Source organism: Rothia sp. HMSC08A08 (assembly GCF_001808385.1).
GTDB lineage: Bacteria > Actinomycetota > Actinomycetes > Actinomycetales > Micrococcaceae > Rothia > Rothia dentocariosa.
Genome location: NZ_KV793057.1, coordinates 100122 through 142003, shown reverse-complemented (window position 1 = coordinate 142003; position 41882 = coordinate 100122). Strand labels below are relative to the sequence as shown.

32 protein-coding genes and 1 riboswitch (1 of these 33 only partly in view) are annotated in these 41882 nt (G+C 50.3%); of the genes, 13 read left to right on the top strand and 19 right to left on the bottom strand.

Annotation, left to right across the window (positions count from 1 at the left end; genetic code table 11):
* Positions 1–53: 53 nt before the first annotated feature.
* From secG to HMPREF3164_RS02495, 13 genes are all read right to left on the bottom strand, one after another.
* Positions 54–311: a preprotein translocase subunit SecG gene (gene secG, locus HMPREF3164_RS02555; RefSeq protein WP_172461380.1), complete on the bottom strand. Its 258-nt coding sequence runs from the start codon at positions 309–311 to the stop codon at positions 54–56.
* Between the two features lie 122 nt (positions 312–433).
* Positions 434–844, bottom strand: a complete 411-nt coding sequence (locus HMPREF3164_RS02550) for a hypothetical protein (RefSeq protein ID WP_070448675.1) — start codon at positions 842–844, stop codon at positions 434–436.
* Positions 845–988: 144 nt separating this feature from the next.
* Positions 989–2614, bottom strand: coding sequence for a BCCT family transporter (locus HMPREF3164_RS02545; RefSeq protein ID WP_048752230.1), 1626 nt, complete (start codon positions 2612–2614; stop codon positions 989–991).
* Between the two features lie 289 nt (positions 2615–2903).
* Positions 2904–3296, bottom strand: coding sequence for a DUF6176 family protein (locus tag HMPREF3164_RS02540; RefSeq protein ID WP_210398358.1), 393 nt, complete (start codon positions 3294–3296; stop codon positions 2904–2906).
* A gap of 83 nt (positions 3297–3379) precedes the next feature.
* A complete protein-coding gene (gene tpiA, locus HMPREF3164_RS02535) occupies positions 3380–4156 on the bottom strand; it encodes a triose-phosphate isomerase (RefSeq protein WP_048754069.1) in 777 nt (258 codons plus the stop codon).
* Between the two features lie 141 nt (positions 4157–4297).
* On the bottom strand, positions 4298–5755 hold the full coding sequence (locus tag HMPREF3164_RS02530) for a hypothetical protein (RefSeq protein ID WP_070448671.1): 1458 nt from the start codon (positions 5753–5755) through the stop codon (positions 4298–4300).
* Between the two features lie 114 nt (positions 5756–5869).
* A complete protein-coding gene (gene pgk, locus HMPREF3164_RS02525) occupies positions 5870–7093 on the bottom strand; it encodes a phosphoglycerate kinase (protein WP_070448669.1) in 1224 nt (407 codons plus the stop codon).
* Positions 7094–7362: 269 nt separating this feature from the next.
* Positions 7363–8367: a type I glyceraldehyde-3-phosphate dehydrogenase gene (gene gap / locus HMPREF3164_RS02520; protein WP_070448667.1), complete on the bottom strand. Its 1005-nt coding sequence runs from the start codon at positions 8365–8367 to the stop codon at positions 7363–7365.
* A 469-nt stretch (positions 8368–8836) separates the two neighbouring features.
* Positions 8837–9802, bottom strand: coding sequence for a DNA-binding protein WhiA (gene whiA / locus HMPREF3164_RS02515; RefSeq protein WP_048752241.1), 966 nt, complete (start codon positions 9800–9802; stop codon positions 8837–8839).
* Between the two features lie 136 nt (positions 9803–9938).
* Positions 9939–11009 (bottom strand): gluconeogenesis factor YvcK family protein, encoded by a 1071-nt coding sequence (yvcK, locus tag HMPREF3164_RS02510; RefSeq protein ID WP_070448665.1) that lies wholly within the window; start codon positions 11007–11009, stop codon positions 9939–9941.
* On the bottom strand, positions 11009–11899 hold the full coding sequence (rapZ, locus tag HMPREF3164_RS02505; protein WP_048754074.1) for an RNase adapter RapZ: 891 nt from the start codon (positions 11897–11899) through the stop codon (positions 11009–11011). Before rapZ ends, yvcK begins: the two co-directional genes overlap by 1 nt.
* Before the next feature lie 103 nt (positions 11900–12002).
* The gene (gene uvrC, locus HMPREF3164_RS02500) at positions 12003–13976 is read right to left on the bottom strand and encodes an excinuclease ABC subunit UvrC (protein WP_070448663.1); all 1974 of its coding nucleotides are present in this window, start codon (positions 13974–13976) and stop codon (positions 12003–12005) included.
* Between the two features lie 91 nt (positions 13977–14067).
* Positions 14068–14748 carry a lysophospholipid acyltransferase family protein gene (locus HMPREF3164_RS02495; protein ID WP_004004596.1) on the bottom strand — a complete coding sequence of 227 codons (681 nt, stop codon included), beginning with the start codon at positions 14746–14748 and terminating at the stop codon, positions 14068–14070.
* A gap of 460 nt (positions 14749–15208) precedes the next feature.
* Here HMPREF3164_RS02495 and HMPREF3164_RS02490 point away from each other — a divergent pair, with 460 nt between their 5' ends.
* The 5 genes from HMPREF3164_RS02490 (at position 15209) to HMPREF3164_RS02470 (ending at position 20937) form a co-directional block, all read left to right on the top strand.
* Complete coding sequence (locus HMPREF3164_RS02490) at positions 15209–17620, top strand: nitric-oxide reductase large subunit (RefSeq protein ID WP_048754076.1); 2412 nt, start codon at positions 15209–15211, stop codon at positions 17618–17620.
* Between the two features lie 5 nt (positions 17621–17625).
* Positions 17626–18435 carry a transposase gene (locus HMPREF3164_RS02485; protein WP_048754077.1) on the top strand — a complete coding sequence of 270 codons (810 nt, stop codon included), beginning with the start codon at positions 17626–17628 and terminating at the stop codon, positions 18433–18435.
* A 159-nt stretch (positions 18436–18594) separates the two neighbouring features.
* Positions 18595–19377, top strand: a complete 783-nt coding sequence (locus tag HMPREF3164_RS02480; protein ID WP_004004593.1) for a slipin family protein — start codon at positions 18595–18597, stop codon at positions 19375–19377.
* 209 nt (positions 19378–19586) lie between these two features.
* Positions 19587–20135, top strand: a complete 549-nt coding sequence (locus HMPREF3164_RS02475) for an NAD(P)H-dependent oxidoreductase (protein ID WP_070448661.1) — start codon at positions 19587–19589, stop codon at positions 20133–20135.
* A gap of 247 nt (positions 20136–20382) precedes the next feature.
* A complete protein-coding gene (locus HMPREF3164_RS02470) occupies positions 20383–20937 on the top strand; it encodes an NAD(P)H-dependent oxidoreductase (RefSeq protein WP_246822570.1) in 555 nt (184 codons plus the stop codon).
* A 111-nt stretch (positions 20938–21048) separates the two neighbouring features.
* On the opposite strand, the gene HMPREF3164_RS02465 is transcribed toward HMPREF3164_RS02470, so the two are convergent.
* Positions 21049–22692, bottom strand: coding sequence for a bifunctional hydroxymethylpyrimidine kinase/phosphomethylpyrimidine kinase (locus HMPREF3164_RS02465; protein ID WP_048752255.1), 1644 nt, complete (start codon positions 22690–22692; stop codon positions 21049–21051).
* A gap of 100 nt (positions 22693–22792) precedes the next feature.
* Positions 22793–22917, bottom strand: a riboswitch (TPP riboswitch).
* 198 nt (positions 22918–23115) lie between these two features.
* Between HMPREF3164_RS02465 and HMPREF3164_RS02460 the strand changes: the two genes are divergently transcribed.
* Positions 23116–23880 carry a DUF6318 family protein gene (locus HMPREF3164_RS02460; protein WP_070448660.1) on the top strand — a complete coding sequence of 255 codons (765 nt, stop codon included), beginning with the start codon at positions 23116–23118 and terminating at the stop codon, positions 23878–23880.
* Between the two features lie 52 nt (positions 23881–23932).
* Positions 23933–25015 (top strand): hypothetical protein, encoded by a 1083-nt coding sequence (locus tag HMPREF3164_RS02455; protein ID WP_246822569.1) that lies wholly within the window; start codon positions 23933–23935, stop codon positions 25013–25015.
* 112 nt (positions 25016–25127) lie between these two features.
* Here the strand turns inward: HMPREF3164_RS02455 and HMPREF3164_RS02450 are convergent, their stop codons facing one another.
* Together HMPREF3164_RS02450 and HMPREF3164_RS02445 are read right to left on the bottom strand one after the other, a co-directional pair.
* Positions 25128–26861, bottom strand: coding sequence for an ABC transporter ATP-binding protein (locus tag HMPREF3164_RS02450; protein WP_070448658.1), 1734 nt, complete (start codon positions 26859–26861; stop codon positions 25128–25130).
* Positions 26854–28680: an ABC transporter transmembrane domain-containing protein gene (locus HMPREF3164_RS02445; RefSeq protein WP_246822568.1), complete on the bottom strand. Its 1827-nt coding sequence runs from the start codon at positions 28678–28680 to the stop codon at positions 26854–26856. Before HMPREF3164_RS02445 ends, HMPREF3164_RS02450 begins: the two co-directional genes overlap by 8 nt.
* A gap of 1186 nt (positions 28681–29866) precedes the next feature.
* Between HMPREF3164_RS02445 and HMPREF3164_RS02440 the strand changes: the two genes are divergently transcribed.
* The 5 genes from HMPREF3164_RS02440 (at position 29867) to HMPREF3164_RS02420 (ending at position 39595) form a co-directional block, all read left to right on the top strand.
* On the top strand, positions 29867–32473 hold the full coding sequence (locus tag HMPREF3164_RS02440) for a DEAD/DEAH box helicase (protein ID WP_070448654.1): 2607 nt from the start codon (positions 29867–29869) through the stop codon (positions 32471–32473).
* Between the two features lie 685 nt (positions 32474–33158).
* Positions 33159–34523: a hypothetical protein gene (locus HMPREF3164_RS02435; protein WP_048754325.1), complete on the top strand. Its 1365-nt coding sequence runs from the start codon at positions 33159–33161 to the stop codon at positions 34521–34523.
* A gap of 694 nt (positions 34524–35217) precedes the next feature.
* The gene (locus tag HMPREF3164_RS02430; RefSeq protein ID WP_239661842.1) at positions 35218–36558 is read left to right on the top strand and encodes a hypothetical protein; all 1341 of its coding nucleotides are present in this window, start codon (positions 35218–35220) and stop codon (positions 36556–36558) included.
* A gap of 154 nt (positions 36559–36712) precedes the next feature.
* A complete protein-coding gene (locus HMPREF3164_RS02425; protein WP_070448653.1) occupies positions 36713–38029 on the top strand; it encodes a hypothetical protein in 1317 nt (438 codons plus the stop codon).
* A 114-nt stretch (positions 38030–38143) separates the two neighbouring features.
* Positions 38144–39595 (top strand): alpha/beta fold hydrolase, encoded by a 1452-nt coding sequence (locus HMPREF3164_RS02420; protein ID WP_048754323.1) that lies wholly within the window; start codon positions 38144–38146, stop codon positions 39593–39595.
* A gap of 76 nt (positions 39596–39671) precedes the next feature.
* On the opposite strand, the gene HMPREF3164_RS02415 is transcribed toward HMPREF3164_RS02420, so the two are convergent.
* Entirely contained in the window at positions 39672–40274 is a 603-nt protein-coding gene (locus tag HMPREF3164_RS02415) for an NAD(P)-dependent oxidoreductase (protein WP_048752269.1), read from the bottom strand.
* A 155-nt stretch (positions 40275–40429) separates the two neighbouring features.
* On the opposite strand from HMPREF3164_RS02415, the gene HMPREF3164_RS02410 reads away from it, so the two are divergent.
* Positions 40430–40828: a winged helix-turn-helix transcriptional regulator gene (locus tag HMPREF3164_RS02410; RefSeq protein WP_048752271.1), complete on the top strand. Its 399-nt coding sequence runs from the start codon at positions 40430–40432 to the stop codon at positions 40826–40828.
* Between the two features lie 21 nt (positions 40829–40849).
* Here the strand turns inward: HMPREF3164_RS02410 and HMPREF3164_RS02405 are convergent, their stop codons facing one another.
* Both HMPREF3164_RS02405 and HMPREF3164_RS10785 read right to left on the bottom strand, forming a co-directional pair.
* Positions 40850–41545, bottom strand: coding sequence for a hypothetical protein (locus HMPREF3164_RS02405; protein WP_048752307.1), 696 nt, complete (start codon positions 41543–41545; stop codon positions 40850–40852).
* 154 nt (positions 41546–41699) lie between these two features.
* Positions 41700–41882, bottom strand: the end of a protein-coding gene (locus HMPREF3164_RS10785) for a transcriptional initiation protein Tat (RefSeq protein ID WP_246822567.1). 462 nt of this gene lie beyond the right edge of the window; 183 of the gene's 645 nt are visible here — the last part of the coding sequence; its start codon lies beyond the right edge, outside the window — the gene reads right to left on this strand; the stop codon is at positions 41700–41702.

The window sequence follows — 41882 nt, the reverse complement described above, 5'->3', positions numbered from 1 at the left end:
GAAGCCCCGGCAGGTATACCTGCCGGGGCTTCTTGGAAATATATAAAGTCTATCTATATGACGAATTGTCCGTTAAAACGTAGTGCTAGACCGTAAAGCACCACGGCAATAACCCAAATAACGGTAACTGTAATGGTCAGACGGATTAGGTTCTTAGAAGCCATACCTGAAGAATTCAGTGAGCTGGTCATACCGCCACCAAACATATCGGACAAGCCACCACCCTGACCGCGGTTCAAGAGCACCAGAAGCACGGTGATAATGCTGGTAATCACGATGACTACCAAAAGCACATTCATAATGATGTCCACAGCGGGCCTTCCTAATAGGTCGATAATAAAGCCTGTCCCATGGCAGACTTTAATAACTATACGGTATAGAGACTCTGTGGTCATTCTCTAACACGTAATAACGCGTAGAGCGAAGGGCTAAATTACTGCCTAAACTGAGTGACACGCCGCTGATATTCGCTGGGGGTAAGCTGAAATGCATCTGGACGGTCTCGCAGTGCTCGCCCCGCATCAAGTGGATTTCCCTCAGTATCGTAGGCGTAAACATAACCGCCCTGAACAAGATAGTACGTAAATTGTTGGGCTACACCCCAGTAGTTGCCGCCTTCGGCATAGAATCCCAAGTCTACCCAATCGCGTAGTTTTACCTGAACTGGCACTTCTGGGGAACTTGTACGGTGGTACAGCCAGTCCAGGAAACTATCACGTTTATTTTCAAAATACACGATCTGCGGAGTCTCAGCTGTAGGCGCAGAGACTCGTCGGCCTCGAATAATGAGGACCACTATGACCGCCAAAAGACCTGCAACAACAAGGGATACAATTGCAAACATAGTTAAAGTCTAACGGGTTGAGTTTCCGGGATGCAGGAACTTAGCTTATAGGGTAGCTACAGTTTGCTACTCCACAAATAAAAGACCTTCCCAGGAGTGATAACCGACACCTGGGAAGGTCTTTTATTTTACGATGCTAAAAATTTATGATTCTTTTTGAACCACTTTTGCTTCAGACTTTTCTTCTGATATCTGATCGTTTTCAGAGTCTTCAACCTCGTAAGGTTCATAAGATTTGAAGGGCTGTCCCTTTTCAGGATACCGTTTAGGCGAGATCGACAGACCCATCTGAACCTTCTCGTGATACACCTCAACTATTAGCGCCACCACGATTAACGCAATCACAACGGCGAAGGGTAACGCAATAATAATCAGCGTATTCCGCAGAGCGTCTAGCCCGCCAGCATACAGCAGCACGGTTGCAATACCCGCGACGATAACACCCCACACAACTTTCTTTCCGTTAGTGGGGATAAGACGCCCATCTTCAGAAAGCATTGAGAGCACATAAGTTGCTGAGTCTGCGGAGGTAATGAAGAAGGTAAAGATCAGGATGATTGCGATGATCGACATTAACATACCCAGCGGGTAGTGTTTGAACGTGCCGAACAGCAGTTGTTCATCCTCTAGTTTCGTCAGATTCTCTAGACCGTTCTGCTGTACCGTATTAGCCATCGTACCGAAAGTGGAGAACCAGATGAAGCTTACGACGGTAGGTATCAGAAGTACTACAGTAATAAACTCACGTATTGAACGGCCTTTGGAGATGCGGGCGATGAAGAGGCCAACGAAGGGCGACCAAGAGATCCACCATGCCCAGTAGAAAATGGTCCAGGTATCAATCCAGGCGCGTTCGTCACCATTAAATGCGGCGGTTCGGAAACTCATCTCGAAAAAGTTCTGCATGTATAGACCGATGGATTCCGACATATTGTCAAAAATCTTGACGGTAGGGCCAACCGCAATAGCAATCGCCAGAAGTGCGATAGCCAGAATCATATTAAGATTTGAAAGGATTTTAATACCTTTACCCAGCCCCGAAAGAGCTGAGAGCACAAAGAGAGCAGTGGTTATTACGATAATAACAGTGCGTACCTCCATGCTATTAGGAATGGCATTATCAGTGAGGTAGCTCAGCCCACCATTAATCTGAATAGCACCGAAGCCAAGCGTGGTTGCCACACCAATAACGGTTGCCACCACAGTAACAATATCTATAATATATCCCAGCCAGCCATCGGTTTTTTTACCGAAAAGCGGCTTAAGTGTGACAGAAAGAAGATATTTCTCTTCCTTACGGAAACCGAAATATGCTAGAGCCATAGCCACAATACCGTACACAGCCCAGGCGTGTATACCCCAGTGGAAGAACGTAAATTGGAAGGAATCCGCCATTGCTTGCTGTGACTCCGGTGCAGCATGCGGAGTTTTGTTAGCAAAGTGTGAAAGCGGCTCGGCAGCACCATAGAAAACTAGACCGATACCCATACCAGCCGAGAAAAGCATGGCAATCCACGAACCAGTGGAATACTCGGGCTTTGAGTCAGGCTCTCCAAGCTTAATTTGCCCCATGGGGCTTAAAACAAAAAACCCGCAGACCAATACTATAAGAGTTACAAGCAGGAGGTAAAACCAACCGAAGTCAGTTCCGATCAGCGCCCTCCAGTTTTTAGAAACTGCCTCGTAACCCGGAACAAAACCCAGAGCCACTAATATTAATGAAATAATTAATGAACCAATAAAAACAGACGTATACTTGCGTGATTTCATATCTCACCCTCCTAAAACGTTTAGGCATAAGTGTAACAAATCTCGAAGACTCCACAAAACCACACATTTTAAACACACAAAAACCATTTGAATTATATTTAATTAAATTAAATTTAAATAAAGCACAGCTAACTGCATCAAAATAACTCAAAATCCTTAATCATTTTGTTATATTTTAGATATTATTATAATAATATTAGCCGTAGATCTATACCGAAAATCGCTAACTTTCCACATTTTTACAGAAAAATTTTAGGTACCACATATTTTGCCCCGAGGCTGCGTTCTCTTACCCTAAGACAACTTTATGCACATCTGGTAGCATCATCAGAACCTCCATCGTTAGATCTTCTCCCGGAAATGTAGGGTCAATAACCTCGCGCCAGAACCTTAAATGCTCCTTATCCACCCGGTGCTCTGATTCTTCTACAGGTTGTGCTCCCTGCCCCTGTACGCTGTACCAGTACAAGTACATATGCCCATCACGAACCTCCGAAAAGATCGTTTCAACATACATTTTCTCGGGCGCTAAAGTCTGCTCAACGGCATCCATATTCTGGCGAAGAAAATGCATCCATTCTACAGCTCGCTCTTCTTGACCTTTTCGCACCCGAAATCTGGTGAGCTCAACCTGCATCAATATCAGCCTTTCTAAATATGGAATGAGAATATTTCTGTTCATGTTCGTAACATTACACAAAATGGTAGGCGCCTAGCGCACGAATACACGTATGCTAGACGCCTTTAATACGAATTGCTGCTTAGCTATGCGTCAAAACGCGCAATTGCTGCAAACTCTTCAGCTTGAAGGGAAGCGCCACCTACCAGCACACCATCCACATCTTCCTTCCCCATAATAGAGGGCGCCGAAGAAGACTTAACCGATCCGCCGTAGAGAATACGAACCTTCTGAGCAACGTCTGTAGAGTAGAGCTTTTCAAATTCAGCACGTATAGCCGCAGACATTTCCTGCGCATCATCGGCAGTTGCGACCTTACCAGTGCCAATTGCCCATACAGGTTCATACGCAACCACAAGAGTTTCTGCTTGCTTGGCGCTCAAGCCTGCAATAGAACCGCGAAGCTGCTCAAGGGTAAAGTCCACATGAGTGCCAGCCTCACGAACTTCCAGAGCTTCACCAACGCACAGTACCGGAGTCAAATCATAGGTGTAAGCAGCCTGTACCTTAGCAGCGCATAGTTCATCACTTTCGTGATGATAAGTGCGACGCTCAGAGTGTCCTACGAGAACGTATTTCGCACCAAGTTTCTGCAAAAACGCACCAGAGATCTCTCCGGTGTATGCACCGGATTCATGTACAGAAATATCCTGACCACCATATTCAATGCTCAGTTTGTCGCCTTCAACGAGGGTCTGTACGGAGCGAATATCGGTAAAGGGAGGGAATACCGCTACTTCAGTCTTTGTAAAATCAAAATTCGAATCATCAAGAGTCCATGCTAGCTTCTGGACCAGCGTAACGGCTTCAGCATGGTTAAGATTCATCTTCCAGTTACCGGCGATCAGCGGTTTGCGCGACATATTTTCGCTCCAATCCCCCGAAAAATCAGGGTATAGATTCGGAAATTTCTATCTTCCATTTTAATGGTTTGATCACTCAAAAACACTAAATGCTCTAGGTTTTATCTGGATTTTTAGGCTAGTCAGACCTACTCCGAAAAGCTACAGATCAAGTTTCCAGGCGTTTGCCATTTGTTCTGTCTCCTGTATGAAGAATTCCCGAGTATTTTCCGACATGTTCTGCAATATTAGAGCATCAAGTTCTTCTTCATCGTAATCTTGAAACATTTCACGGTAGTCAGTGTACGCATAACGATGCGCCATCACGATCGCTTCATGAGCGCTGTGGGCGAGGCTCCAGGCCTGTAGGGTATTTCCATTCTCAGCCAATGCTTCCTCATAACATATACGCGCATGGGTATACATCGCATAGGTCGCTACCATAAGCGGAGCAAAATTTCCTAGAGCATAGATATCCCACTGAGTCAGCAGCATTGTGAGGTAGCGCCGGTACGGTTCAAGCAAACAGCCCAAAATCTCTGTAAAGGTCTGTTCAGGAACATCCGAATGCACAAGATCCAGAAGGTAGAGCACAGTATCAGCATCGTCAGCAAGAGAGTAATCTTCCAACGCTCTTACCGATATAGACTCTAATCTCGCAAGATATTCGAGTATATGAACGTATTGTTCATCGTCCGATGTCTCCCGCAAAATTCTCATCGCTTGACGAAAGGCAGTAACAAACTCCACATGCAGCATTTGGCTCTCTCGCACACAGTCAGCATAGTTTTCAAGGGCAAGTACAAGATCTGAGGCGCCCGATTCATACGCGAGTGCTAGATTATAGAGACCCGTTTCAGGTTGTGACTCAGCCTTTTGTGCAAGGTGCTGGGCGCGTACTATCGCGTCTTGGGCAACACGTTGTCCTGTCTTCAGAATGCTTTGGCGTTCTTCTACAGAAATAAGAAATGCGTCTGATGGAGCCATGACTACCGGGGAATCTATAACTATTGGCATAATCTCTGGAATAATCTGCGCCGTATCTTGCACACGTTCAAATAAAATACGTATCATCTCGTGTTGTTGCCCCGAGATATTGGTTGTATTCCAGATATTATTCTGCAGACACCGGTAAGCAACTTTCACAGTATCGCATGCCTCGTGATACCCCGGAAAATAATATTCAGCAAGTTCTGGGTTCTGTGGGTCTATCTCCCATGCGGCGTTATAAGTGTAGTAGCTCAGGAGCGCTTGAGTGGTTTTCTGATGAAGCTCCGTCACGGTTTTCTCTAGATGGCTAGGAAGCTCATCCAGCTGATCTTCAAGGTCAGTTGCTAGTGTCTGAATAAGATCCCTAGATTTTTGTGCTTGCAGCATGGTGATAGTCAGTTTGTGGTCCCGATCAGCTGCCGAGTTTTCCCAAAAATCTGACAAATTATCGGCAGAGGCACCATACAAATAATCCCGATGTTCTGAAGCTGATGCGACTTTAGCTTCGTCTGCCTTCCGAGGTTCCTTTAGACTTTGAGCAGATACCTGTCTTTCTTGCTGCACTTCACGTTCATAGTCTGCGACTGTTGTAGCTTCGCGGGAACCAAAGTATTTAGAGAAAAATCCCATGGAATGCATCCTTGCGATGTGGGTTATGGCTGTCTATGAGCATATAGGAACGCACCCGGCGCGTCCTTGAAGTTGAGAGCCGGGTGCGTTTTCCTAGGGGCAGCGCAATAAGAGTTATGCCCCTAGAGCGTCCAGACCGGGCAGGGTCTTACCCTCAATGTATTCGAGCGATGCACCGCCACCCGTAGAGATGTGTCCGAACTGTTCGTCAGCAAAGCCAAGGTTGCGCACAGCCGATGCAGAGTCGCCACCACCGATGATGGAGAATGCATCAGACTCAACAATTGCCTCCGCAACCGCCTTCGTACCACCGGCAAAGGGAGCAAGTTCAAAAACGCCTACCGGACCGTTCCAGAAAATAGTCTTCGCATTCTTAATTTTTTCTGCGAAAAGCTCACGAGTCTTCGGCCCAATATCCAGACCTTCTGCTTCAGCACCAAGCTTACCGCCGGTGAGATCTTCGACGGGTCGAACCTCAGTGTTAGCCTCTGCTGAGAAGTCATCAGCCCAGACAACATCAACAGCGGTCACGATTTCAGTTCCCTTCTTGGGAGCTTCTTCTAGGTAACGCTTTACAGTCTCAACTTGGTCTTTTTCAAGCAGGGAATTACCGACTTCGTAACCCTGCGCATAGGCGAAGGTATATCCCATGCCGCCACCAATAAGAATGGAGTCTGCCTTGCCAATCAGGTTGTCGATCACGGCGAGCTTATCAGAGACCTTCGCACCGCCCATGACGACAACAAAGGGGCGCTCAGGATTATTGAGAGCCTTTGAGAGAACATCGACTTCCTTCTTAACAAGGTCGCCAAGGTACGCGGGAAGACGCTTTGCCACATCGTAGACTGACGCATGCTTGCGGTGAACAGCACCGAATGCGTCATCCACATATGCGCCATTTTTACCGGTGAGAGCAACGAGCTCATCTGCAAATGCACCACGCTCTGCATCGTCCTTAGAAGTTTCCCGAGCATCGTAACGCACGTTCTCAAGAACAAGGACTTCACCGTCTTTGAGATCCGCAGCCTTCGCCTTTGCGTCCTCGCCCACAAGATCTGTCGCTACCTTTACAGGAACGGATGCAAGCTCGGCAAGGCGTGCAGCTGCGGGAGCAATCGAATACTGGGGATCTACCTGACCCTTGGGGCGCCCAAGATGCGCAGTTACAATAACGCGAGCACCAGCTTTAGCCAATTTTTCAATAACAGGCAGGGATGCGCGCACACGACCGTCATCGGTTACCACGCCGTCTTTTAGGGGAACGTTAAGATCGGAACGAACCAGCACGTAACGTCCCGTTACGCCTTCATCAAGCAGCTCTGCAAGTGCCTTAGCCATGGGAAATTCCTCCTACATTAGTGGGGATGTGTGTATTTTCAATAATACAGAAGTCTGGTGGTCACACAGCCGTAAGTCTGCTGAAATGACCATTTTTAGCCTAGTTCAGCGCGGATGGTGGTTTAGGCAAGTTCTACCGATATCCCAGACATACACGCCTTGTTCTTTACTTCGTGGTACAAGAAAACCCCAACTCTACGTAAAAACATGCTGTAGAATTGGGGTTCTCCTCGTCAGCTCGTAAAGTAGCTATCCTTGCGCAGATAGGCTTAGAGAGAAGCCACAACCTTGTTGGTGAACATTACCAAGCGGGATACATAACCATACTCGTTGTCGTACCAAGCGATAACCTTCACCTGGTCGCCAATAACCTTGGTCAGCGGCGCATCAAAGATAGTGGAGATTCCTTCGCCCTCAATGTCCTTCGAAACGATGGGATCCTCGCTGTACTTGATGATGCCCTTCATCGGACCCTCAGCTGCTGCCTTCAGAGCCGCATTAACTTCTTCCTTAGTAACCTCGCGGGATGCGGTGAAGGTAAGGTCGGTAATGGAGCCGGTAATGGTAGGAACGCGAACTGCGAAACCGTCCAGTTTACCCTTGAGCTCGGGAAGCACGAGGCCAACTGCTGCTGCTGCACCGGTGGAGGTGGGAACCATGTTGACAGCTGCTGCACGTGCACGACGCAGGTCGGAGTGAGGGGCATCCTGCAGACGCTGGTCAGCAGTGTATGCGTGGATAGTAGTCATCAGACCCTTTTCGATACCGAAGGAGTCGTTGAGAACCTTTGCCAAAGGAGCCAGGCAGTTGGTAGTGCAGGATGCATTGGAGACAATGTGGTGGTTCTGCGGATCGTACTGGTCGTCGTTCACGCCCATCACGAAGGTACCGTCAATATTCTTACCGGGTGCAGAAATAATAACCTTTTTGGCACCAGCATCAATGTGCGCCTGTGCTTTTGAACCTTCGGTGAAGAAACCGGTGGACTCAAGCACGACATCTACGCCGAGGTTCTTCCAGGGAAGATCTGCAGGATTGCGCTCAGCAAGAATCTTGATCTCTTTGCCGTCAACAACCAATGCATCGTCCTTGACCTCTACGTCGGCCCCCAGACGACCCATAATGGAATCATACTTAAGTAAGTTGGCAAGAGTCTTCGGGTCGGTAAGATCATTGATTGCTACGATCTCAAAGCCCTCAGCCTCAGCGCGTGCGGCGCGGAAGAAAGTACGGCCGATGCGACCAAAACCATTAATAGCTACGCGTACAGTCACTGGAGTATCTCCTTGTCAGTGCATTGAGTTTGACGGACTAGAGCCATTGTTCATGGGTCTCATGCAAGAGTCTCTAGAGTTTTTCGTCTCACGCTGGTTACGTGTCCGCCGGTGTTGTTATAATCGTACCTTAGTTTATGTGCGTTTGGGTGTGTTTTTATCGGGTATTTTTGTGATTTACCTTACAAAATTTACCAAAAACCCTTTGTTTTCTGTTGTTTTACGTTGAGTTCAGTGGCTCTGTATGTTGGGATATGGTTGTAGCTACTCAAACGCAACTGATGTCAAACTAAGACAAAATATACTAAAGACTTTATAGTTAGATCCTTCTCTTCTATGAAAAGAGCGCACGACCCCACGCGCCACCGCATCACAGTAGTATTAGCTTGCCTATAAAAATTTTTTGCGCAACAGAAGGGCGGGTTATCTGTAGAGAGTCCAGATAACCCTCCCTTGACACGACAATTACTTATGAAGACTTCGGGAGTTCAGTTCCAGGAATCCCCAGTTCTTTTGCACGTTTATCGGCCATGACTAGCAAACGACGAATACGTCCAGCGATCGCATCCTTCGTCAGAGGAGGATCTGCCATACGTCCCAGCTCGTCCAAAGAGGCTTGCTTATTCATGGCACGCAGTTCGCCCGCATAGCGCAGATGATCTGGAACATCGTCTCCCAGGATCTCCAAAGCACGTTCTACACGGGCACCCGCGGCCACAGCTGCCTGAGCAGAACGACGCAGGTTTGCATCATCAAAGTTTGCCAGACGGTTCGCAGTCGCCCGAACTTCCTTACGAGTACGTTGCTCACGCCACGCCTTGAGGGCGTCCTGAGCCCCCATACGCTCCAAAAGCCGGGCTATAGTCTCGCCATCGCGGACCACAACACGATCCACTCCGCGAACCTCACGCGCTTTAGCAATAATTTCCAAACGCCGGGCCGCTCCCACAAGAGCAAGCGCTGCTTCCGGCCCTGGGCATGTAAATTCGATTGCTGATGAGCGACCAGGCTCTGTGAGCGATCCATGTGCCAAAAAAGCACCACGCATGACCGCTTCGGCGTCCTGAATGGAGCCATTGACAACAGCAGGCGGCAGCCCCCGCACCGGGCGCCCTCGCAAATCTAAAAGACCGGTTTGTCGAGCAAGTGCTTCTCCCCCGGCATCAACACGCACTATATAACGCCCGCCGCGGCGCAAACCACCACCGCTGACGCTCGTTATCTCAGCCTCATGCCCGTATATTTCAGCAATAGTCTGCTGCATGCGTAACGCGGTCTGTTCGGAATCAACTTCTGCCTCAACAACAATCCGCCCAGAAACGATGTGCAAACCACCAGTAAAGCGCAGAATAGTCGAGATCTCCGCCTTACGTACTGACGCTTTGCTCGTTTCGTATCTGGCCAGCTCATCCTTAACGAGCGCGGTAAGAGCCATTGTTGTTCCTTCCCACCGTGAGGTTCGTATGATGTGATGTGCTGATAATGCACTCAGCTATGCTACATGCTCTATTTAGAGAAACGGTGTATCTTGAGGTGGCAGAAATAGAAAATAAATTCCACGCTTCTTACCTCTAAAACTTGAACGAAAATAGTTCGTGATACGCCGCTGCAAGTTTCAGAGGATTATGTACATTGTTTTCAGCTGATGCTCGTACGGGTGCCCACATCACACGCGCCCCCATAGATTCTGATTCTCGTTCCAGTTCGCTACGTACAGACTTGGGTGTTTCGTCATCAGCAATAACCGCGTCCAATCGAAGATCCGGGGCGTATCGTTTCAAGAGTGCTAAATGTGCGGCTGGAGTGAATCCAGCGGTTTCTTCGTCATCCGAAAGATTCATAACTACACAGCGCATAGCTTCTGTACGGCAGATAACATCGCGCTGTGCTTCTAACAACAAGTGCGGCAGAACGGAGGTGCGCCACGACCCGGGGCCTAAGATTACCCAATCGGATTCCTCAATAGCGGTTAGCGCTTCCGGACATGGGCGCGCGTCTTTGGGAGTAAGCCCAATATCGTGCACTTGCTTTTCTTTTGAGAGGTTAACTTGCCCGCTAATACGCACCCGTTCGATGCCACCGCCAGCATGTTCCCGTAGCACCGTACCATAAATAACCATAGGATCCAATGCCATAGGAAGCACCCGACCACGAGCGTTGAGCAGAGCTCCCGCCCAGTCAAGCCCAGCAACGGGGTCTTCAAGAAGCTGCCAGAGCGTCGTAATAAGCAGGTTTCCAAGGGCGTGATATTCAAGAGGAAACTCGTCAGTATACCCCTCAGGCGCGCTAAAACGATGCTGCATAACGTCTCGCCACGTTCGCCCCCAATCGGTATCATCGCAAAGGGCCGAGAGAGCCATACGCAAATCTCCTGGAGGGAGTACGCCCATCTCTTTACGTAAGCGACCCGATGAACCCCCGTCATCGGCAACCGTTACTATAGCCGTTAGATCTGTTGTGACATGCCGAAGCGCGGACAGCGAACCGTAAAGTCCATGCCCGCCCCCCAAAGCTGTTACTTTGGTAACGCGGTGAGTACTTTTAAGAAGCCGTAAAGCCTGAGTTGGTAACGCGGGCAGCTTCGGGATTCCCTGAGTATCAGAGCCGACAGGCAGGTCAGGTGAATGACCGATGCGTGCCATTACTCACGCCCCTTATCACGATGCAACACGTGCACATTAACTTCGGGAAATGCGCTCAGGCGCCGAGCGATTTCTTCCGTGACAGCGACCGAGCGATGCTTCCCGCCGGTGCATCCTATAGCAATGGTGGCGTAGTATTTTCCTTCGCGACGGTACCCTTCCAGAACCGGACGCAGAGCTTCCAGGTAGTTGCTGATAAATTCCTCAGTCCCAGAGTTACTGAGCACGTAGTCACGTACTGGGGCATCCTGTCCGGTGAGCGGACGCAATTCAGGAATCCAGTGCGGGTTTGGAATAAAGCGCATATCTGCCATGAAGTTCGCATCTGTGGGTGATCCGTATTTGAATCCAAAGCTCATGACAGTAAGGTTGAGTTTTTTATCCGGTCCGTCAGCAAACATCTCGCGTACTGTGCGTGCAAGCTCATGCACATTCATGCCCGTGGTATCAATCGTGCGATCAGAGGCGAGTCGAAGCCCCTCGAAGAGGGAACGTTCGGCACGTATACCGTCAAGTACGCGACCTTCTCCTTGAAGCGGATGGGGGCGACGCTGTGCCTCATAGCGAGCCACGATAGTTTCATCTTTGGCGTCTAGAAAAAGCATCGAGAAATCAACGTCGGATTTGCGAAGAGTTTCAATAGCCGCTGGTAAGTCGTCGAAAACCGCGCGGGCTCGTACGTCAATCCCCAGTGCAACCTTCGGAACTTTGGCACCATCCTGCGTAACGAGTTCCGCGATCGATTCCAGCATTTGTGGCGGAATATTATCAATCACATACCAGCCCTCATCCTCAAGGACATTAGCAACAGTGCTACGACCTGCGCCTGAAATACCGGTAATTACCAATATCTGGGGTTTTTGCGATTTATTTAGCAATTCGCCACTCATTATGTAGTTTCTCCTTTGATACGAATTGTCTCTAGTTCTCCATCATACTAGACAACCCCTTATGGCGGACGGCTATCTGTGCATAAATACCCGGGGTGCTACTTCAGGCAGTTTCCTTTTGGTTGAGGTGGTCATGCACTTTTTGTGCGAGCGCAGGCCCCACGCCTGAAACCTGTTGGAGTTCTTTAATCGAGGCATTCCGTACTTTAGCAACCGACCCAAAATGTTTAATAAGCGCTGCACGCTTGACACTGCCTAATCCGGGCACAGAGTCCAAAGCAGAAGCCACCATAGCTTTACCTCGTTTTGCGCGGTGGAACGTAATAGCAAAACGGTGTGCCTCATCGCGAATACGCTGCACAAGGTATAGCGCTTCAGAGGTACGGGGCAGAATCACTGGGAAATCATCGTCGGGTAACCACAGCTCTTCGAGGCGCTTTGCGATACCTACCACGTAGATATCCTCAATACCGAGGTCACTCAAGGCGGACTGGGCGGCTGCAACTTGAGGTGGACCGCCATCAACTAAGACCAGATTAGGCGGATACGCAAATTTAGCTGGTTCTTGTGCCGAGCTATCCGCCGCGACTTCTCCCGAGGACAAAGGTGCTTCCGCACGTTGCTGCTGCTCGGCGAGATAGCGTTTAAATCGCCTGGTGATGACGTCATACATACTGGCGGTGTCGTCACGAGCAGCATCCCCTGTGATCGAGAATTTGCGGTAGGCACTTTTGGTGGGCATTCCGTCTTCAAAAACCACCATGGAGGCCACCACGTTAGTACCTTGCACATGGGAAATGTCGTAGCATTCTATGCGCATGAGCGGGTCCGGTAGTTCTAAGACTTCTTGGAGTTCCACGAGCGACGCTGAACGGGTGGTAATATCCCCAGCACGACGGCTCTTGTGCAAGGTCAGGGAATGTTGGGCGTTCTCGGCGACCGTTTTCATCAGTGCCGCTTTATCGCCGCGCTGCGGTACTGCAATATCGACTTTGGCACCACGCACACCTGAGAGCCATTCCTGAAGCTGCTGGGTATTCTCCGGCATAGTAGGAACTAAAATCTGTCGGGGGATCTCATGTTGTGTAGCGTCTAACCCGGAATCTTCGTCAAAAGCTGCAGCGCTAGCAATATTTGCTGCCATTTCACTATAAACCTGAACGAGAAGCTGCTCTATTAGCTCAGTTTCGCCACCGTCATTAACCTTCTCAACGATCCAGCCACGTTGGCCTCGAATACGCCCACCGCGCACGAAGAACACCTGCACTGATGCCTCTAACTCGTCCTGAGCAAAGGCGAAAAGATCAGCATCAACAGAGTCCGATAAAACCACGGCGTTACGTTCAAATGCCTTTGTTAGCGCGGTAATATCGTCACGTAATACAGCCGCACGTTCGAAGTCCATATCGGCTGCAGCTTCTTTCATGCGTCGGGTAAGCTGGGTAATAAATTTTTCGGCGCCCCCTGCCATGAAACGGCATAGCCCATCTGCTAGTTCACGGTGTTCTTCGGGGCTCACACGCCCTACACACGGGGCTGCGCATTTATCGATATACCCTAAAAGACACGGGCGTCCCGATGCTTCGGCACGTTTAAAGATTCCCTCCGAGCAGGTACGCACCGGGAATACGCGCAGAAGCGCATCTAAAGTTTCACGAATAGCCCACACTTGTGAGTAAGGACCAAAGTACCGCACACCTTTTTTACGATCACCGCGCATGATCTGCGCTCGCGGGAATTTATCACGCATTGTGACTGCAAGGTAGGGATAAGATTTATCGTCGCGGAACGCTATGTTAAAGCGGGGTTTGTATTCTTTGATCCAGGTGTATTCAAGCTGTAGAGATTCCAGCTCGCTGCCAACCACCGTCCATTCCACGCTGGCGGCAGTATGCACCATAGCGTAGGTTTTCGGGCTCAGCCGTTCTGGGGCTACGAAATAGCTGCTCAGTCGGTTGCGCAGGTTTTTTGCTTTACCCACGTATATAACTCTGCCGTGGGAATCACGAAAACGGTATACACCGGGGTGCGTTGGGATATCGCCGGAGGCTGGGCGATAGCTCTGGGGATCTGCCACGAACGCTCCTCACGGTGTAAGACTACAAGATAACCGCGCATCCATAATCAGGATGCGCGGTTAAGTGTACTCGTTTTTAGACTGGCAAGCGCTACCCTGCGTCACGCTCGGCGGAGGGCGAAACGTTGTATTCGTCCTTCCGGGCTTGGCCCGAGAGCTGAGCGATAGCATCCATGATGTGGTCGGTGGTCTGACGGCGCTGTTTACCGGTCATTTTCTCGCCGGTCTTCTCAAAATGCATGGGTTCCCCCACGCGGATGGTAAACCGGTGAGGGTAAATCATATTTGAGCCGGGCTTCTGCAGACGTTCGGTTCCGATAAGACCCACAGGAACTACTGGTGCTCCAGTCATATGGGCTAGCCAGGCTACACCAATTTTGCCGCGGTATAAAAACCCGTCACGAGATCGTGTACCTTCAGGGTAGATACCGAAGACTTTACCCTCTTCAAGTTTTTCAAGAGCTAGATCGAGTGCTTTAAGGGATTCCGAACGGTCGGAGCGGTTCACGGGGATAATGTCTACGGCCTCAAAAAAAGCCTTCATGGCCTTGCCTCGAATACCCGGTGTATTTACGTACTCCGCCTTCGCGAGGAATGCTACTCGGCGGGGCATCATAGCGGAGATAATAATGGAGTCGAGGAAGGATAGATGGTTAGATGCCACAATTACGGGCCCCTTCTTTGGGAAATGCTCAAGCCCGGTCACCCGTGCCCTGAATACAGTGCGCAGTAGCCCCGTTACTACTTTTTGCCCTGCCTTGTACGCCAGCATGTCCGGACTCCTTATGGTTCTGGTGGTTTTCTCCGTTCTTTATTATTCCATACGGATTTTATAGGCTTGACGCTTGTAGTAACTTTCTCGGGATCAGCAAAGATATTATGAAAACCTATGGAGTGTTTTCTTTACTTTCTTATTATTTCAAGCAGATGCATATTCTTACGGTACCCCACCAGAATTAGAGCACAAAACCCTTGCTTATTTCTTAGATAAGGCTCACCTAAATACACAGCTAATATATCAAATTATATCAAACGATACACAATATGAGAACTATTCTTACTTTGCCTGTGTAATTTCTTTCATAATGATGACACCGTGTCTGTAAACTTTCTAAATTCGTATTCGTAATGCAAGAATAAAACTAAGTGCCTCTGTGAGCTTCCTAATTATGGGAGATGCTTACCGCGAGCACTAACAAAAATCAATCCACGCACACTGGAGACACATCAAAATGGCTAAGAAAACCGTAACGCGCGGGGAGATCGCCAAGATCACCCGCCGCACGGATGCAGTCGGTGCCTACGCTGGAAAAGGCTGGGTACAGGCTGTAGCGTTTGTGATGCTCTTGGGCTTTACCATCATGGCCGTCTTGGCGATGCGCACCTACGCGCTCTCTATGCCGCTCCCAGATAAGATCGTCGGCAATGACGGTAAAGTTATCGCAACTGCTGAGCAGATTCAGCATGGTCAGGAGCTCTATCAGAGCCGCGGTTTGCAGCAGTACGGCTCCGTTCTGGGTCACGGTGCGTACATCGGTCCGGATTTCACCGCAGAGTACCTGCGCAAGACCACCGATGCCGCCGTTGATAAATACCGCTCAGAAGGCAAGCAAGAACCGCGCGAAATCGTTAAAAACGAGTGGCGTCACGAGAATAAATACGACGAATCCAGCAAAACCCTTACCTGGACCGAAGGACAGACCAAGGGTTTCAGCTTGATGACAGACCACTACAAGGACACCCTTACCCGTGGTGATACTTCCTTAGGTCTTTTCCCTAACGCTATTAAGAGCGACGAAGAACTGCACGATTTGACGGCATTCTTTGGGTGGACGGCATGGGCGTCGGCCGCCGAGCGTCCTAACCAGGATTACACCTACACCAATAACTGGCCCGCAGAACCAAACGTTGATAATAAACCTACTGCAGACCTCATGGTTTGGTCGGCTCTATCGCTCATCGCCCTCATTGGCGGTACCGGCTTGTTGTTTGCCATATATGGTCGTTGGTCGCGCACCATCGGTTGGCATGGCGAAGAAGCCCCAGTCCTTGACTTCCGCCAGCCGGATGAAGTTAAGCTCACCCCCTCCCAGAAGGCAGCTGGACTCTTCTTCATCACGATTATTGTTCTATTCCTCCTGCAAGCCTTGGTGGGCGCTCTCACCGAGCACTATCGCGTTGAAATAGACGGGTTCTTCGGTATCAATATGGGTGAGCTACTGCCCTACACCGTGTCTCGAACGTGGCACGTACAGCTCTCCCTCTTCTGGACGGCTGCAGCGTTCCTAGCTGGTGGTATCTTCATTGCCCCGCTTATTACCCGCAAAGAGCCGAAGAAGCAAGGTCTACTCACCGTCGTCCTCTTCGTGGCCGTGGTTATTGTGGTGCTCGGTTCGCTTCTCAACGAATGGTTCTCGCAAAAGGGCTGGATACCCGAGAACACTATCTTTGCGCAGCAGTGGGAGTACCTTGATCTGCCGCGTTTCTTCCAGATTCTGCTCACCGCTGGTATGTTCATCTGGATTGTCATTGTTTGGCGTACCCTTAGCTCACGCCTCAAGAGCGGGAAGAAAACCTCCATGCCTTGGTTGTTCCTCTTCTCAGGTCTAGCAATTCCGATGTTCTACGCCGTAGGTATGCTCGCTGGTCAGCGCACCCATTTCTCAGTCGCCGAGTTCTGGCGCTTCTGGGTGGTACACCTGTGGGTTGAAGACTTCCTCGAACTCTTCACCACTGTGATGGTCGCCTACGTCTTCGTACTCTTGGGTGTGGTGCGCGAGCGCATCGCTATCTCCATTATCATGATGGATGCAGTGCTCTACTCCGCCGGTGGTGTGGTTGGTACTATGCACCACACCTACTTCGCTGGTACTCCTTCGGAACAGATGGCATTCGGTGCGTTCTTCTCGGCAGCAGAGGTTATTCCGTTGACCTTCCTGACTGTTGAGGCGTGGGGCTTCATGCAGTTGGGGGCTCGCCAGTACTCCAATCGCACCAAGCCGTTCCCGCATCGTTGGGCTGTGATGTTCCTTATTGCTGTAGGCTTCTGGAACTTCTTGGGTGCAGGTGTCTTCGGATTCCTGATCAACCTGCCGGTTGTTTCGTACTACGAAATCGGCACCGCACTCACCGCAAACCACGCGCACGGCTCTATGATGGGTGTGTACGGTATGTTGGCACTGGCCTTCGCGGTGTTTGCGTTGCGTTACCTGATTCCTGAGAATAAATGGCCTGAGAAGGGGCTAAAGTTCTCATTCTGGGCCTTGAACATCGGGCTGATCTGGATGGTCTTCATTTCGCTTCTGCCGCTGGGTGTCGCTCAGTTGTATAAGTCCGTGGGTGAAGGCTACTACGAGGCCCGTTCCTTCGCGTTTATTCACGATGGTTCAACTGTGATTATGGATTGGCTGCGCTTACCGGGCGACGTGATCTTCTTGGCTGGTATCATCCCGCTGATCAAACTCGCATGGTTGGGTATAACTTCGTACTTCTCACAGAAGAACAAAGAAACTGTTCTGGAGCTCCCCGAGCCGCCGCTATACGAGTTGGTGGATGACGAGCGTATTGCCGAGTTTGCGGGTGCTAAGGCTGCTGACGAGCTTCCCGAACAGACCAGTCCGTACCGTAGCGATCGTCGAGGCTGACTATCATGCCTGAGCAAATTGCCGGAGTATCCCTGATGGTGTGGCTATCCAGCGTTTATGCGCTGGGGCTAGTCGCCGTCGGGTGGGGCTTCGATATTCTTGCTAAGCGCACAAGCCAACGTTTCGTGGCATCCCGGACTTTCGGGTTCACCTACCACGAGAGTAACGATGCGTGGCTCTGCCCCGAGGATCAGTGGCTATGGCCGGTAGCGTTTGATACGGATAATCGTGTGATGCGCTACCGCGCCAAGCCGAGCGTGTGCAATACCTGTCCTATTAAGGACACTTGCACCGTCTCGTCTAATGGGCGTGAACTTACGCGTGAAGTTGATGAGTGGCCTTACTCGGAGTCGGGTAAGTTCCATCGCGGTCTTGCCGTGACGGTTGCGCTTTTCGGTCCTATTATCGTGGGTGCTACGGCTCTGGCCTGGCATGCTCCCTTGGAGCTGCTGGTGGAAGCCGCCGTTATTGTGGCTTGCTTGTCACTCACCTATCCCCTAGCCATCAAGCTCATCAAATCGCCTGAGAACTTTGTGGCAGATCCTAAACATATTCCTGGGTCTACTGCGGATGAATCGGTGGCGGTTAAGATGGATAGGTTTGCCGCCAAGTGGGGCGGTATTGGCAATGAGCGTAAGCGCCGCACCGACGATGCTCGTAAGCAGATAATCTCTACTGCAACTTTGCCTGTGCGTTCTTCGCAGATTGATCCTGATCGTCCGGCGTGGAGCGGCGAGGGGACTTCTACCCCACGTCTGCATAAAACTACCGCAGAGGTTATTCAGGAGCAGAATCTCGAAGAAGTCTCTCGTTAGTGTGAGGATGCGCGCCCCGGTTTCTAAGGTACCGTCGTTGATGAATTGGTAACCTAGAGATCGGGGTGCGTATTGTCACCGCATCTAGATTTTTTCTCAGCACGCATCTACACAGGTCATTCCTACTGACCGTTACCAACATATTTTTTAGAGGACATGATGGATTCTCTTACCGTTCTTTCGATTGTTATTCCGATTCTTGTAATCGTTGCTTTTCTGATTATTCGTACCCTTCGGGTCATCCCTGAATATCAGCGCGGTATTTCTTTCCGCTTCGGTCATCTGCGTTCCGAGCTAAAACCTGGCATTAACCTGGTGGTTCCGCTCATCGATTCGCTGCAGCGCGTGGACATGCGTGTGATTACGCTGACCATTCCCCCGCAGGAAGTTATCACAAAAGATAACGTTCCTGCGCGCGTGAACGCGGTAGTACTTTTCCGTGTGATTAGTGCAAAAGACGCCGTACTTGAGGTCGAAAACTACCCGATCGCTACTTCTCAGATCGCTCAGACTACACTACGTTCGTTGTTGGGGCGTGTGGATCTTGATACTTTGCTGGCGCATCGTGATGATTTGAATGCGGATTTGCAGAGCATTATTGATTCACGCACCCGCCCGTGGGGTATTAAAGTCGAGCTGGTTGAGATCAAGGATATTGAGATTCCTGAGGCCATGCAGCGCGCAATGGCTCGTGAGGCTGAGGCTGAGCGTGAACGCCGCGCCAAGATCATTTCGGCACGTGGTGAGCTTGAGGCTTCATCTCAACTTAAGGAGGCTTCTGACATTCTCAGTGATTCACCAGCTTCGTTACAGTTGCGGTATTTGCAGACTCTCTTGGAGTTGGGCGCTGATCAGAATTCGACGGTTGTTTTCCCGCTTCCGCTGGATATTGTGGGACCGCTTATGGGGGCTTTGAAGGGTGCTTCTCACGAAGAAAAGTAACAGCAGCCTTCGATAAATATCACAGAATTATCCGGAACAGTTCTTTCCTACAGACTCGGGAAATATAGCTTGTTCCGGATATTTCTTTAACCTATTCACCTCAGGGCGTAGAAATCATGAAAATAAGCAAGGAACCTAGCAGCTCTACTTGAGGCTCGATATATTGGATTCCTAACTTTCCTGTTTATCGCACACAGATTGGATTTATCATGTCAAAGATTCTTGTTATTTCAGGTCACCCGAACCTGCCAGATTCCACCGCAAATAAGACGGTTCTTGATGCCGTAAAAAACCATTTTGGCGATGCGATAAACATGCGTGAACTCGACAAACTGTACGTGAATGGTAAATTCGATGTCTCAGCCGAGCAGAAGGCACTCGCGGAAGCAGATATCGTGGTGCTTCAGTTCCCTGTGTACTGGTATTCGGTGCCGGGCTTGCTGAAACAGTGGATTGATGACGTTTTCGAGTACGGCTTCGTATACGGTTCGCAAGGCACGGCGCTGCGCGGTAAGAAGCTCTTGATTTCTGCGACTGCGGGAGCTCCCGAGAATATGTACCGTGATGCTTTGCCGTATGAGCTCACAACCACATACGCCGATTTTGGGAATACTGCCGCTTTCACGGGTATGGAGTTGGAAGAACCTATTTTCAGCTACGGCGCATCAAGCGATCCGGGGAATACCGCAGCGGTACGGGCTATTGGTGAGAATCATGGCACCAAGCTCATCGCTAGGTTAGAATCCTTGCGGGCTTAGTATATTGCGGTTGCTATTTTCTTTTTCGGCTCCATCGCATTAGGTATTTATCATGCATTTTATGGGTAATGTTGTGCATCGTACACCTTCTGGAAAACTAAAAGCTTGTTAGCAGTATGTATTAGATTCGGCATAATGTTCACAGGCAGACATAGAGAATAGCGTGCTAATATACGAAGGTGGCAAACTTGAGCTTATACTTGAATCAGCACTCACAAGCTCATGATTCTGATGTTTACTAGATTGGATGACTATGTCTAATATCCTGATTATTTCGGGGCACCCTGACCTTACGACTTCTAACGCTAACAAGGCTATTCTTGATGCCGTGCGGGCACGGTTCGGCGATAACGTCAAGATTCGTGAGCTCGACAAGCTGCGTGTAAACGGTAAGTTTGACGTACCTGCTGAGCAGAAGGCACTTGTGGAAGCAGACGTCATCGTTCTGCAGTTCCCGGTGATGTGGTATTCAATTTCTTCTCTGCTGAAGCAGTGGATTGACGACGTTTTCGAGTACGGCTTCGCGTATGGAGAAAACGGCACCGCTTTGCAGGGTAAGAAGCTTCTGATCTCTGCAACCGCTGGCGCTATTGAAGATGTCTACCGCACCATGCTGCCACGCGACGTATCTGCCACGTTGACCGAGTTTGAGAACACTGCAGCGTTTACCGGTATGCCTCTTGAGGAGCCACTATACAGCTACGGCACCACTGGCGACCCCGATAACCCCGCTGTTGCTCGCGCCATCGGTGAGGATCACGGCAAGCGTCTCATTGAGCGTCTGGAGGCTCTGGGGGCATAGTCCCTTCTACGTGCTAAAAAGGCTCTTTATCCGAATCAAGCGGTGAAAAATACGCTTTATATGGATAAAGAGCCTTTTTTACTTTTTCGCGTGGGGCCGGACGGTGTGAGTTTACCGCAACGCTCTATGAGCCTGGTCGAAAAAGTCACGTTCATATAGGCATGCGCTCATATATGCCTGCGCGGCGGCAACACGCTGACTGGGGGAAGCCTGCTCAAATGCTTCCTCAACAACCGCCACGCAGCGGCGCACATCTGCAGCAAACTCTTCGCTGCCATACACCGAAATCCAGGCATTGTACGGATGTTCCTCGTGGGTTTTCTCCAAGAGCCGGTAACCGATCTCAAGGTACAGCCAGTAGCATGGAAGCGCCGCAGCTGCGCCCACCACATAATCCTCGCCAGCAGCAGTAGCACGTAAAAAGTTCGTGTACCCCATTGTCACTGCCGAAGGTGCACCACGCCGAATACCCCCCTGCTCCGCAGGAATAGCGGGATGCGCCGCCAACCATTCATCGTGCAAAAGCGATTCCTCAACAATTGCCGCCTGGGCACCCGCAGCCCAATGCACCTGACCTTGCGGTGAGGTGGCACGTGCCGAAAGAGTAGCTAAGGCGCGAGAATACTGGGCAAGGTACTGCGCATCTTGGTCTAAATAGAAGCCGAATAAATCCTCGTCAAGCGTGCCGTCGCCCAGCCCGCGAATAAAGGGCAAATCGAGAATGTCACACCAAATATCACCGGTAGCTTGCCACAGGGCGGCAGTCCACGGACCCGCCGGGGCTACCTTCGACTCTGGGGATTTCCGCTGCGCAGGTTTCACCAAATTCTTGGGGCTCTCGCCCGTAAGATTTTTATCAGCGTATAAGTGCTCCCACGGTTTCGTATCGGCTGCATGTTCCAAACGGCGAGCACGTGCCTGATGATCGACCGGTCCGTGACCCTGCCCGCTGCCCACGTGCAGTTCCTCACCCGCGATAATAGCCTCGTTGAGCCACCGGGTGCTCCAAGCCAGCGCGTTCGTGAGTACTCGTACACTCAGCTCATTATTGCCATTCACAAGAGCAAGTCCAAGGCGGGTAGCAAGACTTGATGAGAGTGAGCACCCGGTACCGTGGGTATTCTTTGTCTGGACGCGAGTGGTAGCCACATGTGTATGAGTTCCATTAGGGAAAACAGCCGAGTTTCCAGCGTCCTCCCCCGTCAGGTGACCGCCCTTAACAATCACGGTCGTGCCAGTGCTCCCCGCGAGCTGAGCCGCCTGGTGATGCGCCTCCTTCAAAGTCTGGGCAGGGTTGCTCTCACAAAGCACCGCGAGTTCGGCGATATTCGGAGTGATAACATCTGCCTGCGCCACCAATTCGCGCAGTGCCTGCTCAGCGTCTTGACTAATCAGGCGATCGCCGCTGGAGGCAACCATCACCGGATCAAGTACCACCACTGGTACCGGATGTTCTGCAAGCCAGGTCTTGACGGTGGTGATAGTTTCAACATCGCCGAGCATACCAATTTTAACGGCATCCACAGTCACATCGTCGAAAACTGCCGCAAGCTGTTCCTGTAAAAACTCGGTAGGTGGAGCAAAAATGCTGCGAACCCCTTGTGTATTCTGTGCGACAAGCGCGGTTGTGGCGCACATACCGTAACCACCGCTTGCGGCAATAGACTTGAGATCAGCCTGGATTCCAGCACCGCCTGTAGGGTCGGTTCCGGCAATGGAAAGCACACGAGGCGTAGATGTGTTTAATAGCGTCATAGCTATAAGTCTCCTTGGGATGGGCGTGGCATCGCTGCAAACGCACCACGCTATCTAGATAATGATGAATCGGGTGTTTCAGAAAGAAGGTTAAGGCTGCTCTGCCACGGTTCGATATCCCTTCGCTAGTTCTAACTAGAGCAGGTTCAATGGGTATATCTCAGCTCCAGACAACAGCGCCGTGCTGTGTATCCGTTACAAAATGGAGCACCCCATATCGCGTTTTCACTGTAGCATATGCTGTTGGGCTCAATAGGTTCACGGACTTTATGTGTCATTGCCGTGCACATATCTCTAAGTTTTGGTAATTTTCAAACTCTTATAAAGTAATATTTCTTATTCTTGACATGTAACAGTACTGTTGAAAAGGGTCGCGCTCCCCTGCGGCCTGCTGTATATTCACCCAACCACGAAAGTTCACTGATGAGCATTCCTGCCCTTAGGCACAATAGTGTGCCTCAAAAAGTCCTCAACCGTCGTGCCTTGATAGCCTTCGCATCGGGGATCTGCGTTACTGAGTTCCTGACCGCTTGCGGAGAGCAAGCACATGAGACGGCACCTGCTCGTGCCGAAGCATCCAACACTACAGACGGTCGCTCCAGCCCACATGGTACCGAATCTGCCTCACCTGAGGCACAGGCGCATCCGACCTTCACTAAGGGTTATTCTGGTGGCTCTGAAGCGCCCAAAGGTGAGTACCGTCCTGCAGACGAAAAAGGACCCGCGCAGAACGTCCCCAAGCCCAAAAAGCCCGAAGATATTGGGATTGAGACACCGGAGGCGCTTATGCACTTCATCGATTATTGGAATGCTTTAGGAAACTACGCTACCCAAACCGGAGATGTACAAACTTACGCAGATTACACTGCCGCAGGGTACAAAGAAGTTGAAAAATTCTGTAACCATATGCAGCGTCTGTACGATAAGGGAGGCTGGGTCGTAGGAGGCACTCGCAAGATTGTCGCCGATCCCTCAACTTTACGTTCGCCCAGCGATCATGTGTACCTCATTGTTGGCAGAATAATTTCGAATGATTACGTTATCTTAGATAACGAGCAGTACAAAACGTTCTCATTCCCCGCTTCTCAAGAAAACGACAATATTCTTGAGTTTGGTGTTGTATTCCAGACAAGTAATGGCCATTGGTCATTTGCTGGTACAGAGAAACTTGATGTCAATGTCAAATAAGAAATACATCTTCTGCGTCACAACGTTGCTCTTTCTCTGTCCAACACTATCTATGTCTGCCTTCGCTACTGATTATTCTGGCGATGCTAAAGGAGGAAAAATAACAGTCATTGGGCGGTCTTCTTCATCCAATAAACCTGACCAGCAAGGACCTAATGAATATGAGCAATCTGAATTTAACAGATATCAGAGCCAAGAAGCACCCATAGTTACACCTGATACAGGCTCTAACGCTCCCGCAACCGTGAGTAGTGTAGGAAATACCTTCGATGTCTACAATGGCAATGCTTCTAAAGATGCGCCCTGTATCTACCAAGGGAAACCCGGTAAAGTAGCCCGTGTGCCCCTACCCATTGACGATTCAGGCAACTATAAACAATACGGTGTCGTTCAGTCAGGAAACGGCGGTATAGCGTGCGTTCCCAACGATCCTGCAGACCAAAACACACCTGAAAACGAACCTACTGCCGATAACGCCCAAGTTCGCACCCAAAAGATAGAGCACCAGGTTCGGGAGCAACTCGCCGAACTTACCACCACAAAACCCGCACTACATTTCGACGGGCATGAGCCCCACGTCAATACCGGGATCAACACAAACTTCTATGTGACCGGTGTTAAAACCGAAGCACGTGATACTACTATCCTCGATGAAGAAGTCACGATAGAAGCTGTTCCCGTTGCCTATACCTATGAGTACGGTGCCGGCGACCCTGTGTACACAACGCGGGATTCAGGAACCGCGCAAGGCTCTGTCTGGGACAAGAGCAAACGTAACTTTAAACCCACCGACACCAGCTATGCTTTCAAAGAATCCGGCAACTATCATGCTTACGTTACTGTCACCTATCAGGGTCGGTACCGTCTCAAAGGTGGGGACTGGAATATTGTTGGTTCGCTTACGGTTCGCAGTGATCCCACTCTAGTACGCGTGTGGGATACCGAGGTGCATTCTGTAGGTAAAACCTGCCACGAAGACCCTGGTGCTCGAGGATGCCCAGCACATCCGGATGAGCCCGATCGGAATAATCCGAATCCAAAGTTAACGCAGCCTGACCCGGTGACAGGGCAGCATTGGCATCGCGATGACTCGGGAGCAGGCGATACCGAATGGCGGCTCCATAAGAAAAAATAAATCCCAACCAATTCTATAACCTGTCCGAGCGTCGTACACTTTTCTTCTCTATCGTGCCGTTGTGCCCATCTACGAGAAGGACAGAGAGTGTACGGTTCTTGACTATCATCTTCTAGGTCAGAGCGAAAATCTCAGCGGGCGTGCCCTCAGCGGTAATCATGCCTTCCTGAAGCAAAACGGCGCGGTCTGCCAGGGATGCGATACGCGCATCGTGCGAGATAATCAACACAGCACGATTCGCGAGCACGGCCTGTAATGATTCGGTCGCGTCCACAAGCTCAAGCTGGGTGGTCGATTCATCAAGAATCACCGCGTGAGGGTTTGCCGCGACGATGCGCGCTAAAGCAAGCTGCTGAATCTGGTCACGGGTGAGTTCGTGCTCTCCCGTACCGATACGCGTCTTCAACCCTTGGGGAAGCTCACGCCACCAACGAGCGCTAACAGCATCCAGAGCTTCACCGATCTGTTTCTCGGTGGCTTCTGGTACTACAGCGGTGAAATTATCAATAACGGTACCAAAGAAAATATGTGCTTCTTGGGTACAAACCAGTAGTCGCGGCCTACCATCTTCGTACTTGTCAGTTGGAAATTCCCCATTGCCAACTGGTTTTCCCAGCACACGGATTGTACCGTCAAGCGCACTCAAGGAACCGCCGATGAGCCTTGCAAGCGTGGTTTTTCCAGAGCCAGAACGCCCAACTAACGCTAAGCACTCCCCAGGCGCAATCTTTAGATTAATATCAGTCAGTACAAGCGCATCTGAAGAATAACCGTACGACACATGGGAGCACTCGATTACATGTGTGGTATTCCCCAAAGTTTCATGATGTTGTGCTCTACGAATATCTTTGCGCCGAGCACGCTGCACTTGCGCCAGATTAATAATCCCGAACACGCGCCCCATATTAACCAGCATTATGCGTATATTGCCCACGTGATGCCCCAAAATATCCGCCATAGTTCTCAAGCTGAAAACCATAATGGATGCAGTCGCCAAGGCACCCCAGGTTGCCCACCCTTGCATGACGCAGAAGGACCCCCAGAGCAAGCAGATAACGGTAGGGAACCACGCATTCAGAGCATCAAGCGTGTAATAATTCTGGCGTATACGCACCATCTTGAGTGTAGCCCGATAACGCCGATCGTTATCAGCCTCGAATGTTTCGTTGCGAGCATCATGCACCCCAAGTTCACGAATGGTGGATGCGCCCCGGACGTTCTCGGTCAGCACGCTATTAAGCTCGCTCGTAATCTCCTGCACGCTCTGATTTTCACGGGCAAGACGCGGCAGAAAATATCCCATCAACACGCCCAAGCCGATAATCATAGGCAAGAAGATAACGCTCAGAGGTACGCTGAGTGCGGCAAGTGAAACCATAGAAACTACGAAATACAGAATCACAAAAAGAATTTCGAGCAGGTCAAAGCTGACGGCGTTCGAGGCTGAAGACAGGTCATCAGTCACTCGTGTGAGCAGGTCACCGCTGCCGGATTCCTCGACGGTTCGCGCATCAAGATCTAGAGTTGCATCGATGGTATCTATACTTGCTTGGCGTGTTACGAGGGCGCCAAGACGGGCGGCGCTGTACATAGCCAAAAGCATCACGATGGCTTGAGCAACAGTAGCGGCAAGAATGATCAATACAGGTTTCCACGGAAATTGCGCATACTTACCAGCCACAACGTCGTCAACAGTTGCACCAATCTGCAGAGGCACTACCGCGCCCATGACGCTGCTCAACACATAAACCATAAAAGTGAAGAACGCACGCCCTCTATAACGCACAATATAGGAACCCATTTTCTGCACAACCACACGGGATGGTTCGGTTGGTAACTTAGACATGATTTACCCTCTGGGTTTCGATATTGTTATCTCGCGCAATACGCCGAGATACTTCTGCAGTTGTCGAAATAACGTAAATAGTCTCAAAACTCGCAAGCAGCCCAGGATAGAGCTCTGGCGCTGTAGGCGTGCCCACGCATTCCTCAAGTCTGTCGTAAATATATTTCTGGCTTGGCTCGTCCACAGAATTAAGGGGCTCAGTCAAAATGAGTATTTGGGTGTCCTGAGCGAGCGCACGTGCGAGAGCTAAACGTTGGCGTTGTCCGCCCGACAGGTTAGCCCCTTCGCTAGTGATCAGCGCTTCAAAATATTCATCTGGATTTCGCCCACCCAAACGGTAAGCAATTTCGCTAGAGTCTGTTATCTGAAGGAGAGCTTCATCTTTCGCTTGCGCAGCCACAGTATCTTCGGGCGGTACGGTGCCCAGACGTAGGTGATTCCGCAGAGTTCCGGCGAAAATCATAGGGTTAGGCTCACTTAGTAGAATTCGCTGTTTATCCGGCAGTTTTTCGGCAGCGAGCGCACGCACATGTTCGACAAGCGATTCTGCATACTCTTGAGCAGTCAGCTGCCAATGCCGAGGATTGATGTATACGATGCGCGTGTTGCTTGCCTTTGCGGGAACCTGCGGGATATCGACGACCGGCATATCGTGTTCTTTCTCATGGCTCACATATGCTTCAAGTTCGGTATCTGTTCGCGGTTCTTTGAGCACACCTTGACGTACCCCGGCGTACCCTTCAAGCCGAGCAACTTTAGCCAGCCCCACCTTGGCGTAACGCCATTCGGTGAGAAAGTTTTGTGAAATCCAGACGGGCCCACCCATCATGGCGATAATAGAAGCAACCGTTACTAGGGAAGCAGCTGGAACATCAGGTACCCAGCGTCCGTTCTCAACATGTCCCGTCAGCGCGAAACCAATACCAAGCAGGGTGACTGTTCCGCTGAGGAATACGCGGATAAGGAACATCCAGCGATGAGTTTTCTCATATTCCATGAGAGCATCGAAAACATCATCTGCTCCCTGGTGATAGCGCTCGCGCATTTGCTGTTCAGCGCCCAGTCCCGTGATGGTGCGTAGTCCCGTTGCTATATCTGAGGCACGCGAAGAATTTTCACCATCTTTCGCGCGGTATACGCCCACTTTACTTTCCATGAAGGTGGAGTATTTCGCCAGAACCCATATCACTAAGGCTGTTCCGGTAAGAGTCACCGCAGCAGTGAGCGGACTAATGAGCCACAACTGTATAGCGCCTAAAGTTGCGATAATCATGGCGTTGGTGAAGAGAGGGATTGAGAAGAATACTGCGCTGATACGGCGCACGTCTTTGCTCATAACGGTAACCATCTCACCCGCATTGTTCTTATGCGCTGCGCGGTTGAGCAGGGCGTTAATATAGGTGCGCCAGTCGCGGTCTAGCTCGGCACCAAATTTCATGGATGCGCCCCACCCAAAGTATTCGTTGAGCGCGATAAACCCGATGGAGACGACAACGACCCAAAACAGCAGCCAGGCATCAGCCGTGTGTCCTGCGATTTGGCGGTTGATAAAAGTGCCCACGACAACGGGAATGCCGATAGCGCCTATACCCGCAGTAGTTTCGCCAAGCATGGGGATAACCCAACGGTACCAGGGATATGTATAACCGGGGGCACTCACACGTAAAGATACCCGATTTTTTAGGTCATCGTCAGAAATACCTACCTTGGGAGTTTGTGAGGACTGTGTAGGATTTTTCTGCTGGTGCTGTGTCGTCTTTGTACTAGTGGGAGCTTCTTCTGTACTTCTTTGGTGATGCTGCTCATCCACGTTCGCCATATGTGCCTCGCTTATACCCTCTATTTCATTAAATATTGAGGCTAACACATTTACCTTATATATGTGACATGTTGCATTGCAGATTTTATAGTTTTCTACTGTACCGCTTATTTTCACGAGGGCCTACAGAAAACTAGCTACGATAGTTTTGTAGACAATCTAGATGAAACATACACAGCATGGGATGTCACGCAGTAATTTTTGGCGCGAAGACTCAAGATGCTGATTCAATACGTTCATGTGCCGCGGTAGAGTACATTCTCTACTCCACGGTTCGATAGTTCTTGCGCAAGCGCCACAATTTTCTCCGGGGTGACATCGTGAATATCCGATGAGGTTTCAAGAAGTATTCCCTGATACAGGGGTTTTCCTAAGTCGCTGATTAGTTCGCATACTGCTGGTTCGCTGAAATAGGTTTTCTATCCTAGAGATGGTGTATACGCTTCTCTTTTCGGTACAGCACGTAACCAAGTGGTTGTCGTCCATGTGGCTAAGTGCGGTGACCAACAACGAATAATTGTTTCTAGCAGTTGGTGGCCGGCTTCAAGAGTGAGTTCTCCCTTTGAAGATTCTGGCACTTCGGGGCTCCGCCAAAATTTGATAAGGACATAGTTTTTAAAATTCTTATTGTCGTTTTGTATTCCTACGCATCCTTGGACAATTATTGGGAGCGGCCCTAGATATTCCAGGTTAAAGTAGTACCCAAATGAGGCGTCTGCGTCTGGAGTTTTTGCGCCCTCTAGCTGGCCCAGTAGCAGATCAGTCAGTCCGGGAGTAGAATTTTCAACATTGGCCCCTAGCCGCTGAGGAGCTTCACGCATGATACGCTAGTGTCCACCCGGGTACAATGACTCAAACGAGGTCATAAAATGGTGAAGTTCTGACACACAATCATCAAGAGTATTTTTCCTTGCGGTCGCCCAGTATCCCGCTATTTGTGTGTCCTTTAAGGATATTCTCATGCTATATTGCGTACTCCTTATCAGAAGGGAAACTAACCGCACTTCGCTATACGCAAGTCTAACAGTCAGAGGGGTTTCTGCTAGCGTAAAAAATGACCATAACCTAAGTTTCCTGCGGCGTGTATATCTTGCGCAACGCAATAGTTACCCAATATTGTGCGCATCGCTGATTTTGACGGGTTCTGCTAATTCTCTGCCCCTAGACTCGGTAAACTTGAAGCACCATGAGCATTCTTGAATACCTTTCCCTCAAACTCGCGGAGAATCCCGGCGGTTACAACCGGCGCGACTATACTGGCAATCCGCTCACCCCGGATGAAATCTATGAGGCGTTCATCGGGTGGATCTCCAGCCGAGGCATGACACTTTACCCAGCTCAAGATGAAGCTGTCTTGGAAATTGCGGCGGGGAATAACGTGGTGCTGGCTACCCCTACAGGATCGGGTAAATCTACAGTGGCGGTGGCGGCGCATTTTACCGGTTTGGCGACTGGGCAGCGTTCCTACTACACCGCACCCATCAAAGCGCTTGTTTCCGAGAAGTTCTTTGATCTTATCGAGATTTTTGGTGCCGAAAATGTCGGTATGATTACCGGGGATTCGGCTATTAACGCGGATGCCCCCATTATCTGTTGTACCGCCGAGATCCTGGCGAATATTACTCTGCGCGAGGGTAAGTCTGCGGATGTCTGCCAAGTCATTATGGATGAGTTCCATTTCTACTCTGACCCACAACGCGGCTGGGCATGGCAGCTGCCGCTTTTAGAGCTTCCACAGGCGCAATTCTTGCTCATGAGCGCGACCCTAGGCGACACCACGCGCTTCCAGGAAGAGATGACGACGCTCACCGGCCGCGAAAGCGTGCTGGTTGCCAGTAGTGAACGTCCAATTCCGCTTCATTTCTACTACTCAACCGACCCCATTCAGGAAGCGGTTCAGGAGCTTGTGCAGACTAAGCAAGCCCCCGTCTACATTGTTCATTTTTCGCAGAAGGCCGCCCTGGAACAGGCAAACGCGCTGCTGTCGGTAGCTATTGCTTCAAAGGAGGAGAAAGAGCAGATCGCGCAGCTTATTGCGAAGTTCAGGTTTGGCCCGGGTTTCGGCAAGGCGCTGAATAAACTGGTGCGGGCTGGTATCGGTATTCACCATGCGGGAATGCTCCCTAAATATCGTCGTCTTGTGGAGAGGCTTGCGCAGGCTGGGTTGTTAAAGGTTATTTGCGGTACCGATACCTTGGGCGTAGGCATTAACGTGCCTATTCGCACTGTACTTATCACGGCCTTGTCGAAGTTTGATGGGTCGAAGAACCGTCGCCTGCGCGCACGTGAATTTCACCAAATCGCGGGACGTGCCGGTCGAGCTGGTTTTGATACCGCTGGTACCGTAGTGGTGCAGGCGCCCGAACACGATATAGAAAATGCGCGCCTATTGGCCAAAGCACAGGCGAAGTTCGGTGACGATACAAAGAAGATTAATCAGTCACTGTCGTCTAAACGCAAGAAAGCGCCGGAAGGTTTTGTGGGTTGGTCAGAGAAGACCTTCGATCAGCTGGTCGCGGCAGAGCCTGAGCCGTTGACCTCTTCGTTCGATATTACCCACTCAATGCTTTTGAACCTGATGCAGCGCCCTCAGAACCCGGTGGTCGCAGCCTATCGCATTCTTCAGGAGAATCACGAGCCTCCGCAGCGTCGCCGGGAACTTTTGCGTAAAGCCGTCAGTATCTATAAGGAACTACTGACCGGCAGGGTTATTGAGCGCACAGATACCCCAGATGAGCATGGCTCATACCTGCGGCTTACCGAAGATTTACAGGATAACTTTGCTTTAAATCAGCCACTTTCGGCATTCGCGGTGGCAGCCATTGAACTTTTGGATCCTGATTCTCCCAACTATGCTTTAGATGTTCTTTCGCTGATTGAGGCAACTTTGGAACCGCCTCACCTGGTGCTATATGCACAGGAGCGTAAGGTTAAGAACGAGCTTTCAGCGCAGCTGAAGGCAGACGGTGTGGAGTATAACGAGCGTATGTATGAGCTCGATCAGGTAACCTACCCTCAGCCTCTCACTGAGTTAATCGAGCAGGCATACACTACGTATCAGCAGTCGGCACCCTGGGTGGCACGCTTTGAGCCGCATCCAAAATCTGTGGTGCGTGATATGTACGAGCGCGCTATGGGCTTCAACGACTTTGTGCAGTACTATGCGTTAGAACGTGGTGAGGGCGTGCTGTTACGTTACCTTTCAGATGCGTATAAGGCGCTGCGGCAAACGGTACCCGAGTCGGCCGTCAACGATGATCTTGCGGAGATTATCGAGTGGCTGGGTGAACTAGTGCGCCAAACCGACTCATCGCTGGTGGACGAGTGGGAGAAACTTGCCGCTGGCGAGGACACTGCATCCTTGGCAGCCGATCGTGCCGCCGCCGAGATTAAGGATGATACTCCCCCAGCCGTCACGAAGAATGTACGCGCGTTCCGGGTGATGGTACGCAATGCTCTCTTCCGCCGTGTGGAGCTTTTCGCCGATGAGCGAGAGAACATACTTGGGGAACTAGATGAGGCCTCAGGATGGGATGCTGACGCTTGGGCGGATGCGATGGATGACTATTTTGATGCCTACGACGATATCTATACGGATGCTGAGGCTCGCTCCCCTAAGCTCGTTCAAATTGACGATGATGTGCGGGAACATCCTGGCGTATGGAAAGTACAGCAGACCTTTGCTGATCCTGAGGACAACTTCGACTGGGGTATTCGGGCGGAGGTAACTCTTGCTGCCTCCGATGATGCTGGTTACCCAGTTCTGAAGATCCTAAGTGTGGGTGAATTCTAAAATATGTGCGATCAGCTGCGTACTTTCAATGCATTGTTTAAACATTTCATAATCCAATAAAACGATTCCAGTGCTAATAGAGTTCGCATAGCCTTAAACTATCGAGAGTAGGATTGCCCCCCCGCGTCTATAAAATTATCCTCTTCCACATCATTTTGCGCCGTCATACATTGCAAATAGCTTGCGTAGTTTGATGTACTTATAGTCCACATACCGCGTTTATCGAACACGCTCATTTTCCAAATATGAAGAATAGTTTCTTTACTTAGAAAAATATGTCACAAATCACAAATTTCCGCCAAAGTGCCTAAATTTCTAGAATATTTAGTATCTTACATCACAAAAACTTCTATAAATCTTAAATTTTTTGTGATCTGAAACAAATTTTATGGAAGTGCACTACCAAAATCTCTCTGCATTTCCGACCACTACAATCTTCAACCACGTAAACTATAGATACAGTTACGATTCAAAACACACAGATAACAAGAATCTAACCTTAATATCAGCATATATTCTGCCAAGTATATACTTATACCTGACATATATTGTTGATTACAGATTAAGGTTCGCCTATGTAATTCTTTGCGTCTGTTGTGCTCAGTAACGCATCCCGGAATTTGCTCTGATAGGCAAACAGGGAAAGACAGTATCACTACATCTCAGACATTTAGGATTATCATACGTGGCAAGCTCAATTTCTAGACGTCGTGTTATTCAGGGCACCACATGGGCAACCCCCATTGTTATCGCCAGCTCCGCCGTTCCTGTATACGCATCATCCCGCGAAAAATGCGTTCCCGACATTTCTGTCCCGGTTAACCAGAACCTCACTAATGATGGGTCATCTACCCTAGAAGCTTTCACCATTCCTGCTGGTGTTGAAACCGTTACTTTCCGCATTACTGGCGGTGTGGGCGGCTCTTACCGCGGTCTTGCAATGCATGGTTCCGGCGGCCGAGGCGCACTCATTACTGGGACTCTTGCGGTCAAGGAGAATGACGTTCTCAAGTTTGTTCTTGCTGGGGGCGGCGCCTATAACCGCGATAAGCCAACGGAACCAGGTAAGGGCTGGGCTAACGGCGGTTCACACGGACCATCCTACAAAACGACCGACGCACGCACCGTTAAATTCTTTGAAGGCCCCAACACTGCCGAGGAATACTACGGCCCTACGGGCGGTGGCGCATCTGCGGTATTCCTCAATGACAAACTCATTGCCGTCGCCGGTGGAGGTGGCGGAGCGGGAACTAGGTTCTACTCCTACACCGTATGGAACGATATGCAGTCCGGCCCCCAGCCCAAAGAGTTTCTCCCTCTCGTTCTTGAAACAACCGAAGCTGCCCAAGGCGGCAGCGGCGGCGCTGGAAACGGCGCAAATGGCAGCTCATTCTCTGAGATCTACAAGTTCTTCCCTGGTCCCAGCATAAGAGCAAACGGTGGTTTTGCGGGAGAGAATGGTAAGGGTGGTGCTGGCGCAGCAACAGGTGGTCTGCGCAATATGGATTCCAATGCTTCCATTGTTTTTGCAACTAACGATGAAAACGACGTATTTTACGAGGATGTAGCTGGCAAATCGGGTGAAGACGCTACCCTTGACAGAAATAGCCTCGGCAATAACGGCGGCACAGGTGGTGGCAGCGTAGTTGGTCGCGCCTTTGTCGATAACCGTCAGTTTACCCACAAATATCTGCACCAGGGCGCGCTTGTGCACTCCTCAACCGGTGGCGGGGGTTACGGCGGGGGCGGCTCTGGCTCCGTAACAACCGCAGGTGCTTATGCTTCTGATCAGCGCTGGGTTAAATACGACCGAGGCGGCTGGGCTCCTGTTGGTGCTGCCGCTGTGTCTGGCGGCGCGGGTGCGGGCGGTTCATACCTAACCCATGACGATGCTCTCCTTGAAGGGCAGATCCTACCGGATCTGGCCACCCGTCCGGCTACTGCTTTGAGCCGTATTAACGCAGTAGCAGAACTTTCTTGGTGCCGCCTCCCCAACAACGAGGACCCCAAGAAAGAAAACTCGGATAATAAAGACAATAAAGGTGAGTAAGTAAAGACAACGCCGAATAGCATATGATGATGCTTACGCGTTACGGTGCTCTCTAGAGATAAGGCTTTGCATGTGTAGAATTTTGACCATGCAAAGCCTTATCTCATATACCCCAAATAAGTAAAACTTTACATCAATACTATTTCGAATCTGACTTCATGCGTGTATCGCAAGCCATAAATTTTATCAAAAATAACTTTACTAATAAATCATTTCTAGATGCTCCCTATATCAAAATCTCTTCTCATGCATTTCATCATGCTCCCTCATTCACTACATGACACATTCTTAATATTTTTACTCGATATCATTCCGTAAGAGGTTGAGAGATTTGTAAATATCACATCAATATTGACGTAAAATAGTGAATTTTATAATATTCTCAACTTTGGAAATACATTTCACAGAGAAAATACTCTATAATCCTTAAATAATCCATGCGCTTCAAATGATCGTACTATATCTATCCTCGAAAGACACCGCTACACAAAATAACTTAGGACTTTCTCATCTCCGCAGAGCAGTTTCATATCAGAGGTTTAACAGCTCTGGCTGATAAATCTGCAGAGATACCAAGGATAATGACACCTATCGCCTACTAATGACAGTGGTGATAATGCCATCATTCGATAGTGCGTCAAAAATAGCGCTAAGATTTTCATATCACTCACATATCAAACACTGGAAGGATACAATGAAGCATTCCATATCTCGCCGCAACGTTGTGAAAGGTGCTGCGTGGGCTACTCCTATGGTCGTAGCAAGCGCTTCTGTACCAGCTTTCGCATCATCACTATGCACCCCAGGTATTACCCTGGATGTACCCACTAACACTACGACAAACGGTGATTCTGTAACCCACACCTTCACCGCTGGCAATATTGAAGTCATGACCTTCACCCTTTTGGGTGGAGCTGGTGGTACTTATCAAGGCAATGCCCGCGATGGCCACGGTGGTTCTGGTGCTCTTGTTACCGGAACCCTCGATCTTAACCCAACCGATGAGGTAACCTTCATCATTGCTGGCGGCGGAGGCCCATATAATAATACCCCGTCTACACCGGGTAAAGGCTGGGCTGACGGTGGCTCTCATAGTGAAGCGATCATGGATGAAAATGAGTACACGAAGCGGTACAAGGAGCATTCTAGCAAGAGCCTAATAAACGAGCTATATGGTCCTACTGGCGGCGGTGCATCAGCAATCCTCTTGAATGGTACTCCTATTGCTATTGCTGGCGGCGGCGGCGGTGCAGGGGCTCGCCAGATTTCGCGTACTTCTTGGAATAAGGAGTTTTACGGTCCGCAGCCCGAAAGCTTTAAAGGTCTCAAATTTAATACAGGCGATATGGCAAACGGCGGTTCTGGCGGACGTGTGGGTGAACGCGGCGGCAGCTACCAAGAAACCTACTTGTTCTTCCCAGGACCTGCCCTCAACATGAACGGTGGTCTTGGCGGCGGTAATGGGCAGGGCGGAGCAGGTGCACCTGCAGGTTCTTTGTCTGATCCGAAGAGCAACAGTGCTATTTCCTTTGAGGGTTCACAAGAGCGCTACTTATTCAGCCAAAACGTTGCCGGTAACGCAGGTGCCGATGCTACCCTCACAAAAAATTCCCAAGGAAATAATGGAGGTCAAGGCGGTGCAGGCGTGGTTGGTATCGGTATGGCTATTACCTGGTACCGCACAAGTGATCTGAACCAGTGTTCCATTCTCCACGGCTCAACCGGCGGCGGTGGATACGGCGGCGGCGGTAGCGCGTCAGTGACTACTGCTGCCGGTTATGGCGCGGATCAATCCTACGCCTCTGTCACAGGTTGGGTTGATGGGAACTACATCGAGGGGGGATACTGGTCACCAGTTGGCTCAGCGGCGTTCTCCGGCGCAGGTGGCGGTGGAGGGTCCTACGTCGATACCTCTCGCGTCTATGACTCCAATATAACTATTGGTAGCAACATTGGTAAGCCCGGTATGCGTGTGAATGGCGCGGCAACCGCTGTTGTATGCCGTAATTTCACAGCAGACAAGAAGACCAAGTAAATAAAGTACGGTGCGAAATACTTGTACGTATTTCGCACCGTATTTCTTTCCCTATAATACGTGTAACTAGGAATCTACACCTTATACGTTGATTGTTCCGTCCTCCTTACTGCACTTTGCAAATCTTTATTCAACTTCTCAAGGAGTTAATCCCATGAAAGCAAATTCCTCCCCCTTCTTATCTCGTCGAACTCTTGTACAGGGGTCGGCGTGGGCTGTCCCCCTCGTGACAGCAAGCGCTACCATTCCCGCTTACGCATCATCGGTGGAATGTGAATATGGCGGCTACGAACAGGCCTTTGCAAATACCTCAGCCGACGGTACGTCGCGTACATATACTGTAACGGTAGATAAGAAAACTAAAGCCTTCAAATTTTCTATTACCGGTGGCTCTGGAGGCTCGTACCAGGGGTCTGCCCAAGGTGGCATCGGGGGTGCGGGAGCCACAGTCTCTGGTGCTGTCAATGTCAATGAAGGTGACGTTATCACCTTCATTGTGGCCGGTGGAGGCGGCCCTTATGGTTCTACTGCTTCTACACCGGGACGCGGTTGGGCAGACGGTGGTTCCCATGTTGGTGCATATATTGGCACTAATAGTCAGGTACAAAGGTTTCAGGAGCATCCAGGCGGATTGATGGAGTTCTATGCGCCTACGGGCGGAGGCGCATCTGCGGTTCTTCTCAACGGTACTGTTATCGCTATCGCTGGCGGTGGCGGTGCAGGAGGCGGTCGCCAGACGCTTTATACGGACTGGCGAGAAGATAGCCTTGGACCTCGCCCAGCAGACTTTAAATCCCTTTATTTCACTCCGGGTACCGTCGCTAATGGTGGTACAGGAGGCTCTGGCGACACGAACGGCGGTAGTTATGAAGAAATATACCACTATTTTCCAGGTCTCGGACTCAAAATGAATGGTGGACTTGGTGGCCGTGACGGGCGCGGAGGTGCTGGCGGCGCTGTTGGCGGTACCGTTAATACACGGAACATCACTTCGGTTTCCTATGAGAATAATGCCGAGCATTCCACAATAAACCAGTACCTTGCGGGTAACATGGGAGACGATGCACGTCTAACGGGTAATGGTTCCAACGGTGGTACTGGGGGTTCCGGTATAGTCGGTATCGGCATGGTGAACACGACGAATTCATCCGATGAAGAAGTTAACCAATGTTCTATTCTCCACGGCGCAACCGGTGGTGGGGGTTATGGAGGCGGTGGTTCAGGTTCGGTAACTACATCGGGCGGCTACATCACCGATCAGAGCTGGACTCGTGAAACATATGGACCGTGGACTACCCGTACATGGTCTCCTGTGGGTGCCTCTGCTTTTTCGGGCGGCGGCGGCGCAGGCGGTTCATATGTAGATAGCTCGCAAGTCTATAACTCTAATATTTCTTCAGGCACGACTCCGGGTTCCCCAGGTCGTCGTGTTAATGGAACCGCTGAGTCTTCGCTGTGCAAGCTTTCCTAACGCATTAAGTACGCACATGTAAGCGAATCTGACTTCTTGCACTACCATAAAACTATCGCGCTCTGCCTTAAGAGGTGGGGCGCGATAGACTATACACACGATAAGTTTATAGGTATGAAAGAAGGTTCACCGTTGACCATTTCTGCACTTCCTCAAGTTGAATACCGCCAAGGCACTGTCATCAAACATGATGGATACGAAATTATCGACCATTGGTTTCAGGTTCCGCTCACTCACGGCCTGATTTTTTCCAAAGGGCGTGATGCCGCGCTATCTTCACGTTTTGCAGATCAAAGCATCAAAATTTTTGCTCGTGAAGTCATCAATACAAGCGAGACTCTGACTCTTCCCGTCGAGAAGCGTCCCTATATCGTCTATCTACAGGGCGGTCCTGGGTTTGGTTCTCCTAAGACCGGTTCCATTGGCGGGTGGATAGCCGAGTTGGCTAAAACTCACCGCGTTATCCTGCTGGATCAGCGTGGCACCGGTATGTCTTCTCCCCTATCCGCACGCAACATTACAGCGGTGGGTGCCCCCCAGATTCAGGCCGAATATGTTGAGCTTTTTCGAGCAGACTCCATCATCGCAGATGCGGAAGCTATACGCGAGGTCTTACTCGCCGACCGTGAGGACAAGCGGTGGTCAACCACCGGCCAGTCCTTCGGCGGATTCTTGACCCTGTCTTACCTGTCCTTCGCCCCACAATCACTGCGTGATTCGCGGATTACTGCGGGTTTGGCGCCAATTCGCACCACAGTAGACAACGTGTACCAGCATACCTTCGATCGTATGGCGGAGCGCAACAAGGAATACTATGAGTGGTTCCCCGAGGATGCAGTTCTCGCTACTCGCATCGCAGAGCATCTGCGCACCCACGAAGAGTACCTTCCCACGGGTGAGCGCCTGACCGACCACCGTTTTCAGATGGCTGGTCACTATTTAGGTGGGCGCTGGCGCGAGCGCGGTCTGCACTACTTCTTAGAAACTGCTTTCGCTGAAGGAGACGATCGCCTCTCAGATCAGTTCCTCTCATCTATGAGCAGCGAAGTTTCTTTCCTGGCAAATCCTCTCTATGCCCTTATGCATGAGACTATCTATGCAGATGGTCCCGCTGACGGTACCTTGCCGGGCATTGCGGGTTATGAGCTCTCACCTTCGCCTGCCCCCACTAATTGGGCAGCGGCACGGGTAGCGGCACAGCGCCCCGAGTTTTCGCCTGAAGCCGATACTCTCTTCTTCACGGGCGAGCACATTTTCCCGTGGTACTACGAAGAAGATCCTGCCCTGCGCACTCTGGCAGATGTTGCGCAGATTCTTGCGGAGAAGAAAGATTGGGGTCGACTCTACGATCATGAGCAGTTGCATCGGAATGAGGTTCCGGTAGTTGCTGCAGCTTACAACCCAGATATTTATGTGGATTTTGAGAACTCAATGGAGACAGCCCGCTGGGTTGGTAATACTCAGGTATGGACCTCGAAAACTCATCATCATGATGGTTTTGGTTCCGATCCACTTACTATTTTGGGCCATTTGAAGAATATGCTAGCAGAGGTTCATAATCAGTAAATTCTTCGTGAACACTAAAATCCGGTACAGCTTCGTAAGAAGCTGTACCGGATTTTAGTATTTCCAACCCTATATTTTAGTGAGCAACGGTAAAGCGAACACCGGGATGTTTTGGGGTTTCCGCTTCATCAAGTAGAGCAACAGCAAAATCTTCAGCACTAATCTCAGTACCAGCAGGAGTGTCAAGCGATACATTGTATTTGCCGGTGCGCTCACCGGGACGGATAAGAGGTGCGGGGGAAAGCAACGTCCAAGCTAGCCCGTCGGATGCTCGGTATTCTTCAAGGATCTGGCAGAAAGCTTTGGCTTCATTTTTGTATGCCTCGGGGAACCCAGCGGTATCAACGAGACGCACGCCATTTTCGTCCATGAGGGAACCGGCACCACCTACAATCAGTAGACGGCCAGCAGGCTTGGCTGCAATTAGCGCCTTATGAGCGTTGATAACCGGATCTGCAGAAGTACCGCGACCGGCAGAAACAGCAATAATGGTAACGTCGTGACCGTTAACGATTGAGACAAGTTCGTCGGTGTTAGCTAGATCAACGATTTTGCTTTCTGCACCGGGTACAGCGTTACCAGAACGGCTGTATGCATCGACCTGATGCCCGCGCGCAACTGCCTCTGCCACAGTGCGCTCCCCGACCATACCGGTTGCCCCAATAACCGCGATGTTCATCTGTATATCCTTTCCTGTTTCCAAACACGCCAGCTCGGATTTTTGTCTTGTACTCCCCCAGCTTGCCGGGCTTCCGAGACAATAGTATCCTTTAGTAACCAGATACCTCAAGGTAACTATAGAAACTTTCTCAATTTTTGGACTGGAAAGTAGTTATGGCTGCAACTCTAACATCACGTAATGGAGCCCCCGCCAATATTCTGGCTAGCGCGTGTCCTTCACGTACTGTATTGCGACATCTTACGGACCGCTGGACTCCTATGATTGTTGCTGTTCTTGCCGATCAGCCAAGTGCTCGTTTTGGGGAGATTAAGGATCATATCGAAGGGTTATCCCCCAAAGTTCTTACCCAGACTTTGCGCTCCATGGAGCGCGATGGCCTGCTCACCCGCGCGGTCACGGCTTCTATGCCACCACGTGTAGATTATTCATTAACTCCGCTTGGTAATACACTTATTGCCCCGATGAATGCTTTACGCCAGTGGGCAGAAACTAATATGGATGCAGTTCTCGCCGCCCGCGAACGTTACGATCAGAACGTTGTTGCCTCATAGTTTTCCCTAGGCAGGAAGCATCTACCCCGCAAATTCAAAGCAGGGTGAGGTAATTCCGATTGCTCGGGCTACGACTTTATCGCGCCGTTTTTCTTCCGCGGCAACAGTAATAACAGTTTCGAGGCGGTAAAGCCCTTCCTGAGCAGTTACATAAACCTCATGCGCAGACACCTGCCCGCCAAGAGGAACAGAGGTTGATTTGTTAGTGTTCTGCCTCGGCTTTGTCGTATAGGTATGCCCACTGTTACGCACCTGGACCCCATCAGGGTCATAGAGGTAAACATCTAACTTGACGTCACCTTTGCCTTTACGCCTACCATGGTCTGCATCATGTGCCGCTACAGAGTATTTAAAAGAATACCGACATCCTGGTCGTAGCTGAGCTTCTGAATCGTAGCCAGCACGGTATGCAGTGCGCAAAACAATACTCGCTTTTTCATTGCCTACTGCGGTGCTTTCCGACATCCAGTATTCCTGCCCACCAATAATTTTTATCCCATTCGAGGCAGGCGATATCAGTTCCCCGGATGCAGGATTGGAGATAGACCACCGCTCCAGCTGGGCAAAACTGGGCCCAGGTACATCTTCACAGCCGGAAGCTGCAAAAGCTGGTACTGTCGCTGCTGACAGCACTGCAGGTACCGCCCAGGCTATACCTTTAGTAACAGTGCGGCGACTTGCCCTGTAATCGCAGCTCTGCGACGCACCGGTTCGCACAGGTATTGTTCCTTCTTTCAAGTTTTGATGACCACCTAAACCCTTATGGAACAAGAACAAATCCAGAGTGTAGGCATACATGTAAATCTATGCATATGCACTACGACATTATTATCTTTCTGTGCATGTACAAGGTTATGCAAAATAATCTACTTTACATTGGCTCAAAAATTGGCACAGTAAAGCCAAGACCACGATTCTGGACTCGACGAGACTCCAGGCCCTCGGCAGGAACGTCAAAGACAGCCTCAAACCTATAGACTCCAGGAATTGCTTTGAGAGTCCATTCTTGTGCCTGTATATCTTCACCTAAGGGAACTGAAATAAACCCCCCAGG

What these genes read in the sequence shown, in the direction of transcription:
- HMPREF3164_RS02440 (WP_070448654.1), top strand. Translation starts at nt 29,867, where the DNA reads ATGAGCATTCTTGAATACCTTTCCCTCAAACTCGCGGAGAATCCCGGC.
- HMPREF3164_RS02475 (WP_070448661.1), top strand. Translation starts at nt 19,587, where the DNA reads ATGTCAAAGATTCTTGTTATTTCAGGTCACCCGAACCTGCCAGATTCC.
- pgk (WP_070448669.1), bottom strand. Translation starts at nt 7,093, where the DNA reads ATGGCTAAGGCACTTGCAGAGCTGCTTGATGAAGGCGTAACGGGACGT.
- HMPREF3164_RS02410 (WP_048752271.1), top strand. Translation starts at nt 40,430, where the DNA reads ATGGCTGCAACTCTAACATCACGTAATGGAGCCCCCGCCAATATTCTG.
- HMPREF3164_RS02465 (WP_048752255.1), bottom strand. Translation starts at nt 22,692, where the DNA reads ATGACGCTATTAAACACATCTACGCCTCGTGTGCTTTCCATTGCCGGA.
- HMPREF3164_RS02445 (WP_246822568.1), bottom strand. Translation starts at nt 28,680, where the DNA reads ATGGCGAACGTGGATGAGCAGCATCACCAAAGAAGTACAGAAGAAGCT.
- HMPREF3164_RS02460 (WP_070448660.1), top strand. Translation starts at nt 23,116, where the DNA reads ATGAGCATTCCTGCCCTTAGGCACAATAGTGTGCCTCAAAAAGTCCTC.
- tpiA (WP_048754069.1), bottom strand. Translation starts at nt 4,156, where the DNA reads ATGTCGCGCAAACCGCTGATCGCCGGTAACTGGAAGATGAATCTTAAC.
- HMPREF3164_RS02415 (WP_048752269.1), bottom strand. Translation starts at nt 40,274, where the DNA reads ATGAACATCGCGGTTATTGGGGCAACCGGTATGGTCGGGGAGCGCACT.
- HMPREF3164_RS02455 (WP_246822569.1), top strand. Translation starts at nt 23,933, where the DNA reads ATGTCTGCCTTCGCTACTGATTATTCTGGCGATGCTAAAGGAGGAAAA.
- HMPREF3164_RS02470 (WP_246822570.1), top strand. Translation starts at nt 20,383, where the DNA reads ATGACTATGTCTAATATCCTGATTATTTCGGGGCACCCTGACCTTACG.
- HMPREF3164_RS02485 (WP_048754077.1), top strand. Translation starts at nt 17,626, where the DNA reads ATGCCTGAGCAAATTGCCGGAGTATCCCTGATGGTGTGGCTATCCAGC.
- HMPREF3164_RS02495 (WP_004004596.1), bottom strand. Translation starts at nt 14,748, where the DNA reads ATGCTGGCGTACAAGGCAGGGCAAAAAGTAGTAACGGGGCTACTGCGC.
- HMPREF3164_RS02420 (WP_048754323.1), top strand. Translation starts at nt 38,144, where the DNA reads ATGAAAGAAGGTTCACCGTTGACCATTTCTGCACTTCCTCAAGTTGAA.
- rapZ (WP_048754074.1), bottom strand. Translation starts at nt 11,899, where the DNA reads ATGAGTGGCGAATTGCTAAATAAATCGCAAAAACCCCAGATATTGGTA.
- HMPREF3164_RS02545 (WP_048752230.1), bottom strand. Translation starts at nt 2,614, where the DNA reads ATGAAATCACGCAAGTATACGTCTGTTTTTATTGGTTCATTAATTATT.
- HMPREF3164_RS02540 (WP_210398358.1), bottom strand. Translation starts at nt 3,296, where the DNA reads ATGAACAGAAATATTCTCATTCCATATTTAGAAAGGCTGATATTGATG.
- HMPREF3164_RS02490 (WP_048754076.1), top strand. Translation starts at nt 15,209, where the DNA reads ATGGCTAAGAAAACCGTAACGCGCGGGGAGATCGCCAAGATCACCCGC.
- yvcK (WP_070448665.1), bottom strand. Translation starts at nt 11,009, where the DNA reads ATGGCACGCATCGGTCATTCACCTGACCTGCCTGTCGGCTCTGATACT.
- HMPREF3164_RS02450 (WP_070448658.1), bottom strand. Translation starts at nt 26,861, where the DNA reads ATGTCTAAGTTACCAACCGAACCATCCCGTGTGGTTGTGCAGAAAATG.
- HMPREF3164_RS02480 (WP_004004593.1), top strand. Translation starts at nt 18,595, where the DNA reads ATGGATTCTCTTACCGTTCTTTCGATTGTTATTCCGATTCTTGTAATC.
- whiA (WP_048752241.1), bottom strand. Translation starts at nt 9,802, where the DNA reads ATGGCTCTTACCGCGCTCGTTAAGGATGAGCTGGCCAGATACGAAACG.
- HMPREF3164_RS02425 (WP_070448653.1), top strand. Translation starts at nt 36,713, where the DNA reads ATGAAAGCAAATTCCTCCCCCTTCTTATCTCGTCGAACTCTTGTACAG.
- HMPREF3164_RS02550 (WP_070448675.1), bottom strand. Translation starts at nt 844, where the DNA reads ATGTTTGCAATTGTATCCCTTGTTGTTGCAGGTCTTTTGGCGGTCATA.
- HMPREF3164_RS02430 (WP_239661842.1), top strand. Translation starts at nt 35,218, where the DNA reads ATGAAGCATTCCATATCTCGCCGCAACGTTGTGAAAGGTGCTGCGTGG.
- HMPREF3164_RS02530 (WP_070448671.1), bottom strand. Translation starts at nt 5,755, where the DNA reads ATGGGATTTTTCTCTAAATACTTTGGTTCCCGCGAAGCTACAACAGTC.